Genomic DNA, 55,435 nt, shown 5'->3' on the forward strand with positions numbered 1-55,435 from the left:
AAATCTCTGATGCCGTGCTGGATGCAATCCTGGAGCAGGATCCGAAAGCACGCGTTGCCTGCGAGACCTACGTCAAAACCGGCATGGTTTTAGTTGGCGGTGAGATCACCACCAGCGCATGGGTTGATATCGAAGAGATCACCCGTAACACGGTTCGCGAAATTGGCTATGTGCATTCCGACATGGGCTTTGATGCCAACTCTTGCGCGGTACTGAGCGCGATTGGTAAACAGTCTCCGGACATCAACCAGGGTGTTGACCGTGCGGATCCGCTGGAACAGGGCGCAGGCGACCAGGGTCTGATGTTTGGTTATGCAACCAACGAAACCGACGTGCTGATGCCAGCCCCGATTACCTATGCTCACCGTCTGGTGCAGCGTCAGGCTGAAGTGCGTAAAAACGGCACCTTATCCTGGCTGCGCCCGGATGCAAAAAGCCAGGTAACCTTCCAGTATGACGACGGTAAAATCGTCGGTATTGATGCGGTTGTTCTGTCGACTCAGCACTCTGAAGATATCGATCAGAAATCGCTGCAAGAAGCCGTTATGGAAGAGATCATCAAGCCGGTACTGCCGACTGAATGGCTGACAGCTTCAACCAAGTTCTTCATCAACCCAACTGGTCGTTTCGTTATCGGCGGTCCAATGGGTGACTGCGGTCTGACGGGTCGTAAAATCATCGTTGATACCTACGGCGGCATGGCCCGTCACGGCGGCGGCGCATTCTCTGGTAAGGATCCGTCTAAAGTTGACCGTTCCGCAGCTTATGCAGCCCGCTACGTAGCGAAAAACATCGTTGCCGCTGGCCTGGCTGACCGTTGTGAGATTCAGGTTTCCTACGCAATCGGCGTGGCTGAACCGACCTCTATCATGGTGGAAACGTTCGGTACTGAAAAAGTGCCTTCAGAGCAGCTGACCCTGCTGGTGCGTGAGTTCTTCGACCTGCGCCCGTATGGCCTGATTCAGATGCTGGATCTGCTGCACCCGATTTACAAAGAAACCGCTGCTTACGGTCACTTTGGTCGCGAACATTTCCCATGGGAAAAAACCGACAAAGCCGCCCTGCTGCGTGAAGCTGCCGGTCTGAAGTAATTCCTCTACGGCTCAATGCTTATGAAGACCAGCCTCGCGCTGGTCTTTTTTTATGTCATTTGCTCTCCTATCCCCCATCGCTATAACCACGCTAATTTCATTTGCTTCAATAACAAATGAAAGCGATTACATAGCACGGTATTTCTATCTACCTTGAATTCACATCTCTTCGTTACCAGCATTGCATCACTGTTACATCATATTTCAGCATTGTCTTAAAATCAGCCAATCAACTTTAATCTATAATAATAAATAATGTTAACTTTCAACTCATTAAACAATAATCCACATGAATGCCAGTGTAACCGATTACACTAATGTGATGTGATTCGCATTTTTTTACCCCGTACTCACCTACCCTTAACATCAACAAAACTAGCTACCCAACGGAGGGCATCATGCCTGACAATAAAAAAACGGGGCATTCCAACAAAGCCATGACATTTTTTGTCTGCTTCCTGGCAGCCCTGGCTGGATTACTTTTTGGCCTGGATATCGGTGTTATTGCCGGTGCTTTACCATTCATCACCGACGAGTTCCAAATTACCCCACACACTCAGGAATGGGTGGTGAGTTCCATGATGTTTGGTGCGGCAGTGGGCGCCGTCGGCAGCGGTTGGCTCTCCTTCAAGTTGGGACGTAAAAAAAGCCTGATGATCGGCGCAATCCTGTTTGTTGCCGGTTCGCTGTTCTCCGCCGCAGCGCCAAACGTTGAAGTGCTGCTGGTTTCCCGCGTGCTGCTCGGCCTGGCAGTCGGCGTTGCGTCTTATACCGCACCGTTGTACTTGTCCGAAATCGCCCCGGAAAAAATTCGCGGCAGCATGATTTCTATGTATCAGTTAATGATCACCATCGGTATTTTAGGTGCGTATCTTTCCGATACGGCGTTTAGCTACAGCGGCGCATGGCGCTGGATGCTGGGCGTGATCATTATCCCTGCCCTGTTACTGCTGGTTGGCGTCATCTTCCTGCCGGACAGCCCGCGTTGGTTTGCGGCTAAACGTCGTTTTGTCGATGCCGAACGCGTTCTGTTGCGTCTGCGTGACACCAGCGCTGAAGCCAAGCGCGAGCTGGATGAAATTCGTGAAAGCCTGCAGGTGAAGCAGAGCGGCTGGGCGCTGTTTAAAGAAAACAGCAACTTCCGCCGCGCGGTTTTCCTTGGCGTTCTGTTACAGGTGATGCAGCAGTTCACCGGGATGAACGTCATTATGTATTACGCACCAAAAATCTTTGAGCTGGCGGGTTACACCAACACCACCGAACAGATGTGGGGGACTGTTATTGTCGGTCTGACCAACGTGCTGGCAACCTTTATCGCCATTGGCCTGGTTGACCGCTGGGGCCGTAAACCTACGCTGATCCTCGGCTTTATCGTCATGGCCGTCGGTATGGGCGTGCTGGGTACAATGATGCACGTGGGTATTCACTCGCCAGCCGCACAATACTTCGCTGTGCTGATGCTGCTAATGTTTATCGTTGGCTTTGCGATGAGCGCCGGTCCGCTGATTTGGGTACTGTGCTCTGAAATCCAGCCGCTGAAAGGTCGCGATTTCGGCATCACCTGCTCTACCGCAACTAACTGGATTGCCAACATGATTGTCGGCGCAACCTTCCTGACGATGCTGAACTCGCTGGGCAGCGCCAACACCTTCTGGGTCTACGGTGGCCTGAACGTACTGTTCATCTTCCTGACCCTGTGGCTGATCCCTGAAACTAAAAACGTCTCTCTGGAACACATTGAACGTAACCTGATGAAAGGTCGTAAACTGCGCGAAATTGGCGCACACGACTAATCTCGTTAGGCTTCCTCCCCCGTGGGAGGGAGCCTTCCTCTTGCAGTCCCTTCCCTGTCGCACTATCCTCTGGCGTTATGAAAACCTCCCGTCTCCCGATCGCCATCCAGCAAGCCGTTATGCGCAGCCTGCGGGAAAAACTCGCTCAGGCCAATCTCAAGCTCGAACGCCAATACCCGGAACCAAAGCTGGTTTACCAACAGCGCGGAACCGCCGCGGGTACCGCGTGGCTACAAACCTACGAAATTCGTCTTAATCCAGTTTTGCTGATGGAGAATGTTGACGCGTTCGTTAACGAAGTGGTGCCCCATGAACTGGCGCATCTACTGGTGTGGAAACACTTTGGCCGCGTACCGCCGCACGGGAAAGAGTGGAAATGGATGATGGAGAGCGTGCTGGGCGTACCGGCCCGGCGCACGCATCAGTTTGAGCTGCAATCCGTGCAGCGTAAGACCTTTACATACCGCTGTAAGTGTCAGGTGCACCAACTGACCGTCCGCCGCCATAACCGCGTTGTACGCGGCGAAGCCACCTACCGCTGCGTTCACTGCGGTGAACCGCTGGTTGCAGAATAATCTTCAGAATTATCAGGAACTTTTCTGATCTAACTGATTGCATACAGGAATGACTTTCGCTACGTTGCGGGCTCGTTTTGACACGGAGTTCGTGATGTACCGTAATCTTTCTTTTGCTGCGGCCCTGTTAGCCGCTGCGTTTTCAGGCTCGGTTTTAGCCGAAGGCATCAACAGTTTTTCTCAGGCAAAAGCAGCAGGCGTTAAAGTTAACGCCGATGCGCCAGGCGATTTCTATTGCGGATGTAAAATTAACTGGCAAGGAAAAAAAGGGGTCGTTGACCTCGAATCCTGCGGCTATAAAGTGCGAAAAAATGAAAACCGCGCCAGTCGAATTGAATGGGAACACGTGGTCCCCGCCTGGCAATTTGGTCATCAGCGCCAGTGCTGGCAGGACGGAGGGCGTAAAAACTGCGCTAAAGATCCGGTCTATCGCAAAATGGAAAGCGATATGCATAACCTGCAGCCCGCGGTGGGTGAGGTCAATGGCGATCGCGCAAACTTTATGTACAGCCAGTGGAACGGTGGCGAAGGCCAATATGGACAATGCACCATGAAGGTTGACTTCAAAGAGAAAGTTGCCGAGCCGCCAGCCCGCGCCCGTGGCGCCATCGCGCGTACCTATTTTTACATGCGCGACCAATACAACCTGACGCTCTCCCGCCAGCAAACTCAGCTTTTTAATGCCTGGAATAAGCAGTATCCGGTCACCGATTGGGAGTGTGAGCGCGACGAACGCATTGCAAAGGTACAGGGGAACCATAACCCCTATGTACAACGCGCTTGCCAGGCGCAAAAGAGCTAACCTACACTAGCAGCAATATTTTTTAACCATGCCCTGGCCTTTTGCAGCCCAGGGCCATGACGCGGATGTTTAACTATGCGCATTCCTCGCATTTATCACCCTGAGCCACTCACTTCCGGCCGCCAAATTTCACTGTGTGAAGATGCAGCCAACCATATCGGCCGCGTACTGCGTATGGGGCCAGGCCAGGCGCTACAGCTGTTTGATGGCAGCAATCAGATATTCGACGCCGAAATCACCCACGCCAGTAAGAAAAGCGTGGACGTGAAGGTGCTTAACGCTGAACTCGACGATCGAGAATCGCCGCTGCACATCCACCTGGGCCAGGTGATGTCGCGGGGTGAAAAAATGGAATTTACTATCCAAAAATCGATTGAACTGGGTGTAAGCCTCATTACGCCACTTTTTTCTGAGCGCTGCGGCGTTAAACTGGACAGCGAACGCCTGAACAAGAAGCTCCAGCAGTGGCAGAAAATCGCCATTGCCGCCTGCGAACAGTGCGGTCGTAATCGGGTGCCTGAAATTCGCCCGGCGATGGATCTGGAAGCGTGGTGCGCCGAACAGGATGAAGGTCTGAAACTGAACCTGCATCCCCGCGCCAGCGCCAGCATCAATACGCTGCCGCTCCCGGTGGAACGCATCCGCTTGCTGATTGGCCCCGAAGGTGGGCTGTCGGCAGATGAAATTGCCATGACCGCACGGTATCAGTTTACTGATATTCTGTTAGGACCTCGCGTTCTGCGTACTGAGACAACTGCGCTCACCGCCATCACCGCGCTACAGGTGCGTTTTGGCGATCTGGGCTAACGGAGAAGAACAATGATCAAGCTCGGCATCGTGATGGATCCCATCGCAAGCATCAACATCAAGAAAGATTCCAGCTTCGCTATGCTGCTGGAAGCGCAACGTCGCGGTTACGAAATTCATTATATGGAAATGGCCGATCTCTATCTGATCAACGGTGAAGCCCGCGCCCGTACACGTACCCTGAGCGTGGAGCAGAACTACGACAAATGGTATGAGTTCAATAGCGAGCAGGATCTCCCGCTGGCAGATCTGGACGTCATTCTGATGCGTAAGGATCCGCCGTTTGATACCGAGTTCATCTACGCAACCTATATTCTGGAACGTGCAGAGGAGAAAGGGACGCTAATCGTCAACAAACCGCAGAGCCTGCGCGATTGTAACGAGAAGCTGTTCACCGCATGGTTTGCCGACCTGACGCCGGAAACACTGGTCACGCGTAACAAAGCGCAGCTGAAAGCCTTCTGGCAAAAACACAGCGACATCATTCTCAAACCGCTGGACGGCATGGGCGGCGCATCTATTTTCCGCGTGAAGGAAGGCGATCCGAACCTTGGCGTTATTGCCGAAACACTGACCGAGCACGGTACCCGTTATTGCATGGCGCAGAACTATCTGCCGGCAATTAAAGACGGCGATAAACGCGTGCTGGTGGTCGATGGCGAACCCGTTCCGTACTGCCTGGCGCGTATTCCACAAGGCGGCGAAACCCGTGGCAACTTGGCAGCCGGCGGTCGTGGCGAGCCGCGTCCATTAACCGACAGCGACTGGGAAATTGCACGTCGCATTGGGCCAACGCTGAAAGCAAAAGGTTTGATTTTTGTCGGTCTGGATATCATTGGCGACCGTCTGACGGAAATTAACGTCACCAGCCCAACCTGTATTCGTGAAATTGAAGCGGAGTTCCCGGTTTCGATTACCGGTATGCTGATGGACGCCATCGAGGCACGTTTGCAGAAATAAATAAGTTGCCGGATGGCGATGCCTTCGCGTCTTATCCGGCCTACATTTGCACCCCGTAGGCCGGATAAGGCAAAGCCGCCATCCGGCAAAGCTATCTTCAGAGGGTGACATCTTCGCGCTTTGCCCACATACTGGGCTCTGTTGCTTTTTTGAACCAGGAAACAGAACCTCTGACAATGAATTTACAGCATCACTTTCTAATTGCCATGCCTGCTCTCCAGGATCCGATTTTCCGCCGTTCCGTGGTGTATATCTGTGAACACAATGAGAACGGAGCAATGGGGATTATCGTCAATAAGCCTCTGGAAAACTTACAAATTGAAGGGATTCTGGAAAAGCTAAAGATTACTCCAGAAGCACGCGATCCTGCCATTCGTCTGGACAAACCGGTGATGCTCGGCGGCCCGCTGGCGGAAGACCGTGGATTTATTCTACACACCCCGCCGTCACGCTTTGCCTCCAGTATTCGCATTTCAGATAACACTATCATCACCACCTCCCGCGATGTACTTGAAACCCTGGGTACGCAGGAGCAGCCATCCGAAGTGCTGGTTGCGCTGGGCTATTCATCATGGGAAAAAGGTCAACTGGAACAAGAGCTACTGGATAACGCCTGGCTCACTGCTCCCGCAGACCTCAACATCTTATTTAAAACGCCGATTGCCGACCGCTGGCGCGATGCGGCGAAGCTTATCGGGATTGATATTCAGACCATGCCTGGCGTGGCGGGACACGCCTGATGAGCGGAACATTACTCTCTTTTGATTTTGGTACGAAAAGTATCGGCGTCGCGGTTGGTCAACGCATTACCGGTACGGCGAGACCCTTGCCCGCCATCAAAGCACAGGACGGTACGCCAGACTGGAGTTTGATTGAACGCCTGCTAAAAGAGTGGCAGCCGGACGAAATCATTGTCGGCCTGCCGCTCAACATGGATGGCACCGAACAACCCCTTACTGCGCGCGCGCGCAAATTCGCTAACCGCATTCACGGTCGCTTTGGCGTAACCGTAACGCTGCACGATGAACGTTTGAGCACCGTCGAAGCCCGCTCAGGCCTGTTTGAGCAAGGCGGATACCGGGCGTTGAATAAAGGCAAAGTAGATTCCGCTTCTGCCGTTATTATCCTTGAAAGCTATTTCGAGCAGGGCTACTAAAGTCGCCCCTGCGCCTGGCGCTGCTGCTGACTTTGTGCAAACGTCTGCATACCTGTCTGCTGCCCGGTTTGAATCACACCGGGTAGCTGATGCGTTTTCCCTTCGCGGATCAAATTACCCACGGCGGGCGTGTTGACGAGCAGTTCGAATAGCGCCACGCGTCCTCCCTGCTTATCTTCCTCCAACTTTTGCGAAAGTACCGCCCGCAGGCTGTCTGCCAGTTGGTTACGCACCGGATCTTTCTCCTGAGCGGGAAAGGTGTCCACCAGCCGCGCGATGGCCTGCGCCGCCCCTCGCGTATGTAAGGTTGCCAACACCAGATGCCCGGTCTCCGCTGCCGTTAAGGCCAAACGAATAGTTTCCACGTCGCGCAGCTCGCCCAGCAAAATGACGTCGGGATCTTCGCGTAACGCGCCGCGCAAACCGGCAGCAAAAGAAGCGCAGTGTACGCCCACCTCCCGCTGTTGAATAAGACAACGCTGGCTGGTGTAGCGATACTCAATCGGATCTTCCAGCGTCAGAATATGCCCCGCAATATGTTGATTAAGGTACTCCACCATCGCCGCCAGGGTGGTTGATTTACCGCTGCCGGTGGCTCCAGTGACCAGAACTAATCCATTTTCACCGTGCAGCAGTTCAGGTATGGCCTCCGGGGTCTGAAGATCGTCTAAACGAGGACATTCAAGCGGTAGCAATCTTAGCGCCAGCGAGGTTCCCTGCTGATGAGCAAATGCGCTGGCGCGTAGACGCCGGGAGTCCGCCAGCGTAAGGGCAAAATCAATCTGCCCCTGTTCCCGCCACTGTACCTGTTGTTGCTCACTGAGCCAGCACATAAGCAGATCCTCCACGTCAGGGGGAGTAAATGGCGCTATTTCGACTTTTCCACCTATGCGCCAGCGCGCAGGCCATGCATTGCACAGGTGTAGATCCGACACGTTATGCTTTACACTAAGGGCCACTATTTCTTCCATATTCATATGAACATCCTCGGAAAATGAACGATATCGCGCATAACCTGGCACATGTCCGGGACAAAATCTCAGCCGCTGCGACGCGTTGCGGGCGGTCTTCAGAAGAAGTTATGTTGCTTGCAGTCAGCAAAACCAAACCTGCGAGCGCCATCGAAGAAGCCATCGTCGCTGGATTATTTTCAATTGGTGAAAACAACGACTAATAGCGAGTAGTCACGCTCTTGATTTTCCATACACCTTTTTCTTCTACCATGCAGTCAATAACTTTTTGAGATGACTCACCTGTTCCAAATGTCAAATAGACATTGGTACAAATAGGATCAGCTATAATTAGATCAATACTAATATGCTTACTCCAGTCTTCATCTGCAAAATCCTGAACTTTTAGAAAATAATCCTCTTCAAGCTCATTGCTTCTATAAGCTTGCTTTAATTTATTCAATGTATCAATAATAACATAAGGCTCTAATGCCGTCGGATCATCTGCAACTGGGATGATATTATGAGCAATCTGCTTGATATACCAGGCATTGAATTTTAATGCCTGAGTATCAGCAGGTATTATTCCTGCCATAGCAAACGATGAGAATAGAAAAGCAAACAATATCAATCGTTTCATCAGTTATGCCTATAGAGTTTATACGAGGGCTGATTTTTACGATAACCAGGTCCGGGATACACGCCATGTTCGATTGCTGCTGTTACTGCCCTGGCACAATAACCTGCAGCGTGCGCATGAGCATTATTCTTAACAAAATTTATAGCGGCTTCTTTATTCCACATTTGCAAAATCTCATTTATAAACGAAGAGTATGAAATATCACAAAGCGAACCATCACCTTGAACATTAAATGCTTCCAACTCTATTTATTGACATCACAAATATGTCCGCAATCTGTATTTTCGATGTGTATTGCTACTTAATAATAAATGAAGTCATAATATTTACCTTACCAATTATCTAATTTTTTGCTTTATTAGAAATAAATATCATCCCAAATTTTATAACTGTAGAATATTTACACTGGGGCAAACTGGAGCTGAATAAAACGAATTGAAAATCCTGTCAGTTAAATCTGTTTACGTCCTCCTACAGACTCACATTTTTATACTCAGCCTATCTGCAGCCTTACCAGGCGTAGTAAATGGTGCGGTTTCGACTTTTCCACCTATGCGCCAGCGCGCAGGCCATGCATTGCACAGGTGTAGATCCGACACGTTATGCTTTACACTAAGGGCCACTATTTCTTCCATATTCATATGAACATCCTCGGAAAATGAACGATATCGCGCATAACCTGGCACATGTCCGGGACAAAATCTCAGCCGCCGCGACGCGTTGCGGGCGGTCTTCAGAAGAAGTTATGTTGCTTGCAGTCAGCAAAACCAAACCTGCGAGCGCCATCGAAGAAGCCATGACCGCAGGGCAGCGTGCCTTCGGTGAAAACTATGTCCAGGAAGGGGTGGATAAGATCCGCTACTTTCAGGAAAAAGGCGTTAACGATCTGCAGTGGCACTTTATCGGCCCGCTGCAGTCGAACAAAAGTCGTCTGGTCGCTGAACATTTTGACTGGTGCCATACAATTGATCGTCTGCGTATCGCTGCCCGTCTGAGCGAACAGCGCCCTGCGGAACTGCCGCCGCTCAATGTGTTGATTCAGATTAATATCAGCGATGAGAACAGTAAGTCAGGTATTCCGCTTGCAGAGCTTGATGCACTGGCCGCTGAAGTCGCCGCGTTGCCACGGATTACCCTGCGTGGTCTGATGGCGATTCCGGCGCCAGAGTCAGATTATGTAAGGCAGTTTGAAGTTGCACAGCAAATGGCGGTAGCATTTGCCGGGTTGAAAACACGTTACCCAAGTATCGACACGCTCTCACTGGGGATGTCTGATGATATGGATGCCGCCATTGCGGCGGGTAGCACGATGGTGCGCATCGGCACTGCCATTTTTGGTGCTCGTGATTACACTAAAAAATAAGGAAAACTAAGGAACACCATGAATACGTTGACCTTCCTGCTCTCAACGGTAATTGAGCTGTATACCATGGCGCTGCTGCTGCGCGTGTGGATGCAATGGTCTCGCTGCGATTTCTACAACCCGTTCTCGCAGTTTATTGTGAAAATCACTCAGCCCATTATTGGGCCGTTACGCCGTATCATTCCGCCGATGGGGCCAATTGACAGCGCATCGGCATTAGTTGCGCTCGTTCTGAGCTTTATCAAGGCCATCGTGCTGTTTAAGGTGGTTACGTTCCAGCCGATCATCTGGATCGCCGCCGTGCTGATTGTCCTGAAGACTATCGGACTGCTGATTTTCTGGGTTCTGCTGGTGATGGCGATTATGAGCTGGGTCAGCCAGGGCCGCAGCCCTGTGGAGTACGTGCTGATTCAACTGGCGGATCCGCTGCTGCGTCCTATTCGTCGCTTACTTCCAGGCATGGGCGGGATCGATTTCTCGCCAATGATCCTGGTTCTGCTGCTGTATGTCATTAACATGGGCATCGCAGAAGTGTTACAGGCGACAGGTAACATGCTGCTGCCGGGGCTGTGGATGGCGCTATGAGTGCCGTTACCCCCTGCGATGACGGTCTGGTTTTACGGCTCTACATTCAGCCTAAAGCCAGCCGTGACAGTATTGTAGGTTTACATGGCGACGAGCTAAAAGTCGCCATTACCGCCCCACCGGTTGATGGGCAAGCCAATAGCCATCTGGTGAAGTTTCTCGGCAAACAGTTCCGTGTGGCAAAAAGCCAGGTCGTCATTGAGAAGGGCGAGCTTGGTCGTCACAAACAGGTTAAAATCATTCATCCGCAACAGATCCCGCCCGAAATTGCGGCGCTAACTGATTAGGTATCCCATGCAAAAAGTTGTCCTCGCGACCGGCAACGCCGGTAAAGTGCGTGAACTCGCCTCTCTTCTGAGTGATTTCGGTCTTGATGTTGTTGCCCAAACGGATCTGGGTGTTGATTCTGCAGAAGAGACCGGGCTGACGTTTATTGAGAACGCCATTCTGAAGGCTCGTCATGCCGCGCAAATTACCGGTTTACCCGCCATTGCTGATGACTCCGGTCTGGCGGTAAATGCCCTTGGCGGCGCGCCGGGCATCTATTCAGCCCGCTATTCCGGCGAAGATGCAACCGATCAGCAGAACCTGGAAAAACTGCTCCACACCCTGCAGGATGTTCCTGATGACAAGCGCCAGGCACAATTCCACTGCGTGCTGGTGTATATGCGCCATGCAGACGATCCAACACCTGTGGTTTGCCACGGACGCTGGCCGGGCGTTATTGCCCGTGAACCTGCCGGAAACGGTGGTTTTGGCTACGACCCAATCTTCTTTGTGCCCTCTGAAGGGAAAACCGCCGCCGAACTGACCCGCGAAGAAAAGAGTGCGATTTCTCACCGCGGACAAGCACTGAAGCTGCTGCTGGATGCCCTGCGTAATGGTTAAGCTTCCGCCGTTAAGTCTTTACATACACATCCCGTGGTGCGTGCAGAAATGCCCGTACTGCGACTTCAACTCGCATGCGCTTAAAGGCGAAGTCCCTCATGACGACTATGTGCAGCATCTGCTGAGCGATCTGGATTCTGAGGTGGCCCACGCCCAGGGCCGCGAGGTAAAGACGATTTTTATCGGTGGTGGTACGCCGAGCCTGCTTTCTGGCCCGGCAATGCAAACGCTGCTCGACGGCGTGCGCGCACGGCTGAATCTCGCCGCAGATGCAGAAATCACGATGGAGGCGAATCCCGGTACGGTGGAAGCCGATCGCTTTGTGGATTATCAACGTGCTGGCGTAAACCGTATCTCCATTGGTGTACAGAGCTTTAGCTCCGCCAAACTCGAACGTCTGGGACGTATTCACGGGCCGGAAGAAGCCAAACGTGCAGCGCACCTGGCGAGCGGTCTGGGACTACGCAGCTTTAACCTCGACCTGATGCACGGTTTACCGGATCAGACGCTGGAAGAGGCGCTGAGCGATTTACAGCAGGCCATCGCGCTCAACCCGCCGCATCTTTCCTGGTATCAGTTGACCATCGAGCCGAATACGCTGTTCGGGTCCCGACCACCGGTATTACCGGACGACGACGCGCTGTGGGATATTTTTGAGCAAGGCCACCAGTTGCTGACCGCCGCGGGGTATCAGCAGTACGAAACCTCAGCCTACGCCAGACCGGGTTATCAGTGTCAGCACAACCTAAATTACTGGCGTTTTGGCGACTATCTAGGCATTGGCTGCGGCGCGCACGGCAAAGTCACTTTCCCTGACGGTCGCATCCTGCGCACGACCAAAACGCGACATCCGCGCGGATACATGCAAGGACGTTATCTGGAAAGCCAGCGAGATGTCGCCGAGGCCGATAAGCCGTTTGAGTTCTTTATGAACCGTTTCCGGCTGCTGGAAGCCGCGCCTCGCGCGGAGTTCACGCAATATACCGGGCTTACCGAAGACGTTATTCGTCGACAGATCGATGAGGCCATTGCCCAGGGCTATCTGAGTGAATGCGATGAATACTGGCAGATTACCCAACACGGTAAGCTATTTTTGAATTCTCTGCTGGAGCTGTTTCTGGCGGAGTGATCTCTGTGCGCCTGTCGGCGCATTTTCTTCTACAAATTCCTTTAAATATTGTACTCGGAAAAACCGAGTACAATGCACGTCATTTATTGACAATAACCATATTAATTATTTTATTCATTTTAAATAGCCTCTTCACCAACATAAATATATTGAACACAGCGCACAAAATAAGATCAAACTGCTGCCATGCAAAAGGTATGTGATCTATATAGTGGATAGATGTCTGACAACTATATTAATTTATCATACAGAAAAAGGTGAACCATCATCAGATGTCAACCAATTACTGTACCTTAAAGCACGGAGCTTACTTATGAAAATCAAAACCTTTTCCCGCTCGCTAGTCTGTGCGTCCTTGTTGGCGCTACTTAGCACTGGCGCAAATGCTGCTGAAAAAGTGACTCTCAAACTGGCACACAACCTTGAACGTAGCCATGTGGTTCACCAGGCTTTCGAAGAAATGGCCAAAGAGGTAAAACAACTCTCCGACGGTAAAATGATTGTACGTATATATCCCAGTAGCCAAATGGGTAATGCCCGAGAAACGATGGAGTTGTTACAAAATGGCGCGTTGGATATGACAAAAGGTTCTGCCAGTGATTTAGAGTCATTTGATAATATTTATGCCATTTATAATTTACCTTTCTTATTTAAAGATCAAAACCATTTCAATAACGTTGTATTTGGTGAGGTAGGTAAAGACATTATGGAATCCACAAAAGAAAAGGGATTCTTTGCGTTATCTGCTTACGTTGCCGGCACGCGTAGTTTTTATGCCAAAAAACCTATTACCAAACCAGAGGATCTGAAAGGTCTGAAAGTCCGCGTTCAACCCAGCCCCACAACCATTAAAATGGTTGAACTGATGGGCGGATCGCCGACCCCTATTTCCTTCGGTGAGGTTTATACCGCTATGCAACAAGGTGTAGTGGATGGCGCAGAGAATAACGTTCCATCGTGGGTGCAAACACGTCATATCGAAATAGCTAAAGTCTTCTCCGAAGATGAGCACGCCTCTATTCCAGATTTTCTCGTTATCTCAACCAAAACATGGAATAAGCTGACCCCGGAGCAACAACAGATCCTTCGTCAAGCAGCTAAAAATTCCGAGGCTTATCAACAAAAGTTGTGGGATAAAATCGATGCTGATACCCGCGCTCAAGCAAAAGCTATGGGTGGCGAGATTATCAAAGTTGATAAAGCCCCTTTCCGCGCCGCTGTTCAACCGCTGTTTGATGACTTCAAAAAAGACCCAAAACATGCAGCCCTGCTGGCGAAGTTTGAAGACGCAGTACAATAACCCTTTGGGCCATTGATTGGCCCTGTTTCACCAGGAAACTCACCATGATATTTAACCGCCTTAAGCTTGCGGTAGACCGCGTCATTGCCGCATTTTCGGTCATCGTAATGATTGCGCTGGTAGTGTGCGTAGTCTGGCAAGTTTTTAGCCGCTACGTGCTCAATCAGCCCAGCACCTTAACTGACGAACTGGCACGCTTCTTAATGATCTGGGTCGGATTATTAGGTGCAGCCTATACCGTAGGCGCCCAGCGCCACCTGTCTATCGATCTACTGTTCATGTCGATTAATAAACGTAAACAGGCGTTATTGAGCTTATTCATTAATCTGCTGATTTTTGGCTTTGCAGGTTCAGTCATCGTTACCGGCGGTATCAAGCTGATTAATAAAACGCTGGCAACGGTGCAAGTTTCTGCGGCTATGCAAATTCCAATGGGTTACGTGTATATCATCCTGCCGCTCAGCGGCGCAGTCATGATGTTCTATGCCCTGTGGTTTATTCACCAAAATATTCAGCAACTGAAACAATCTTCGCAGGGAGTAATTTGATGGAAGGCTATATCGCACTAACCCTGTTTGGCTGCTTCTTTGTCCTGGTGTTCATTGGCGTACCTATTTCGTTCTCCATCGGTATCGCCACTGTAGCCTCAATGCTGCTGATGTTTCCTTGGGATGTTGCCGTTATCACTGTCTCTCAACGTCTGGCAAACGGATTAGATAATTTTGCCCTATTGGCGATCCCGTTTTTCATTTTCGCAGGTACGCTGATGAACAGCGGTGGGATCGCCATCCGGCTAATTAACCTGGCGCAGGTGATGGTTGGGCGAGTTCCCGGCTCACTTGGTCATGTCAACGTGCTGGCAAACATGATGTTTGGTTCGATATCCGGCTCTGCCGTTGCCGCTGCTGCAGCCGTTGGCGGTACGCTTAATCCTATTCAGACAAAGCAAGGATACGACCCAACCTTCTCGACAGCCGTTAACGTTTCCTCCTGTATTACCGGGCTGTTAATTCCACCATCAAATGTGTTAATTGTGTTTTCTCTTACTGCTGGCGGTGTTTCAGTTGCTTCGTTGTTTATGGCGGGTTATTTACCAGGGATCCTGATGGGGCTTTCGATCATGGTGGTATGCGCCATTATCGCCAAACGCCGTGGTTATCCCCTGTCGGAAAGGCCAACCTGCGCACAGGCAGTAAAAGCACTTCTGGATGCGCTACCGAGTCTGTTACTGGTCATCATTGTGATGGGGGGTATTTTAGGTGGGATCTTTACCGCAACAGAAGCCTCAGCGATTGCGGTCGTCTACACCTTCATTCTCTCGGTGCTGATTTACCGGGAAGTAAAATGGCGTGATTTACCAAAGCTGATCCTGGAATCAGTCGTGATGACCTCTATCGTACTGTTACTGATCGGCTTCTCTGTCGGCATGTCCTGGGCGATGACCAATGCCGATATTCCCTACATGATCAGTGACACATTAATGGGTATTTCCGATAATCCACTGATCATCCTACTGTTAATCAATATTGTACTACTGGTTGTTGGGATCTTTATGGATATGACACCGGCAGTCCTGATCTTTACCCCCATTTTCTTGCCAATCGCTCAAGAGTTAGGTATGGATCCGGTACATTTCGGCATCATGATGGTCTCCAACCTGTGCATTGGTCTGCTGACACCGCCGGTAGGAAGTGCATTGTTTGTAGGCTGTTCGATTTCTGGCGTGAAGATCCAGCAATTGATCAAACCCCTGCTGCCGTTTTACGCCGCATTGCTGGTCGCACTCATGATGATCGTATACATTCCACAGATCTCTCTGTTTATTCCACAGATGCTGGGGTTGATGTAAATACGAAGAGTAACTGCTTCTGGAGAATGCCCCAACGCTACGGTAGGGGCATTTTTTATGCCATTAATACTGATTAAACATTTCCTGGATCTGCTTAGGATCCTTGGTTTGGGTCAGAGCCAGTTGCAGCAGAACACGCGCTTTTTGCGGGTTCAGAGAGCCTGACGCCACAAATCCGTATTTCGCATCATCAACTTCAGCATCCTGGGTGGTGGCGCCCGTTGGTACACGGGATGAACGCACCACAACGGTACCTTTATGCGCGGCAGTTGCCAGCGTATCGAAAATGGTTTTATACAGGTTACCGTTACCTACACCCGCACTGACGATCCCGGCGTAACCCGCGTCTACCAATGCTTTGGCTGGCAGATCGGAGGCGTTAGCGTAGTTGTAAACAATCCCAACTTTCGGCAGCTCGGTCAGCTTAGATACATCGAACGGCGTGGATGTGGTGTGCTTACGCGCAGGCGTACGCTGGTAGTCGATTTTACCGTTATGGATATACCCCAGCGGACCATAGTTAACGGATTTGAAAGTAGCGACATCCGTAGTGTTAGTTTTGGTCACATCGCGACCATCCATAACGGTGTCGTTCATCACCACCAGCACACCACGGTTGGCAGAGGCTTTGTCTGCGGCGGTTACCACGGCGTTATACAGGTTGAACGGGCCATCAGCGCTCATACCTGTAGACGGACGCATTGCGCCGACCAGCACCACCGGCTTGTTGCACTTGACGGTGAGATCGAGGAAATAGGCGGTTTCTTCCATGGTATCCGTACCATGTGTTACCACGAAGCCGTCAGTTTTATCACACTCGGTATTAATCTTTTTCGCCAGCGTTAGCCAGACATCGTCATTCATATCCTGGGAGCCGATGTTCACCACCTGCTCGCCTTTCACAACGGCGATATCTTTCAACTGAGGTACGGCATCAACCAAATTTTCTACGCCGACTTTGCCTGCCGTGTAGTTAGATTTTGTTGCGGAGTCACCACCGCCGGCAATCGTCCCGCCGGTAGCTAAAATAGTGATGTTTGGCAGTGCAAGCGCCGCGCCGCTGAAACCCATAACCAGTGCGGCAAGTGCCGTTCTCTTGAAAAACTCCATGTTATTTCTCCAGTTACTTGAATTTGCAGCATTATGTCTATCTTACAGATGAATAATGTGACGCCATCCAATTAACCAGATTTATATCTCCATCAAATTGTTATTCTTAGAGATGGATATCAAAAAAACAGAAAAATACAAAATAAAACGGCACAGAATGTTTCTGTGCCGTTAAAAAGAGGTGAAGATTATTTCAGAGTGCTAACCAGCGTTTTACGATCGTTTTCCAGCGTCACGACGCGGGCACAAACATCTTTGCCAAACTGCTGGAAGTCTTGTTCCTGATTCTTCCATTCGTTCTGAATTGAGGTTTGTAAACCTCCGAGGCTTCCGAGCACGCCCTGCAGCGGATTACCACCGCCTTTGAGCACAGCTTTCGCCCCCATCTCATTGATGCTGTCCTGCAAAATACCGCCCATCGCCTGATTGACCAGCTGTTGTCCATCCGCGCGAACCTGATCAATCGCCTTATAATGGAAGGTCAGGCCGTCAGTGCGATGCTCAATAATGCGGTTCATCTGCTCTTTCAATTGCGCATCCAGCTTAGTTAAGCGGCCACGCATGTTGCTGCTTTCGCCGACCTCTTTGGCGATGATTTTATCCAGCGCCACGCGACCTTTCTCCACGCGCGCTCTGGCACCTTCGTCAATCCACGGCAGGCTGCTACGCAACGCCGCCTGATAATCTTTAGCCTGCTCACGCTGCGCGGCGTTCAGGTTGTACTGTTTACCGTTAAAGGTGACATCACCGGCCTGGGTAATGACCAGGTTGCCGTTCTCACCCTTCACCTGTACCGTTTGTGGACTCAAAATCACATCGTCACGCGGGGTGACGCTGCACTGATAATCAGCATGTGCGGCCATCGCCGTGAACGTTAGGACTGCCGCCAGCAGCGTTTTGCGCATCATATCTTTCCCTCAATACAAATTGGGCCGGCATTTGCCGACCCTTTGCTACTTAGTCCCACCAAATATCGAAAAGTTCGCTGGTGCGCACTTCTTCGAGTTTGCGCTCTTCCAGCCACTTACGCACGATAGCCTGATGTTCTTCGGTGCATTTGCCGATTTCCTGCAGACAGATCAGACCTTCCCAGGCCAGATAGCCGCTGCCGTCAAAGGCCAGCTTGTTCGGTTCGATAACTTCATTGATAAAATCATCAACGATTTGATCGACCTGCTCTCCAGATGTACCTTCCGGGAAACGCCATGCAACCGAAAATCCTACTTCCTGGAATTCGTCGATGTGCATTTTTTTACGCAGACGACGGCTACGGTTCTTTGCCATTATTTCACCCTCTCGAACATTAAGTCCCATACGCCGTGGCCAAGACGATGACCACGTTGTTCAAATTTGGTTACCGGGCGCGATTCCGGGCGCGGTACATAATCGTTACTCTCTGACTGGTTTTTATACCCGTCAATCGAGGACATCACTTCAAGCATGTGCTCCGCATAGGCTTCCCAGTCGGTTGCCATGTGGAACACGCCGCCCAGCTTCAGCTTGCTTAAGATATGCTCAGCAAACGGTACCTGAACGATACGGCGTTTATTATGACGTGCTTTATGCCACGGGTCAGGGAAAAACAGCTGAACCATAGATAAAGAATTGTCAGGAATCATTTTATGCAGGACTTCGACGGCATCATGGCACATGACACGCAGGTTCTCGACGCCCTCTTCATGAGCTGAAGCCAGACACGCGCCAACGCCCGGTGAGTGAACCTCAATGCCGAGGAAATTTTGCTCCGGACGCGCTTTCGCCATCGCCACCAGCGAAGCCCCCATACCAAAACCAATTTCAAGCGTGACTGGCGCATCGCGACCAAACAGCGCAGCGAAATCCACAGGTTCTTCGCTGAACTCAACGCCCATCACCGGCCAGTAGTTTTCCAGCGCGTGTTCCTGCCCTTTCGTCAGTCGCCCCTGGCGACGAACAAAACTACGAATTCGGCGCAGAGGGCGGCCGTTTTCATCAAATTCCGGTGAAATGACGTCGTTCTTCATAAAAGTTTAGTCTGCTGTGTTTGAGTTCTGAAAACGGGCATTATCCAAAGTTAGTTGCCGGATGCAAGTAAAGGAAGAAAGTGAGCAGCGGAAAGTTCCGGTTTACACCCCGTTGCCGCTGTGCTGCAATCTTGCCCCCGGCAATAATGAAACGGTAATCATGCAAGCGTCTCAATTCTCGGCTCAGGTTTTGAGCTGGTACGACAAATACGGGCGGAAAACGCTGCCCTGGCAAATTGATAAGACGCCTTACAAAGTATGGCTCTCTGAGGTGATGCTGCAACAAACTCAGGTTGCGACCGTTATCCCCTACTTTGAGCGCTTTATGGCGCGCTTCCCAACGGTAACGGATTTAGCCCATGCGCCGCTGGATGAAGTCCTGCATTTATGGACCGGGCTGGGCTATTACGCTCGAGCGCGTAATCTGCATAAAGCCGCGCAACAGGTTGTGACGCAGCACGGCGGCTCATTCCCGCAAACCTTTGATGAAGTGGCCGCCCTGCCAGGCGTCGGACGTTCAACTGCAGGCGCGATCCTTTCTCTCTCCCTGGGTCAGCATTTTCCGATTCTTGACGGTAACGTCAAACGAGTGCTGGCTCGCTGTTATGCTGTAAGCGGCTGGCCGGGTAAAAAAGAGGTCGAAAAGAAACTGTGGGAGTTGAGCGAGCAGGTTACGCCAGCCCATGGGGTTGAGCGGTTTAATCAGGCGATGATGGATTTAGGCGCCATGGTCTGTACGCGCTCAAAACCCAAATGTTCCCTGTGTCCGTTGGAAAATGGCTGTGTGGCGAGCGCCAATGCAAGCTGGGCGCTGTACCCGGGTAAAAAGCCCAAACAGACATTACCAGAACGGACGGGCTATTTTTTACTGATGCAGCATGAAAACGAGGTGTTGCTCGCGCAGCGACCACCCAGCGGCTTATGGGGTGGCTTATACTGTTTTCCGCAGTTTGATGATGAGGATGGGCTACGCGACTGGCTGGCGCAACGGCAAATTAACGCAGAAAATCTGACCCAACTTAATGCGTTTCGCCATACCTTTAGCCATTTCCACTTAGATATTGTGCCTATGTGGCTTCCCGTGTCCTCATTCACCTCATGCATGGATGAAGGCAACGCGCTCTGGTATAACTTAGCGCAACCGCCGTCGGTCGGACTGGCGGCCCCCGTGGAGCGTTTGTTACAGCAATTACGTACCGGCACACAGGTTTAACGTACCGGTCGATAAAGAGGATTTTTTATGAGCAGAACGATTTTTTGCACTTTCCTGCAACGCGAAGCAGAAGGACAGGATTTTCAGCTGTACCCGGGAGATCTGGGAAAAAGCATCTATAACGAGATTTCTAAAGAAGCATGGGCGCAATGGCAGCATAAACAAACCATGCTGATTAACGAGAAGAAACTCAATATGATGAACGTTGAACACCGTAAGTTACTGGAACAGGAGATGATTAACTTCCTGTTTGAAGGTAAGGATGTGCATATTGAAGGCTATACGCCTGAAGAAAAAAAATAAGCATCGCTTGCTGGCAATCTCGTAGGCCGGATAGGGTGCTTGCACCGCCATCCGGCAAAACGATACAACAACAAACACAACACGCACTCCCGGAATGATGAAAAAATTTCTCGCGCTTGCCGTTATCGCGCCGTTGCTCATCTCCTGTTCCAGTTCGACCAAAAAAGGCGATTCCTATAACGAAGCCTGGGTCAAGGATACCAACGGTTTTGATATTCTGATGGGGCAATTTGCCCATAACATTGAGAATCTGTGGGGATTTAAGGAAGTGCTGATTGCGGGTCCGAAGGACTACGTAAAGTATACCGATCAGTATCAAACCCGCAGCCATATCAATTTTGATGACGGTACGATAACCGTCGAGACCATTGCCGGGACAGATCCAGCCGGACATCTGCGTCTAGCGATTATCAAGACGTTGCTGATGGGTGATGATCCGGGTTCTATCGACCTCTATTCCGATGTCGACGACATTAAGATTTCCAAAGAGCCGTTCCTGTACGGGCAGGTAGTCGATAATACCGGCCAGCCTATTCGTTGGGAGGGACGTGCAACCAACTTTGCCAACTACCTGCTACAAACGCGACTGAAAAAGCGCAGCAATGGCTTGCGTATCATCTATAGCGTGACGATCAATCTGGTCCCGAACCACCTTGATAAGCGCGCGCATAAATACGTCGGCATGGTACGTCAGGCTTCACGTAAGTATGGCGTCGAAGAGTCGCTGATTCTGGCCATCATGCAAACCGAATCCTCGTTTAACCCGTATGCGGTCAGCCATGCCGATGCGCTGGGACTCATGCAGGTGGTACAACACAGCGCCGGAAAAGATGTGTTCCGTTCCCAGGGGCGCTCAGGCACGCCAAGCCGTAGCTTCTTGTTTGACCCGGCCAGCAACATTGATACCGGTACTGCCTATCTGGCAATGCTGAATAATGTCTATTTGGGCGGCATTGATAATCCGACCTCGCGTCGCTATGCGGTGATCACCGCGTATAACGGCGGCGCGGGCAGCGTGCTGCGCGTGTTCTCGAACGATAAAATTCAGGCCGCAAACATCATTAACAGTATGTCCCCTGGGGACGTTTATCAAACGCTGACCACCCGACACCCATCTGCTGAATCACGCCGATATCTTTACAAGGTCAATTCCGCACAAAAATCATATCGTCGCCGCTAATGTATCCCTCTCTTGCCCCCTAAAACGGGGGCCTGAAGGGGGAAAAACGTTAACTCCATCACTCTTTTGCTTTGCAATCCGAAATTGTTTGCAAATATTTGTCACAGGTAACAAAAAAAGAGTGTCTCTCGTTGATAGAATCACATCATATAGCCACGGCAAATGTGCCTTTTAAAACATTCATCCGCATTACGGTGTGAGGAAATTAACATGAATCTTAAGCTGCAGCTGAAAGTTCTCTCGTTTCTGCAGTTCTGCTTATGGGGTAGTTGGCTCACTACCCTCGGCTCCTATATGTTTGTCACCCTTAAATTTGATGGTGCATCCATTGGCGCGGTGTACAGCTCGCTGGGGATCGCCGCCGTGTTTATGCCTACGCTGTTAGGGATCGTGGCTGACAAATGGATCAGTGCAAAATGGGTGTACACCATTTGTCACCTGGTCGGCGCAGCAACGCTGTTCGCCGCAGCCGAAGTCACCACGCCAGGTGCCATGTTCTTTGTGATCTTGCTTAACTCCCTGGCCTATATGCCAACGTTGGGGTTAATCAACACCATCTCTTACTATCGCCTGCAATCAGCCGGGATGGATATTGTTACAGACTTCCCGCCAATCCGTATCTGGGGCACCATCGGCTTTATTCTGGCGATGTGGGCGGTAAGCTTCTCCGGCTTTGAACTGAGCCATATGCAGCTGTATATCGGCGCGACGCTGTCCGTCGTATTGGCGCTGTTCACCCTGACGCTGCCGCATATCCCGGTCGCCAATCAGCAGAAAAACCAGAGCTGGTCTTCCATGTTGGGCCTGGATGCCTTCGCGCTGTTTAAAAACAAGCGGATGGCGATTTTCTTCATCTTCTCTATGATGCTGGGCGCAGAGCTGCAAATTACCAATATGTTCGGTAATACCTTCCTGCACAGCTTCGATAACAATCCGCTATTCTCCGGCAGCTTCATCGTTGAACACGCGTCGGTGATGATGTCGATTTCGCAGATCTCCGAGACGCTGTTTATCCTGACCATCCCGTTCTTCTTAAGCCGTTACGGTATTAAGAACGTGATGCTTATCAGTATTGTGGCGTGGATGCTGCGCTTTGGCCTGTTTGCCTACGGCGATCCAACACCGTTTGGTACCGTGCTGCTGGTTCTGTCGATGATTGTTTACGGCTGCGCCTTCGACTTCTTCAACATCTCTGGCTCCGTGTTTGTAGAGAAAGAAGTTCGCCCTGAAATCCGCGCCAGCGCACAAGGCATGTTCCTGATGATGACCAACGGCTTCGGTTGTATTCTGGGCGGTCTGGTGAGCGGTAAAGTAGTTGAACACTATACGCTGAACGGTATTACCGATTGGCAGACCGTGTGGCTGATCTTCGCAGGTTACTCGCTGGTTCTGGCTTTTGCCTTCGTTGCGCTGTTTAAATACAAACACGTACGCGTTCCGGCAGGCGCCCAGACTATCGCGCACTAATCTTTATTGATTAAATAGGGTCACCTGATGGTGGCCCTATTTGGTCAGATGACGCTTACTTCAGAACATATCCATACAGACGTTTAATACCGTCTGCATCCGTTTCACTGTAAACCCCTTGCAGCTCCGGCGAGAAGCCCGGCAGCAGGTTTATGCCCTCTTCCAATGCCAGGAAGTAACGTTGCACCGCCCCGCCCCATACTTCGCCCGGTACCACGCACAGTACGCCCGGAGGATAAGGCAGCGCGCCTTCTGCCGCAATGCGACCTGCGGCATCACAAATACGCACCAGTTCAACATCACCGCGGATAAAGGCGCTGTTAGCATCCTGTGGGTTCATCGCCACGGCAGGCAAACTCTCCTGACGGAACATCGCTTTTTGCAGATCTTTCACATCAAAGCTGACGTACAGTGAGTGCATCTCCTGACACAGTTCACGCAGCGTGTAATCCCGGTAACGTACCGGATACTTGTTGAAGACGGTGGGCAGCACGTTTGCCAGCGGCGTATCGTCCTCAATATGCTGTTCAAACTGCGCCAGCATCGCGACCAGTTGCGCCAGTTTCTCAGCGCTTTCTGCCGGGGTCAGCAGGAACAGAATCGAGTTAAGGTCGCATTTCTCCGGCACGATACCGTTTTCACGCAGATAATGCGCCAAAATCGTCGCCGGAATGCCAAACTCAGTATATTGCCCGGTTTGCGCATCAATGCCCGGAGTGGTTAACAGCAGTTTGCAGGGATCGACAAAATACTGGTCGCGTGCATATCCAGAAAAACCATGCCATTTAGCACCAGGTTCAAAGCTAAAGAAGCGACGCTCGCTGGCAATCACCTGTGTCGGATAGCTTTCCCACGGTTTGCCATCCACTACCGGAGGAATAAACGGTTGAAGCAGCTTACAGCGGGTAATAATCGCTTTGCGGGCCTCGATCCCCAGCGTCACACATTCCTCCCATAGCCGACGGCCGCTCTCGCCTTCATGGATTTTGGCGTTAACGTCCAGCGCCGCAAACAACGGGTAAAACGGGCTGGTGGAAGCATGCAGCATAAACGCATTGTTCAGACGCTTATGCGGGCAGAAGCGCGCCTGGCCGCGAATATGGTTATCCTTTTTATGGATCTGCGAGGTTTGCGAGAATCCGGCCTGCTGTTTGTGTACCGACTGAGTGACAAAGATCCCCGGATCGTTAGCATTGAGCTCCAGCAGCAGCGGCGACCCATCGGCCATCATCGGGATAAATTGCTCGTAACCGACCCATGCGGAATCAAACAGAATGTAATCGCACAGGTGACCGATCTTGTCGATCACCTGCCGGGCGTTGTAGATCGTACCGTCATAGGTACCCAACTGAATGATCGCCAGACGGAACGGGCGCGGTTGATCAGCCTTTTGCGGCGCAACTTCTCGAAGTTGCTGGCGCAGATATTCCTCATCAAAGCAGTGCTCATCAATGCCGCCAATAAAGCCAAACGGATTACGCGCCGCTTCCAGATAAACCGGCGTAGCACCCGCCTGGATCAGCGCCCCGTGGTGGTTCGATTTATGATTGTTGCGGTCAAACAGCACCAGATCGCCGCGCGTCAGCAGCGCATTGGTGACCACTTTATTGGCCGCAGAGGTCCCATTCAGCACAAAGTAGGTTTTATCCGCGTGGAAAACTTTCGCGGCAAATTTCTGCGCATGTTTCGCTGAACCTTCATGAATCAACAGATCGCCAAGCTTAACGTCAGCGTTGCACATATCCGCGCGAAACAGATTCTCACCAAAGAACTCATAGAAATGTCGGCCCGCAGGATGCTTCTTAAAAAACTCACCGTGTTGGTGTCCCGGGCAGGCAAACGTGCTGTTCCCCATTTCGACATACTGGGTAAGCGTGTCATAGAACGGCGGCAGCAGCTCTTCCTCATACTGACAGGCAGCAGATTCCAGCTCCAGCCAGTCCTGAGCCTGACCGCGAATTACCGCATTAACGCCCGCAGGCACATCAACATCAGACTCTGCGAACAGAAACACAGGTAGATGAAAACCGGTGCGTTTCAGCAAAGCCAGGATCCCACTGCGGCTGTCCGCAACGGTAATGACGACTGCCGCAACGTCAGTAAAATCGGTACTGTCCAGCGACACCACCTGACGATGGCTGGACAGACGAGAAACCAGTTCACTACTGGCGGCAATTTTCATTGATTTCATAAGCGCAATAACCCGTTTCGGGAAAATCAAAAGTCCCGGACAACGCCGCATGGCTTTGCCCACGAAATGACAGGTCAAACTGGTTACCAGCCCCGACCGCCAGACATCAGTAAAAGCAGATAGCCTCTGATTTTACTGTTATCCTGCAGTGAGCGTGCGCTGCCCTCACCGCATGGTGGGAGCGTAAAGATAAGTCGCGGGAAGGGGCAAACGTCGCGCAAAAAGGCGATGTTGAAGGCGATGTAGGGGGAGTAATATCATCCCAGGCAGCCCCATTCAGACAGGAGAAAATTCGCGCAATCATGGCACCTTTCAATTACAGGCGCAAGATAAAATCTTGCGCGAAAACCTTACAGATCAGCAAGCATTTCGTCTGAAAGTTGCGGCATAATAATGCAATCTGAAACATAATTTCACCCAGCTAATTGCCTTTAGTATCAAGACGATGATGGGTATGCAGGAGCAAATGTGGTAATCGGACCCTTTATTAATGCCAGCGCCATTTTATTTGGTGGCATTCTCGGCGCGCTGCTCAGCCAGCATATACCAGAACGCATTCGGGTCTCCATGACCTCTATTTTCGGGCTGGCCTCGTTAGGGATTGGTATCTTGCTGGTTATCAAATGCGCCAATCTACCGGTGATGGTTTTGGCAACGCTCGTCGGCGCATTAATTGGCGAGTTTTGTCATCTCGAAAAAGGGATCAATGCCGCGGTAGCCAAAGCGCAGCAGGTTTTCACCCGCTCGGACGCCAACGTAACGCACGAATCCTTTATTCAAAGCTATGTGGCTATCATTGTGCTGTTTTGCGCCAGCGGTACCGGGATCTTCGGTGCGATACATGAAGGGATGACAGGCGACCCGAATATTTTAATCGCCAAGTCATTTTTGGATTTCTTCACGGCCATCATTTTTGCCTGCTCATTAGGAATCGCGGTATCCGCCATTTGCATGCCGATGCTGGCAATCCAGTTAACGCTTGCCACCTGTGCAGCACTGATTTTACCCCTGACGACGCCAGCTATGATGGCCGATTTCAGCGCCGTAGGCGGTCTATTGCTGCTGGCAACCGGTTTGCGTATTTGCGGCATCAAGATGTTTGCGGTTGTGAATATGCTTCCTGCCCTGCTGCTGGCAATGCCGCTTTCCGCCGCCTGGACGGCATTTTTTGGCTGAGAATGCGTGCATTAGCAGCAATGTGGTGATAGATTGTGCAGTCTGCATTGATTTGAAGAAATTTCGTTGACGAAGCGAAGCGAATCGGGTTTAATGCGCCTCGTTGCCCGGATAGCTCAGTCGGTAGAGCAGGGGATTGAAAATCCCCGTGTCCTTGGTTCGATTCCGAGTCCGGGCACCACTTATTCAGAGCTTGTTCGTTAAGAGATAAAATCCTTAACGGGTAAGACAGCAGTCCCCATACGGCATGATGATGGTACTCGTGTTACCACATCAGTTGAAAACGGGACTTAAATCCAGAGAATGCGCATGCCATTTTCTGGATTTTTTTATGTCCGCACTTTACCCGTTCAAAAGCCAGTATCTAGCCCTTTCTCTCGTTCTGATCGCTAACGCTGCAACTATTTTCCGGTTCCTCAAATTCACGACAAATTAATGTGATGCTTTCCATGGGAATTGGCTCTTCTGTTAGACCACACCAGGGATGCCCATTTATCGACTGATGAAACCGGCAAAAACGGCACTCACCGAACATTCTGGCCCCCTGATTTTTCTGCATACTCCGCAGATGGGCCAGAAAAACTGTTTTCAGTTGTTCCTCAGAAAAAGCTAATGAATCCCAAGGCTCCTGCAGTGTCTCCTGCATGATGCTATGCATCACTTCACTCGCTTTGGATGTCAGAACCAGATGGACAACCCGTTTATCCTTGCCGTCATTTTCTCTTCTAATCCAACCTTCACGCTCTAGTTTGTTCAGGGACTGCGATACCGTGCCTTTAGTCAGCCCGAGGTATTCCGTGGTTGCAGCGGGCGTATTGGAATAACCATTGCATCGCGTTAAATAGAAAAGAATCTGAACCCATGTTGTGGGGAGTCCTTTCAGTTGTGGATGGCGATAAAAGCTGCCCATTTGCAGGCTCACCAGGCGTTCAAGAATATCAAAGAGTGTCACAGTAACCTGCCTCTGCTTGCCGGGATACGTGCTGGATAAACAAACGTCCAGACTTTCTAACGATAGGGATTTACTGTCATCAATAGTATCGATTCAAAACCATATTGACAATATTTTCAGTGTGTGTAATATCAAATGGTATCGATTCGATACCATTTGATATTACACAAGGAAAGTCATCATGAGTAAAACAGCCGTTTTCTTTCATGCAGGTTGCCCGGTATGCGTAGATGCAGAACACCAAATCGCACTGGCACTCGATCCCGCTCAATACACGGTAGAAATCGTTCATCTCGGAAATGATAAAACCCGACTGAATGAGGCCATCGAAGCTGGTGTGCAATCTGTTCCGGCCCTGGTACTGGATGGCGGTATCCCGCTTCACATCAACTTTGGTGCGTTTATTAAAGATCTGCTTTAAGGATAAAAATGAAACGTATTGCGATTGTATTAGCAATGGCTGTCGCCACCTCTGCCGGTGCACATGGCAATGAGCCTCATCAGGGCGGTATTAAAACCAGCGCCGACAAGGCTGTATTGGCTGAGTTTGATATTGTGCACACTAAAGTCACTACCGAAGGGAATGTTGCCACCTTCCATATGGCAGTTTCCGGCAAGGCAGGTAAAAGTAAGCCTGCAGTAACAGGTAAGCTGGCGGGAACGGAAATTTTCTCTTATGTCTGGCCGACAACGATCGATCCGTATGAAGTGGGATTTGAACATAAGGCCGGTATCCTGGCACTGGCGGTAACATCCCATCCTGATCTGGATGATACGCCGCTGTATGATGAAAATGGCGATGGTAACCGCAACAATGATGGCGATCTGTGGCATACCCACTGGGTGGTGCTGAAGCCTAACGAGGTCTGCGGGCCTGACGCACTGGCCGTAGTTGATATTCCTGAGGGACAAAAACCTAGGCTGCCTAAAACCTGGCCTGGCTTGCCGGTACTGTTGGACAGTCCGGGCTGGAATCCTACGCTGACAGGTGAAACTGTAGAAGTGAAAGTTCCGTTCGATAATATTGGGGTGGTCACTGCCAGCCAGTTTGATGGCGTAACTGCCGGGCTACGAGTTAATGCGTCCGTTCATGCGCCGCTACTTTGCGTCGAGGATGTATTTAAAGTGGCCTCTGGCAAGCTGACGCTGCCGGGGAAAGTAAACCAGTAACGGAAATTAACCCGCACCACAGTGCGGGTTCTGGAGTTAACATGAATATCATTCGTCATCCGCGAGCACCAGCATTGACAATTGAACGCTGGTTTAATACGTCACAGCCGATAACCCTGGAATCATTACGCGGCAAGGTCGTGGTAATGGAATCATTTCAGATGCTGTGTCCTGGCTGTGTTTCCCATGGACTGCCGCAGGTTTCACGTGTGTATGCCACTTTTCCACAGGATAAGGTGGCCGTTATTGGCCTACATACGGTTTTTGAACATCATGAGGTAATGACCGCACAGGCACTGGAAACCTTTCTATCAGAATACCGCATCCCTTTCCCCGTCGGGGTGGATATGCCGTCTCCTGACAATGATGTCCCCCAGACCATGCTGTCCTACGCTATGCGCGGTACACCTACGTTGACGTTAATTGATCAGCAGGGATACCTACGCCAGCAATATTTTGGTCAGGTAGACGACCTCGCGCTGGGAGCAGAAATCGGGGCGTTATTGAATGAGTCGTTGTCTGTTTCCGAGGACGCGTCTATGGCATCAGGGTGCAGTGATGGGCAGTGTGCACTATAGAGGTCCCGATAGAGATCCTGGCGTTAACCTTTTAGGGCACTCAGTGATAATTCCTGATAAATATTATTAATTTTTCATGATTTTATAGCGGAGATCATCAACCAATTTTATATAACCAACTGAATCAGTTGATGATCTTTGGCTGGCTTATTTCCAGTGCTACCGCCCTCGAATGGCATTTTGTTTCAGCAGCGTATAACGATTAAGAAGCTGGTTAAGTCGTATATCGAGCTGCTGATACAAAGCGGGTGATACACTCCCCTGTTTTTTTAATTCCTCATCGATTTGACGCAACAATTCTTCTGTCGGCGGCGTTTGGTCAAGCTGGCGGCGGATAGTGAAAATGGCTGATTTCAACTCCGACCCCGTCAGATATTTACCCTTGCGTTCATCAAGCGCATTTAGCTGGGCGGTTAACGCTTCCAGCCCCTGCTGGGCATGATGCCAGTTTTGCAGAGCACTTTCCGGCAACGCTTCCGTAGTTAACTGTTTCTGTAATCTGCTCGCGATTACTGTCGTCTGCGATTCTTCCGGCCACAGAGTGACTAACTGCTGCGCTAATGATGCAGCGTATAATCTGGTTGTGCGTTTTCCTGACGGTACGTTAGTGGATACAGGTATTTCAGATAACCTGCCTCCGGCGTGTGATTTATCGCATCTTACTGGTTACAGCAGCGTTGATATCGTCCTGGCGTTGCCGCTGCTTTCGGCTAATGGCGGCAATCTTTCGTCAGGCAACGGCGTTAGCCGTCCATGTCGCTGGCAGCAGGAATGGCTGCCAGTGCAGGATCTCTCTGGTCAGGAACGGACTGATATGGCAGTGCTGCGGCATGCTATCACCCTCCGGTATGCCCACGATGATAACAGCGCTTATCTGACCTGTCCGGTAGCTTGCCTGACTCGTAATGCTCAGGGGCAATGGGAGCTGGGACGCGATTTTTTACCGCCATCGCTTTCACTCTCAGCCAGCCCCTTATTAATCAATTCTCTCAGTGATTTGGTGCATCGCATCCAGGCCCGTTGTCGCCGTCTGATGGCCTTGCGTCGTGAAAGTAACGAACGAATGGCGGATTTTGCGGTAGCAGATGTTTCGTTGTTTTGGCTGCTGAATGCGCTTAATAGCTCGGAACCTGTACTGAGAGAAATGCTGCAAAACCCAGGCCGTCATCCCGAACTTTTGTGGCGTGAACTGGCGCGGTTAGCGGGCAGCCTGCTGACCTTTTCATTAGAAAATGATGTCAGCGTTGTGCCGCCATACCAGCACGCAAATCCGCAGCAAGTATTCCCTCCATTGTTTGCATTGCTGGTGGAACTGCTGGAAGCCAGCCTGCCATCTCGTGTTGTCGCTATTGAGCTGACGCAGGAGAGACAGTTCTGGAATGGTGCACTGTCGGATGCTCGACTGCGTGAAGGCGCTGATTTTTACCTGTCCGTTCGTTCAGATCTCCCTGCGCATGTCCTACTGACGCAATTTCCACAGCTCTGTAAAGCGGGGAGCAGGGCAGACGTGTCTGATGTAGTCAATGTAGCACTCAGCGGAATTCCGTTAAAACCGCTGACGCATGTACCCGCAGCCATCCCGTTACGACTGGAAAATCAATACTTTGCTCTTGAGATTAATCATCCAGCAGCTCAGGCCATGCTGGACGCTGGTAATTGCGCCTTCTATGTGCCGGGAACGCTGGGAGAGATTCAACTCGAGTTATTCGCCGTATTAAGGGATTGAAATAAATGAATAAGGATATTGATCAGGTGTTCTGGCCAACCTGGCTTGCTGTAAGCCAGCTACGTGGCGGGTTGGAAGTCGACGATGGGGCTGCTTTTTATCGCCGGGCCTGCCAATGGGTGGATTCTGCGCGTAATGCATTGCGTGATCTGGGGTACAGCGAGCACAGCGTTGAACACATGCTCTACACCCAATGTGCGTTACTGGATGAAAGCGTGTTAAACCGTAACCGGCAGGATAGCGGTTATATCACCTGGCTTGCGACACCCTTAGCTGAGCAGGAAACCTTGTCATTAAAAGTGACCGGAACAAACGGTCAACTACCCAGGCGAGCTTTGCAGAGTTCATTGCTCAATCGCTGCGAGCAGATCCTCCAGACGCAGATTGCCGTGCGCAATCTGTGTAAGCCGACACTACCTGCTTATCCTCCCGCAGAGGATCGTTTTCACTGGCGAGTGTTGAGCCACCTGGGATCCAGCTTTCTGAATATGATGGCTAGCGCAGAAGTGCTCAAAGGAACGTTGTCCCTCTATAACTGGCAGGACGATGAGCTTAATTATCGTCGTCTGGATGCGATCATGGATGTTCAGCAACATGAAATACAGCGCTTTGAAAAAGGATTTTTACTCCGTGGGGTGGATATCGAAATAACGCTTGATGAGAACGGATTTACCGGTGAGGGCGATATTCATCTGTTTGGTGAAATGCTTAACCGCTTTTTTGCGTTGTATGCGGATATTCACTTATTTAATCAGCTTACTTTAATCATACAGCCGGCAGGGAAAAGCTTGCGATGGAAAGAGAATCACAATCAGCGACTACCCGGCTGCTAAATAGCCTTGGTGAAAACCTACCCCGTACTAATTTTTATCGTTTCTGCCAGTTGTTGGAACAGTGGAATCCACAAGCGCCAAGTCCTGGAAGCCAACAAAGTCCGCGCTTCGATACCATTCGTTTTCGTCCTCATCCCGGGATGGGGTTCCCGGCGGGGGAGCTAAAAAATGCAGAATATGATCCGCTACAATCCATACTTCCACCAACGGTTCGTGTCACTTTTATGGGATTGTATGGCGTGGAATCGCCGCTGCCGACAACCTATCAGGATGATATTGCCCAGCGTCAGGAAGGTTCGGACGTTGCTGCTGAGTTTCTGGATATTTTTAACCATCGCTTAATTACGCAGTTTTATCGAATCTGGCGTAAATACAGCTATCCGGCGACCTTCCGCCCAGGCGCTACAGATGAAACATCACAATATTTACTGGGGTTGACCGGGTTGGGCATTCGGGGATGCGCCACGCAAACCGAGGCTCCGTTATCGCGTTTTTTGGCGCTGTTGGGAATCATGAGAATGCCAACGCGTACGGCGGAAGGTATATCCGCGCTGGTATCTTTATTATCACCAACAACAAATATCACCGTGACTCCTCATGATAAGCGCTTAATCCTGCAGGATAAGCCGTTAAAAATGAGTACGCGGCAACCCGTTAGCCTCCATTCTCGCCCGGTGATGGGACTTAGCGCTGTAGATATTAACAGCCAGGTGCTTATTACTCTTACAACGGATGTTCCCGATGAGGTTCGCGACTGGTTACCGGGCGGCCAGCTTTATCATGATTTTCTCGCGCTGATGCACGTGTATTTAGGCGCCAGAGTCAATGCAAGGCTGCAATTACGCATTCCTCGCTCGGCACTTCCGGATGCTCAACTTACCAGTAACAAATGTGAACGGGCAGTACAGCTTGGCCGCACGGCCGTTTTGCGTCTGGATAACCCGGAAGCTAATAATCAATTTATAACAATTAAACTTGGGCTTTGGCAGAGCCTTAGTCAACATGATCAGCGGAGGGAAGCCGATGAGACTGGCGATTATCGCTATTAATTTTGCCGTAATAACCGTAATGACCAGTGTGGTCACTGGATGTGGTCTGACACAAAAAGTATCGGAAGGCACGGTGTCATTAACGAAGTCTATTTTTTATAAGGAAATTAAAACGCTGCATTTGGATCTTTCCGCCAGAGAAGGCGCTAATAAAAATGCGCAGGGCATAGCGCTTTCTACGGTTGTGCGTATTTACCAACTCAAAGATCGTAAAGCGTTTGATTCGGCTAATTATCAGTCTTTATTTGAGCAAGATAGCACGGTGGTGAAAACAGATTTACTGGCTCAGAAAGATGTTTTGATACGTCCTGGTGAAAGTGTAACTGTCGATATTCCACTCGAAAAGGAAGCGCAATATGTTGCCGTGGCGGGGATGTTTATTTCTCCCGAACAGTCTGAAGATTCATGGCGCGTGGTATTACGCCGTGAAGATCTCGATCCTGATAAGGCGCGTGTGCTTGAATTAAATACCCGGACTCTGGCACTCCTGGCGCAGGAGGATGAGTAATGGTCAAGCAGCCGTCTCTTTATGACATCTTACTGGGTAATTTTTCCGGTGGTTTCCCTTTGCACTCGGTCAGTGAAAACACGCAGGTCATCTTATCCGTCCTGGATAATATGCAGCGCATTTTGAATACTCGTGCCGGTAGCCTCAAACATTTACCCGATTACGGTCTGCCGGATATGACCAAAATCCTCCAGGGAATGCCAGGTACGGCACATCAGCTTATCAGCACGCTTTCTCAGGTTTTGTTGAAGTATGAACCGCGGCTAAAAGGTATTCAGGTAACGATGCAGGAGCAGGAAACGCCGGGGCATTTGCGTTATTCCATTGATGCTGAACTGCAAGACCTTGGCATTGTTCGCTATGGTACTGATTTTACCCCTGAGGGGCGGGTTCTTATCCGTCACCTTAAGAGGCAGGGTTGGCTTGAGACTGGAGTGTACTGACATGGATAAGTATCGCATCTGCACCGGTGGTGACCCGCGTGCTTTCACGGAGTTCGGGTTGTTACGCGATGAAATCAGCAAGCTGACTCACCCCGCGCGCCCGGACGTTGACTGGCAAAAAGTTGAACAGTTAAGCCTGGCATTGTTTCGTCATAACGGCGTCGAACTGCAAACACTGTCCTGGTACACCGTCGCCAGAATACGTAATGCGGGACTGGTGGGACTTGCCGAATGCGCGGAACTCCTGGAGGCCTTACTGACGCACCACTGGAATGCAATATGGCCACAGCAAACCCATGCCCGCGTTGAGATGTTGGCATGGCTCTCAGCCCGTTTACAGCAAGAATTGCGTACGCTAACGCTGTCATATACTGATTTATCCATGGTGTATCGGGTTGAACAGAGTTTAAAACATGCCTGCGAAGTGCTGCAACGGCTTGAGTTGAAAGCGCTTAGTAAACTGGAGGCTGTCGTGACCTGGATGCACAATGCAGCTTTGCGTCTGGAGAAATCCGAACCCGATTCGGGATCGGCCATTGTGATGATACCGGCTTCAGATGCAACAAATAACGTTGTGACGTCTTTGCCACAACTGGTCTTTGTGGTTAATGAGCCAGCGTCGTCCGGGCAATCGAGCGCAGCGGTTTTAGCGACCAAAATCGATCATGGAACCCGACGGATATGGCTGGGGTTTGCTAACGGGATTCAAACGGGAAACCGTTAGCGCACTTTCATCAAACTCCGCGCTGATGACGCCCCACGGTGATGAAAGTGACATATGAGCCACAACGTCGGCTACATAGGCATCCCAACGTGTCTGTTGCTGAAACTGCTGGGGAGCCAGAAAGGCCCCCTCGCTCCATAACGGGCGATAGATCTTCATCGCACCTCCTGTGCATTGTGTCGTTAAGATTTCGACTTAGGCATTTGTGAAACTAACGACAAACTGACGTCCATACCTTCAACCTGAAAATGCGGAATGGCATACAGGCGCACGCGGAAGAAGCCTGGGTTATCCTCAATATCCTCCACCACAACACGCCCGTCACGAAGCGGGTGTGAAGCCTGCAAGTCATCGCCAGGATCGGTCATTTCGGTTACCAGACTGCGCAGCCAGTTGTTCAGTTCAAGTTCAAGCAGACGGCGATCTTTGGTCGTACCTATATTTTCTCGCTGCAGGATTTTCAGGTAGTGAGCGATACGAGAAAGCAGGAAGATATACGGTAGACGTGAGTTAATCCGGCTGTTAGCCGTCGCTTCCGCTGTATCAAACAGCGCAGGTTTTTGAGCCGAGTTAGCAGAAAAGAAGCAGGCGTAATCACGATTCTTATAATAAGAAAGCGGAATAAAGCCGAGGTTGGCGAATTCAAACTCCCGGGTTTCTGGAATCATCACCTCAGACGGGATCTTCACCTGATTACCTGTCCCCAGATCGTACAGATGGATAGGCAAGTCTTTAACCGCACCACCCGCCTGTGGTCCACGGATCTGGACGCACCAGCCATTCTTGATAAAACTTTTCACCATGTTCACAGCGAAAGAGAAAGAGGCGCTGGTCCACAGATATTTTTCATGATCCGGGCCCTTAACTTCTTCAACATAGTTAAAACTACGTACCGGCACGGTATCAGGACCATACGGCAGGCGACCCAGTACACGTGGCATAGTTAGTCCGATATAGCGTGAATCGTCGCTATCACGGAATGCTTTCCACTTGATGTATTCAGCTCGTTCGAAATAATCATTGATATCTTTTATGGCCGCGACTTCTTCCATATTTTCCTTCAGGAAGAATTTCGGCCCAACGGAACCAATGAACGGCATATGACAGGCAGCCGACACACCCGAAATATTGCGCAGCAGTGCAATATCCTGTGGGCTGTTATCAAATTCGTATGCTGAAATCATTGCCGCAATGGGTTCGCCGCCTGGCTGATCATATTCTTCAATATAAACATGGCGATATAACCCACTTTGGATAAGTTCCGGCGCGTCGTCAAAATCATCACGCAGCGCGTCCTTGCTGATATCCATCATTTCTACACGGACATTTTGGCGAAAATCGATACCGGTGATCATCGAGTGCACACCACGCCAGAGCGATTCTTGTTTTTGAAATTCAGCATGGTGCATAACTTCATTAACCTGGTCGCTAATCTGCTTGTCCAGACGAGCAATCTGCTCATCGAGCAGCGTTTTATCCAGGCGTTCTACTGGCTGCGCAGCATCCGCCAGACAAGAGACCAGAACCTGAATAGCGGCGGTCACGCGTTCAGCCGGAGCGGCATCAGAAAGCGCTTCATCGCTCTGCCATGCATCTACATTTTTTAATGTCGAAACCGGGGAAAGATTAATTTTGTCAAAGAGGGATTGATAAACGCTGCGTTCACTGGTCGTGGTGGTCGCGACTGAAGAGGTATGTTCCTGAACAGACATCAACATATTCCTTTTATGATCCTTTACTATTCCTGCCAATTAAGCGGAGGAAACCCTGTATAACGTTAAATCTCTTCTGGCATCATGGTTGCCAGTTCATCACGCAGTTCCTGACTCAGGGCTGGATTTTTGAGGATGATTTCCAGCTCGCGACGAAAAGCAGCGTTATCGAGTAAGTTAGATTTCAGGTCGCGCAGTAAGTTACGCATAGCCAACAGAACGCGTAATTGTGGGATATTTCGTGCGACCTGTTCAGGTTCAAAATCGCGGATATTTTTAAAGGTAAGGTTAATATCGTCAGTTCTGTCATCACCAGCTAACGTATTTTTAACACTCATATTTACTACTGGTGCGAACTTAGCTAACACATCATTGAAATTATTTTTATTAATATCAACCTTTTCGCGCTCGGATAATGGTCGTTGTTCTCTACCATTACTGAAATCACCTACAGCCAAAAGTTTTAACGGCAATTCAACCTTTTTCTGAACGCCTCCGGTATGTAAATCTAACTTAATATTAACGCGTGCCGTCGGCACTTCATTCTGAAAACTGTCACCCATACGTCCCTCTCAGACCGGCGGTTCCTGCCGATATTTTACATTTCCTAACGGAGCATTTTCCAATCGCTCAACGTGTTTCTTACAACGTCATTTCTGCGGGCAGTCAACAACGACTGTTAATGACAATTAACGATTATAATTAGTATGCTGACGTAATCCGACATATTACCTGAGATAAAACATGATCAATATCACTAATGCGCCAAATAATACATTAGTATTATTCATCTAAAAACAAAATCAAGAAAGTATATTATCTAATACAAGCGGAAGAAATTGATTAACGTTGAAAACATTCATGAAAAGAATGTTTTTGAGCTATAAAATATTAATTAAAGTAATAACTGTCATTATATCCATATTCCATGTAACTTATTTAAATATATAATCAGCGTCAATTTAACTACAAACAGAAAAAAGCCGGAGATATACTCCGGCTTTTCGCATTTCAATCAAGAACTCGCAAAAAGATTACCCTTCCTTCACTACAATCAGCGGCTCGATATCGCTCTCTTTTTTAATCACCAGCGACTCATCGCCGCGCAGGCAGGTCCCCCCATAGTTACCGCCTACGGTGAAGGTACAAACCTGAATATATTTACCGGCAATTTTTGGCAGACACCAAAGCTGCTGATAAATGTTCTTCTGCTCGGCAAACTTACCGCTGGTTTTATCCAGTAACTCTTCCTGATGGCTCACCAGATCGATGTTGCTGCCACAACGTCCTGCAATAGGTTTCACTGCATAACCGGTTTGCGCCAGCTCTTCATTAACAGTGAAATCAGTATCAAGCAGATAGCGGTGGTGTGGGAACAGTTGCCACAGGATCGGCAGAATCGCTTTATTACCAGGGATCACCGTCCACAGAGGTTCAAAGACCAGCACTTCCGGGCGCAGCAACACGTCGATTAAACGCACTTCCTGATTCGTATGCCCGGTACGAATTGGTACCGCAGCGTACTCCGTTTCACTGACCTCTCGCACCTGCTCAATTGCGGTTTCCCACGCCCAGGTTTTCCAGACGCAGTTCACCAGACGACCGTCCCCGTCAATCAGCTGACCAGCGTCATCCCAACGTAGCTCATCGAGGCCACGCAGAATTTTACTGTCAAACCCGGCCTGACGTAGCGCCTGCTGCATAAACTGAGCGTGGTAGTTTTCCTCTATATCTTTATCCTGCATGATGTGGACAAAAGGACGCGCGCGGCTGTGCTTCCAGGCCCCCGCCAGTTCGTTGATCAATCCTTCAGCTGGGTTGTGTCCCTGTCCTGTATAGCCCTGCTCGGCCCATCTTTCGAGGATCAAACCAGCTTCGGTATGGCACGATGCGGAATCGGCGTTGTACTCATATACCTTCAGTCCGCGTTCATCCATACAGAAATCCATACGTCCTGTAATCATATGATGCCGACGACGCTGCCAGGAAAGGCGCAGACGCGGCCAGAGGATTTTCGGGATATCGAACAGCGCCAACAGGTTGTCATCTTTCAGCACTTTGTCGGTCGCGTGCAGATACATCAGGTGCAGCTCGTTGGTGGCTTTGATCAGCTCCTGCTCTGCACTCTCGGTAATGGTGAAGTACTGATGCGGATCCTGATTAATCACGTGACCGTTCGCCAGCACGTAGGCTTTCTGCAGCGGATCCTGTTCATCAAGCCATTTACCGTCAAACTGCCCGTTATCTTCCAGTCGCGCGCCGCCAATTTTCAGCGAGTCATTGGCGATCTCCGGCTGCGGCAGGCTGTCACGGGTATCATCGGTCTGGATCATCCAGCCAAGGATGGTGGTGTCGTCAAAGGTATCACGCAAGGTGTAACAACCGTTTTCAACCACCATCTCCAGTTCGCGGGTCCACTGCTGTCCGGGAGGCAACGGCGTATGGAGCACGTTCTGTTCGGCAATACGGATTTTGTTTTCCAGCAACTGGGTGACGACCGCCACATGGCCGGTATCGTTAAACTCACCGCCTTTTTGCCAGATAAGCAGAGCACCGGCTACCGGCGCGCGGGGTGAACCATTCGGAAATGCCTGTAACGGCAGGATATTGTCATTCACCACTTCGCGCAGAAAGCGTAAGGAAAAGATCTCCCAGGCCATGCCTACATCGGTGAAGACCACGCCATAATTAAGGAAGAGAAAGCGGCGTGCGAACTCTACGCACTGCCATTTGTGGCCCATGTATTCGTCGTCGATATAGCTGCGAAATGCCGCATCATCGTCGTAGTCCCGTGGGTCGAGGGAGCTGTAATCTGAAGAGTAGATTGCTACGCCGCCTGGGGCGTAGCCCAATAATGTCCCGAATGGGGCATCCTGACTGGTCGTTCCTTTGCTCATGCACCTTACCTCAAAACAATACAGCCTGAGCAGGTTGGCGTGAATTTTTCGCTCTGATTGCCTGCTCTGCGACACTAACCGGACAGAGGTCGACATCATCATACACCTCAACGCAGCGGCTGGCGCTCAGAGGCGAAAAATTCGCAGCAGGAACTACGCTTTTGTCACGGTGACCGGTACGCTTTTATATGCCGGAGTCAAACTTTGTGTGTCCACCGCATCCAGCGAAAGCAGGACATTCGCTTCTGGCAGATAAGCGCCTATTGAGCCCACCGCCATGTTGTAAATCACCACCGTCAAGCCGCACATAATGCGATCCGCACAGGGCTGGCCGCTGTCGTCCAGCGCCTGAACGTTGACCACATCTCCCTGGCTCAGACCGCGAGTCGCCGCTTCTTCAGCGCTTAAAAACACCACATCCCGACGACCGGTAATGCCACGGTAGCGATCGTTCATACCATAAATAGTGGTGTTGTATTGATCGTGGCTGCGCAGCGTCGCCAGAACCAGTGCATCGGCAGGCTGATTTTCTCGCTCTACCGCCCGCTGATGGCTGACGATAAAGTTGGCTTTACCATTCGCCGTTCGCCATTCACGGCGCGAAGCGGGCGTATCCATACGAAATCCGCCCGGCTCGGCAATACGGGCATTGTAATCGTGGAACGCCGGGATCACGGCTTCAATGGCGTCACGGATCAGCGCGTAGTCCCCGGTTAACGCTTCCCAGTTGATCGGCGAAAGCGGCAGAGTGGCGTGTGCCATGCCCGCCACAATCGCGGGTTCCGATTTTAACCAGCGGGAAGCTGGCTTCAGCGCGCCGCAGGAAGCGTGGACCATCGACATCGAGTCTTCGACGGTCACCGACTGGATCCCCGTCGCCTGAATGTCGCGCTCCGTTCGACCTAATGCAGGCAGCAGGTAATTATGCTTTGCCAGCAGCAAATGCGATCTGTTCAGCTTGGTCGCAACATGGACCTGCAGATCCAAATTTTTCATCGCCGCAAAGGTACGCTGCGGCTGCGGCATCGCCACCGCCAGATTGCCACCCATGCAAATGAGCGCTTTTGCCTCTCCCCGTTCGATGGCCCGAATACTCTCCACGCTGGAGCGGCCATGTTTGCGCGGCACACGGATAGAAAAATGCGTCTCCAGGCGTTGCAGGAAGTCTTCGGATGCCGCTTCATTGATCCCCACGGAACGGTCGCCTTGCACGTTAGAATGACCGCGCAACGGGCAGATCCCCGCCCCAGGCTTACCCACATTGCCTTTCAGCAGCAGCAGGTTTACCAGTTGCTGGACGTTCTCAGTACCGTTTTTATGCTGGGTGATGCCCAGACCATAACAAATAATAGTGGCACGAGATTTACTGTAGCTGTGCGCCAGGTCTTCCATCTGACTGCGCGTCAGGCCCGAGTCCTGTTCTAGCTCCGCCCAGTTATGCTGACGTAAGTCCTCATACAGCGCTGCATATCCAGCGGTATGCTCATCGATAAACGCATGATCGAGTGTCGGTTGCTGATCCAGTAAGATCCGCGCTTCATCCATTTCGATCAGCGCCTTCATGATGCCTTTCAGCAGCGAGGCGTCACCGCCCATTTTTACCTGGTAGTAGTCGTTGCTCAGCTGCGTCGACTGACCGGTGAACATCTCTTTCGGGCTTTGCGGGAAACTAAAGCGCTCAAGCCCCCTTTCGTTCAGCGGATTGATAGAGATAATTTTAGCCCCGCGTTTGGCAACGTCGCGTAAGGTGGTCAGCATACGTGGATGATTAGTGCCAGGGTTATGCCCGATACAAATCACCAGATCGCAATGGTCAAAATCGTCAAGTTCAACGGTCCCTTTTCCAAGGCCAATGGCCGGCGTTAGCCCTGCGCTGGTCGGTCCGTGGCACATGTTTGAGCAATCAGGAAAGTTGCTGCTGCCATATTCGCGGGCAAAAAGCTGATACAGGAACGCCGCTTCATTTGACGTTCTGCCGGAGGTGTAAAACTCAACCTGCTGGGGTGAATCATAGCTGCGCAGACGCTCGCCTATCTCCTGGAAGGCGATATCCCAATCCACCGCCTGCCAGGTATCTGATGCTGCATCGTATTTCATCGGATGCGTCAAACGACCGATATTTTCCAGCTCATAATCGCTGTAGTGCCAGAGTGTGGAAACCGGGTGACGGCTGAAAAATTCCGGTGACGCTTTTTTACTGGTTGTCTCCCAGGAGACCGCCTTAACGCCATTTTCGCACAGCTCCATTGGCGCACGGTGCCCTGGGTCCGGCCACGCACAGCCCGGACAGTCGAACCCTTTCACCTGGTTCATTTTGAACATCGCGATAATGTCGCGGGCGACAGCCTTTTGCGAAAACACCGAAGCAGTGACGGCTTTTACCGCGCCCCACCCACCCGCCGGGCCCTGATAACCGCTTACTCCTGGAACACCATTTTTCATTATTACTGCTTATTCACCGCCAATTTTTAATGGCGAATACGGTAGCAATTTCCGTCCAACATTGATTTCCTCTTCATGGAGTACGGAGCGGGTACAATGAACGGGTTAGATTTATCTTCCCCTTTCAGCACAAAGCGACATAAAGTTCCAATCTGTTAAATTGAGTTCTACCTAACTGCTACACTGCATCAACACAACCACTCAGAAGGCAGGTCAATATGTCAGACAATACCTATCAGCCCGCGAAAGTCTGGACGTGGGAAAAATCGAACGGGGGCGCATTCGCCAATATCAATCGCCCGGTTTCCGGAGCCACCCACGAGAAAACGCTGCCGGTTGGCAAACATCCGCTGCAGCTCTATTCGCTGGGTACGCCAAACGGGCAGAAAGTGACGATTATGCTGGAGGAGTTGCTGGCGCAGGGGGTGAAGGGCGCGGAATACGATGCCTGGATTATCCGCATTGGCGATGGCGATCAGTTTTCCAGCGGCTTTGTTGAGGTGAATCCGAACTCGAAGATCCCGGCGCTACGCGATCACTCGCAAAACCCACCAGTTCGCGTATTCGAATCTGGCGCAATCCTGCTCTATCTGGCGGAAAAATATGGTTATTTCCTGCCGCAGGATTTGGCAAAACGCACCGAAACGCTGAACTGGTTGTTCTGGTTACAAGGCGCAGCACCGTTCCTCGGCGGAGGCTTTGGCCACTTCTATAACTATGCTCCGGTTAAAATTGAGTACGCTATCAATCGCTTCACCATGGAAGCCAAGCGCTTACTCGACGTGCTGGATAAACAATTGGCGCAACATCAGTTTGTGGCCGGAGATGAATACACCATTGCCGATATGGCGGTCTGGCCATGGTTTGGCAATGTGGTTCTGGGCAACGTCTACGACGCAGCAGAGTTCCTTGACGCAGGAAGCTACGCGCACGTACAACGCTGGGCAAAAGAGATTGCAGCGCGTCCGGCGGTTAAGCGTGGTCGTATTGTAAACCGCACTAACGGACCGCTGAACGAGCAGCTTCATGAACGCCATGACGCCAGCGACTTCGATACCCAGACCGAAGATAAGCGCCAGAACTAAAATAAATTGCCGGATGGCAACCGCTATCCGGCAATTTCATTCAGGATTTGTCACGCGCTGGTGACGTCGTACTCCATGCGGCGAAGTGCGTCTAACGTGGCTTTAGCTTCATCTTCATCAATGATGCTCATGGCGAACCCTACGTGCACCAGCACCCATTGCCCGACCAGCTCAGCTGTATCACCTTCACAAATCAGGGCAATATTGACATCACGTTTGATGCCGCACACTTCAACCTGCGCAAGCTGGTGAATATCTTCACCAACGGCCAGAACCTGACCAGGGACTCCAATACACATATCTGACTCCGCCCCATAGCAACCTATGGGTTATTCGACTTCAATACTTTTCACTTTCAGTGAATCGCCAGCATCAACCCGCAGGCGATCGCCCTGACATTGTGGACACTGCGCATCATGCTGGGTGATTTCCACAACCTGACTGCAATCCCAGCACCATGCCTGGGCTGGCTTGTAATCAATATGCAGCTCACAACCCTGAGCCAGCGTCCCCTGACAGACGATGTCGAAACTGAAACGAACGGCGCTCTCTTCAACGCAGGAGAGCGCCCCGATTTCCAGCCAAACACCGGTTACACGTTTGACACCGTGCTGCTCTGCCTGCTGTTGAACAATCTCAACCGCGCTCTGACAAAGGGACAGCTCATGCATTTTCGCAGTTCCGACGACCCAGCAGCAACGCGCGGCGATTTAGCTGCGGCGCATTCGGATCGCTAACCGGTAGCGATAACAGCATTCGCGCGCAATCGTCAGTCAGACGCATGCCTTCTTGCGCCGACATACTGTGCGAAAGCGGCGACATCAATGAGCAGGAAAGGTATTGCGATACGCCCTCCAGTTCACCAACGGTAAAGGTCATCTCGCCATACGGCAGACGCAGTCCGATTTTTTCGCTGACTTTACGCACCGGCCAGATCTGGTCCGGTCCGGGGAAAATCAGTGCGCTGAGCATCCAGGGCGTGATAACACACCCCGTCCACTGTCCTTCAAACAACGTAAATTCAGAGACATATACCGGCATGTTCGGATGCAGGAAAGAGAGATCGTGCATTGAACGCCGGGCAACCTCTTCAAACGCTGCCTGAATTTGCATCTTCGGGGCCGTCTGAAAACCGACAAACTCCTCAGACATGAGCCGCCTCCCGCGGGATCGCTTCAACACCTGATTCGCGAAGCGCGGCAAGAACCTGCTCAAGCGCAGGTTCAATCATCGCTTCAACCGTTGGCGTTAGTCCGATATGCGGCTCCAGCGATTCCGGAATAACACCGACTAACGTCAGCTTTTTCGGAAACTCGCCGGTGAAACGCAGGGCCGACAATACGTCGGCCAGACCAAGCTGGTGCGGTGAGATTTTGTTGGTAAACAGCGCCGGGATCTCTTCATCCCGCAGGACCATCATCGTTCCTGGCGTGTTTTTCTTCGACACAATGGCGTCAGTAATGATCAGATGATCTCTGTTCGCCATATCACCGAGAAGCTCCATCCCAGCCGTACCACCGTCCAGAACATCAACAAAGTCTGGCAGGACGTACCGTTGTTCTAATGCTTCAACGATACGTACCCCGATGGCTTCGTCGGTCAGCAAAATATTGCCGACCCCTAAGACTAATATCCGCATTACAGAACCTTAACTGAGACCACTTCGTTCCCATCAACGTCCACCACATGCACCGCACATGACATACAAGGGTCGAAGGAGTGAATGGTACGAACCACTTCCAGCGGTTTGTTTGGATCGGCAATCGGCGTACCTACCAGCGAGCGCTCATACGGTCCCACTTCATCATTAAAGTTACGTGGGCCAGAGTTCCAGGTTGACGGTACTACCGCCTGGTAGTTGCTGATAATGCCATCTTTGATCACCATCCAGTGAGACAGCATACCGCGCGGCGCTTCGAGGAAACCGACACCTTTAAATTCACCCGTTGCCGGGATATCCGGTTTCACGAAGGTGGTGTGGTCGCCTTTGCCGATGTTCACAATCAGCGCGTTGTACTGATCCTGCAGAACGTTCTGCAGTTCACAGCAGTGAACGGTACGGCCAATAATACGGCCCAACGTAGAGTGCAGCTGTGACACTTCGATAGTTTTACCGGTCAGCTTGGTGTAAATCGCGATGATTTCATTCAGCTTGGCATGGGTAGACTCGCGTTTGGCCGCCAGTTTACACAGCATGTTGGCCAACGGACCCACTTCAACCGTTTTACCGTAGAAGGTCGGTGCTTTAACCCAGGAGTACTTGCCGTCATCTGACCAACCGGTGTAATCAGGAACCGTTGTGCCTTCCCACGGAGCCTGCGGCGCTTCGTCTTTGTACCACGCGTGTTTCGCACTCTCCTGAATCCCTTTGATCAGGTACTCATCGGAGTGAGAGGTGATCGGACGATAGGTCGACAGATCTTCATTGGTGATGTAACCACCCGGGAACAGGAAGCTGCCGTTTTTACCGTCAGTCGGGAATTCCGGTGCGCTCAGATAGTTAACCGCACCTTGACCACGTTCCAGCCACTCAGGGTAAAACGCAGCAATAACCGCGGTATCAACCTTGTAAACCTGCTCAACGAAGTCGCTCAGCTTATCGATAAAGGACTTGATATACATCAGGCGCTCAAGGTTCAGCACGCCAAGGCCGTCGAGGTTAATTGGGTTAGCAACCCCGCCTACCGCCAGGTTCTGAATGTGCGGCGTTTTACCGCCCAACAGCGCCACAACACGGTTAGCATCACGCTGGCATTCCAGCGCCTGCAGGTAGTGAGCGACCGCAATCAGGTTCACTTCTGGCGGCAGCTGCATCGCCGGGTGACCCCAGCAACCGTTGGCAAAAATGCCTAACTGACCGCTGGCAACAAGGTCTTTGATCTTGTTCTGAACCTTAGTGAACTCTTCTGCGCTGTTCAGGTGCCAGGAGGACACGCCGTTCAGCATGGCAGACGCTTTCGCTGGATCTGCTTTCAGTGCAGAGGTGATATCCACCCAGTCCAGCGCAGAGAGCTGATAGAAGTGAACAATGTGGTCATGCGTAGTGTGCGCGGCCAGAATGATGTTACGGATATACTGTGCGTTCACCGGAACATCAATATTCAGCGCGCTTTCTGCTGCACGAACGGAAGAGATAGCGTGAGTGGTAGTACAAACGCCACAGATACGCTGCACAATCATCCAGGCATCGCGCGGATCGCGATTTTTCACGATCTCTTCCATGCCGCGCCACATGGTACCGGAAGCCCATGCTTTAGATACCACGCCATTTTCGATTTCGCAGTCGATGCGTAAATGACCCTCAATACGGGTTACCGGATCAATAGTAATTCTCTGGCTCATGCTTTGCTCGCCTCATGACGATTTTGATCGTTTTGTTTTAAAGGAGGAAGTATCGGCAGTAGACGAATGAGTACGATGTATGCACAAATCTCAATAGCCACAAAACCAATAGAAATCAACAGTTCTTCCCAGGTCGGGAAGTAGTGGTAGCCACCACCAGGATTGAACGCCACCAGCGAATAGGACAGACGCCATGTCGCACAACCCAGCAATGCGCTCAGCGCAGACAGATACAACATGCGCGAGTCGTTACGCAGCTTAGTGACGCGCAGCACCACCAGCGGGAAGACCATCAGCACGACTTCAATCCAGAACATCAGGGAGTAAAGATCGCCTGAGAACGCATAGGACAGCTTGTCGCGATAGATCAGTTCGCCAAAGCGCAGAACCACGAAAATCGCCAACAGCACGCTGATGGTATTCGTCAGCTTGATGAACAAACTTTTCTCGTCCGGACCATTACCTTTCAGCCCGGCTTGTACCAACGAGCCTTCGAAGATGACGATCGAGAAGCCCATAATAAAAGCGGTTAATACGGAGAAAAGCGGCAACATTTCATAAGCTTGCCATAGCGGATGCACCTTATAGCCCGCAGATATCATCAATGAACCCATTGAAGACTGGTGCATAGTTGGCAGCAGCGCGCCAAGGGCAATAATAAAGAACATCACTTTATTCAAACGTTTGAGAGAGACTTTCCACCCCAGACGTTCAAACAGAGCCGGAGCAAATTCCAGCGCCATGATGCCGATATAGATGGTCATACAGACCGCCGTTTCGAACAGTACCGAGTTCACGTTGAAGTGGCCCGGAATGTAGAAATACGGCAGGTTCCAGTAACGACCGACGTCAATGGTGATCGACAGACCACCCAGCGAGTAGCCAAACAGACTCGCCAGCAGCGCCGGACGTACCAGCGGATGGTATTGTCCTCTGTTGAAAACATACACCGCCCACGCCAGCGCCCAGCCACCGCACGCGAAGCCGGTACCAATCAGCAGGTCAAACGCGATCCATACACCCCATGGGAAACCGCCGTTCAGATCGGAGACTGAGCCCAATCCGAAGACCAGACGTTTCACGATCAGGAGCATACACAGGACGATAAGCGGCCCAAAAATAATGACCGGTTTGCTGATTATTTTTCCGCCCAGCGGTTTAGGATCATGACTCATGATCGTCTCCTCCATCGTGATGGTCGTTTTTCGTGTTACGACGAACCAGCACGGTTAAGCCCGCCAGCGCAGCCAGGGGTAATATCATGCCCTTGTACAAGGAATGTTGAACATGTTCGGAACGCGCACCGGTTGAAAGATCATCCAGTTTTGGCAGATCCAAATCCTCGTAAGGAACGCCCGTCAGTACCATAACCTGTGTACCACCACCCTCTTTCTCGCCGTACAGATGGGGGTAATACTTCGGTACCGTATGCAGATAGGTATCGCCTGCTTTCACCGTCTGACGCGGATAGTGGTATTCGCTGCCAGGCTTCAGCGCGAGACGTTTTTTCGCCTCAGCCATCAGCTCTTCACGCGTACCAAAAATCACCGCACCGGCAGGGCACACTTCAACACAACCCGGTAAACCGCCTTTGTCCAGACGCTCAACACCTTTCTGGTTACACAGTTCACATTTGTGAAGCGCACCAAACGGGTTGTTGTAGTCATACTTAGGCACATTGTACGGGCAGGCGACCATGCAGTAACGACAGCCCGTGCAAACATCTTTGTCATAGTGGACGATGCCAGTTTTCGGATCTTTCTTCAGCGCGGAGACCGGGCAAACGGAGACGCAGTTCGGATCGACACAGTGCATGCACTGCTTCTTAATGTATGCGTAGCCGTTTTCTTCCTGGTCTTTGTTGACGCCTGTTCCGCTACGCCACACCTGGATGATGTTATTGGTATACGGTGACAGTTTGTCGTTGTTCGACCAAGTCTGCTCGCCTTCCGGGTTACGCGCCGGGAAGTTGATATCCTGACACTTGGTGACACAGGCCTGGCAGCCTACGCACAGCGTCGAGTCATAGAGCATCCCAAGAGAACCAGGGATCGGCGGACGGTTTTCTGCAGCCGCATGGCTGATGGACGGCGCAGCGCCCAACAGCAATGCCCCGCTGGAGGCTGCTTTAATAAAGTTACGTCTGTTCACGGTTATTCTCCCCGTGAGTCAGCGTTATCTTTCTTCTGCTGACGCCCCAGTTCACGAACCGCCATCACGCTGACACCGGCAACCAGTCCTACTACGCCACCAAGCAGCCCAATCGCCCCGGCAGAAATATTGCCGCCTTCTTTCATATTGACGTCAGGTTTCTCGGAACGCGGTGTTTGGTTTTCCACATGAGCAAGCTGGTGAATACCTTTATGGAAACCGACACCTTCTTCGTTACAGCCGTAGCAAGGGTGACCGATAGCCACCGGCCACACGCCGCCAACATCGCAGAATTGCAGCGTTGAGCAGTTGCCGTAGGTTTCTGGTCCTTTACAGCCCAGATGGTAGAGGCACCAGCCTTCACGGTGACCTTCATCGCCAAACTCTTTAGCAAAACGACCTGCATCGAAGTGCGGGCGACGTTCGCAGTGTTCGTGAATCAAACGACCATAGGCAAATGTCGGACGGTTTTTGGTATCCAGCTTCGGCGGCTTACCGTAAGTGATGATATGCGCGACCGTTGCAAGGAAGTTGTGCGGGTTCGGAGGACAGCCGGGGATGTTGATGATGGTTTTGCCTGGCAGAACTTCCTGCAAGCCGACGGCCCCCGTTGGGTTAACGCCAGCAGCAGCAACACCACCCCACGCGGCACAAGAGCCGATGGCAATGATAGCGGCAGCGCCTTCTGCGGCCCGGCGGATGTGATCTACGATCGGCTCACCGGCAACCATGCAGTAAATACCATTGTCTTTAAGTGGGATAGAACCATCTACAACCAAAACATATTGCCCTTTGTACTTCTCCAGAGCGTTATGTTTATTCTCTTCGACCTGGTGGCCGAAGGCGGCAGAGAGTACCTCATGGTATTCCAGAGAGATTGTCTCCAGAACGAGGTTTTCCACTGTAGGGTGTGTCGCGCGAAGTAGCGATTCAGTACAACCCGTACACTCCTGCGCACCAATCCAGATAACCGGTGGACGCTGAGGACGAGAAACTGATTCGGCCATTTCTGCGGCGGCTTTGCTACTGAGCCCCATGGTAGCGGCCAGTGCTGCACAAAGCTTCATGAAATCACGGCGATTGATGCCGTTCGAATTGATGAGAGAGTTATCTCCAGTCATTTTATAGTTATTCCGTTGCGAAGACCTGGCTTTTATTTTGCACCTTTCGCATGTTGCATATTGCGATCGGCGCGCCATTTACCACACTTTTTATATGGTTATGTGCATTATAATACTTCGGCGGAGCAACAAAACGAAGGCGTAGGTCAATAGTGTAATTAATTAAAGCAAGATAATACCCCTTTCGGATCAAGCTTCGAGACGATAGCCAGCCATGAAAAAACGAATTGTTGTACTGGACTGGTTCTCTTTAAAGAAATCCATAACCATCTCTTTATCCAGCCCATAGCGACGCGTGAGGATCCCCGCTTCCCACGCGCTGAGCTGTCGATCGCCCGTTTTTTCAAACATTCGATGAGAAAACCCCAGCACAAAACCGCGTTTATAATCAGCACAAAAATTGGCCGCCGTGCGTGCGCTATCCGCACTTGACGCGTTTAATCCGGCCATCAAGCCTTTTCCAAAATGGTTGTCCATGCATAACCTCCAATCGCTATATAATAAATTATATAGCGATTTTTTAAGCAAAGACCAGAGGTATCACGTACTTTTTTATGCCCGCTTAAAAGGACACCCATTCATCCTTTTTAGTGGCTGCAGACGTTTTGCTGTCTGCTGAAGGGGAAGCGGTGATGGCGGCGGCGTACTGCACATCGTTTACTGAAAGACGGAACTGTTGTACCGAGCGTTGCAGCTCTTCCGTTTGCCGTTCAAGCGCCACAGCAGCGGCGGAAACTTGCTCTACCAGCGCGGCGTTCTGTTGCGTTACGCTGTCCATCTGCGTGATCGCCACGCTCACCTGCGAGATGCCCTTATTCTGTTCTTCTGAGGCAGAAGCAATTTGCTTCATGATAACGGTCACTTCGGTGGCTCCGCGCAGAATCGCCTCCATGGTTAATCCCGTCTCTTTAACCAGTCGAGCGCCCTGATCGACGCGACGCGACGATTCGCCAATCAGCGTCTCAATCTCTTTCGCCGCCCCGGCGCTACGGCTGGCAAGGTTACGCACCTCACCGGCAACAACGGCAAAACCACGCCCCTGCTCACCTGCTCTGGCAGCTTCAACTGCCGCGTTCAGCGCCAGAATATTGGTCTGGAAGGCAATGCTATTAATAACAGACGTAATTTCCGCGATCTGTTTAGAGCTGGCGGCAATGCCGTCCATCGTCTCAACCACTTCTGAAACCAGGCTGCTCCCTTTACCTGCCGTCTCTGTCGCCGTATCGGCAAGCAGGCTGGCTTCACGCGCGTTTTCGGCGTTCAGTTTTACCGTTGCGGTCAGTTGCTCCATGCTGGCAGCGGTCTCTTCCAGCGCCGCAGCCTGCTCCTCAGTACGCGATGAGAGATCGTTATTGCCGGTGGAAATTTCCGTAGCCCCTCGCCAGATGTTGTCACTACCTGAGCGAATTGTACTGACGGCTTCGCGCAGGCTGTCCTGCATCGCGCACAATAACGGCACCAGTTGGCCCACGCAGTTACGGCCAAAATCTTCGATTGGATGGCTGAGATCGCCCTGAGCAATCTGCTGGAACTGCTGGCGGATACGTCCCAGGGGTTTCACCATCATGGCGACGAGGTAACGATCTGTGAAGAACAGGAGAGCAATACCGAGGATCACGGCGGTAATAATTAGCGTCCGGATGATAGACGTTTTGCCATCGACCATGACGCGCGTGGTATCAAGCCGCTCACCTGCCGTGGCGTTAAAACGTTCGGCACTGGCGCCAAATTCACGGCTCAGCGCTGGCGTAACGGTGCTGGCATGCTCCGCAAAGGCCGTAAGCGTGCCCTGCTGCGCCAGTTGCATTTGCGGAATCACCCCGTTATCCAGCAGCGCCTGCCACTTCGTCAGTACCGCCGCGGCAACGTCCGGATCCATAGGCCCCGGAGACAACGTTTTCATCTCCTGGAGTTTTTTGCTCATATTCTCCAGGGACTGCTGCGCTGGTGCAAAATCAGGCGTTCCGCCGCTCATTTTGACATCCATGGCGCGACTTAAGCGCGTTACGAAGCGAAAATACTGATCGTTTCCCTGACTGAGTACCGTCATCTGATGGACAAGATGACGGTCAATATCATTGCCTTCAGATATTTTTGATAAAGAATGAAGACTGAATAAACCCACGCCCGACCAGAGCAGGCAAAAAAGTCCCAGTATTGCCAACATGACAATACGAATAGTGAAGTTTTTCAGCAAACGCATAATAATTTCCTTGCCGTTGATGAGGAATTCGCCATCAGGCGATACTTATCCTTGTTATCGGCAGGCAACAGAGAAGATATAATGCATTCTTTATTTTTTTACTTTCTTAAGTACATCCAATATTATTTACACTATATCAACATGAATGCTAATGAAATTAGCTAGCATTATTATTCAGATAATTAACCTGAAGCATTAAATAATCCCTTGTTTTCTATCGTAAATATTTGTTAAACCATGCAAGAGTACGCTCCCAGGCCAAATCAGCGGCAGCATTATCATAACGCGGTGTCGAGTCATTATGAAAACCATGATTAACGCCGGGATAGATATATGCCTCATAGACTTTCTTATTGGCTTTGAGCGCCGCTTCATAGGCAGGCCATCCCTCATTAATTCGGGTATCTAATTGCGCATAGTGCAGTAATAAAGGCGCTTTGATTTTAGGGACATCTGATGCAGGAACCTGACGCCCATAAAAAGGCACTGCGCAGGCCAGTTCAGGAAAAGCAACGGCTGCGGCGTTCGACACGCCGCCACCGTAGCAAAATCCGGTGATACCCACCTTTCCCGTCGCGCCTGAATAACGCTGCATAAATTCAATGGCGGCAAAGAAGTCGTTCATCAGCTTTACGGGGTCAACCTGCTGCTGCAACTCCCGACCTTTATCATCATTGCCAGGATAGCCCCCCACTGAACTTAATCCATCAGGCGCGAGTGCAATATAGCCCGCCTTCGCCACCCGCCGTGCCACATCCTCAATATACGGATTCAGCCCACGATTCTCATGTACCACCACTACCGCCGAAACTTTCCCCGTCGCTTTCGCAGGTTTAACCAGATACCCACGCACATCACCATGCCCTTCAGGTGAAGGATAAGTCATGTATTCCGCCAGGATATCAGGATCGGTGAACTCCACCTGCGTTGCGAGGGCATAATTGGGTTTCAATACATTGAATAATGCCAGCGCCGTCATACCACCAACAGCATATTTCGCAGCAAGATTGAGAAACTCGCGTTTCGTTATTTTGCCATGAGCGTAATAGTCATAGTAGTCGAGCAATTCTTGCGGAAAGTCTTTGGCAGTTAGACGCGACATGGCAGCACTCCGGATCGATGTTTTTTTAAGCAAAGCACAGTGGTCTGTTTTTGCCCAGTTTTTCATTCCAGTGTGACCTGGTGAACGGGATATTCACCATGAACCCGCTAGAATAGAAACGTTGTTTCGAAATTCACCTGCACTAAGGAGATCTCATGGACTGGTTTGCCAATCCTGAACGTTACGAGCAGATGCTCTATCGCTACTGCGGGCGCAGCGGTTTACGTTTACCCGCGCTATCACTGGGTTTGTGGCACAGTTTTGGGCACGTTCAGGCGCTGGATTCACAGCGCGCTCTGCTGCGTAAAGCATTTGATTTAGGCATCACGCATTTTGATTTAGCCAATAACTACGGGCCGCCTCCGGGCAGCGCAGAAGAGAATTTTGGCCGATTATTGCGCGAGGATTTTGCACACTATCGTGATGAACTGATCATCTCCACCAAGGCAGGCTATGACATGTGGCCAGGGCCATACGGTTCTGGCGGTTCGCGAAAATACCTGCTCGCCAGCCTCGACCAGAGCCTGAAGCGCATGGGCCTCGACTATGTCGATATCTTCTACTCGCACCGCGTTGACGAAAATACGCCAATGGAAGAGACCGCCTCAGCGCTGGCCCATGCGGTGCAAAGCGGTAAAGCGCTGTATGTCGGCATCTCATCCTATTCCCCGGAGCGTACGCAGAAAATGGCCGAGCTGATGCGGGAATGGAAAATTCCGCTGCTGATCCACCAGCCTTCTTACAACCTGCTTAACCGTTGGGTAGACAGCAGCGGTCTGCTGGATACGCTGGAATCCAACGGCATGGGCTGCATCGCATTTACGCCGCTGGCCCAGGGGCTGCTGACGGGGAAATACCTCAACGGCATTCCGGAAGGTTCACGCATGCAGCGTGAAGGGAAAAAAGTTCGTGGGCTGACGGAAAATATGCTGACGGAAGAAAACCTTAACAGCCTGCGTTTGCTCAATGAAATGGCGCAACAGCGCGGACAGTCGATGGCGCAAATGGCCTTAAGCTGGCTGCTGAAAGACAACCGGGTGACGTCGGTATTAATTGGCGCCAGCCGACCGGAGCAACTGGAGGAGAACGTTCAGGCGTTGGCTAACCTGACGTTCAGCGCCGAAGAACTGGCGCAGATCGATAAGCATGTCGCGGATGGTAAACTGAACCTGTGGCAGGCCTCATCTGACAAATAGCCGTTTGTAACTCTGTGCCGGGAAGCGGCGTTAGCCTCCCCGGCACGTAACAGGGCCAGCCAATCCCTTCACACCTCTTCCGCTTTGATCTCTGGACGTTGAAATTCCGGCCACACCAGCGCGACAAGCGCAGGATAAGCCTCCAGACTGAACTCCCTGAAGCACTGGCGTAAGTTAAGCACATCCAGATCGGCATGCGGGACTTTCTCACCGCTCAGACAGCGCTTTTTTATATTGTCGTAATATTTATACACCGCAGAGTTGAGATCGCTACAACGCCGCTGTGCATCAAATAGCCCTGGCGTCTCATTTAGCTCCACCATAGTCATCCGCTTGATCGTGGAGTGGATAAAATCGATATATTCGTGATTAACGCGCCAATACCATACTGGGGTAATCGAATTCATCAGTACCGAAAAATGATCTTCCCCCTCTTCTTTACTCAGCATTTCCGGCTGGTTTTCAGAGTGCCCATTTTCTGCATATCGGTTTTTATTTGCACTGCGCATCAACAAAAGTACCCCGCAGGTAAGCAATAGCAGGGTAATAACAGAATAAAATATACTGTTCATATACTGGCTCCATTTTTTTTGATTTTAAAATTACGCCATGCTATTGTCAACGCAGCCTGGTTTATTTAGAACAACATATCATTGGCATCAAAGGATATTTCAACATGCTTCCCGAGCATCTTGTTCCCTCGCGTTTTCACTTATCCAGCTCATCTACTAATACCCGTCCCACAGATAATAGTGAAAATTTGACTCAGGGAAAGAGAACATTAAGCGATTACGAACCCGATATTTTGATTAGCTCTACAGCTAACGGCCAGGCGCGCAATATGTTATTTGAAGAGTGCGATCGCCATTTAAAAGAGCGCCTGTTTCGTGCCGCAAAAATTGAGTCCTTCACTCGCCTGCTCAATTCACTACAAGCGGAAGGCGACATTAACGCTCAAGAATTAAGTAAAATTTTATCGACAATAACAGCCAGCGTAAATGAACAGGGCAATAAAATTTGGCTTAATTTAATTACGCGTGAGACCAGCGATCCTATTTTTTATTCTCTGGAAGAGAAATAAAATGAAAGATGTTGAGGATAATAATGTTTATTTGGCTTTAGATGACCATAAAAGCGATGAGTTTGTCTTAAAGCAAAATTTGGCCGTATTGATTGCCAATAAAAATGCGACGTTGGAAAGCGTTGCCCAGGAGATGGTCTCTATTCCCGCCGCGCTGGTGCGGATGAAATGGCAAAATCGTCGCGAAATTTATGCGCTACAGGCTAAAGAAGAGATCTATGGCGCCGCGATTGAAGCCATTATGGAGCAGCAACCAGAACTACGGGACAAAATCATGGCCCGGCTGGAGAGCACATACCAGCATATACTCAAGCGAGAAACAGCCACCTTACGCCTGACGCGTAAACTGTCGGAAGGGAACTACGAACCCACCAGGATAACGGCAGTCGCACTGGATGAGGACAGATAAGGGCGTGTGGGGAGAGTTAAATCAGGAGAGGAAGGCCGGGTAAGGCAACAACCATTACCCGGCAATCAGGATTACTTCGCTTTCACGGTCTCTTCACCGACCAGACCAATCTTCAGGAAACCCGCCTGATGCAGCGTATCCATAACTTTCATCATGGTTTCATAATCGACGGTTTTATCC

58 protein-coding genes, 1 tRNA gene and 5 pseudogenes (2 of these 64 cut by a window edge) are annotated in these 55,435 nt (G+C 50.9%); 36 read left to right on the forward strand and 28 right to left on the reverse strand.

What is annotated here, in order from left to right; all coding sequences use genetic code 11:
- From metK to ruvX, 8 genes are all read left to right on the forward strand, one after another.
- A protein-coding gene (gene metK / locus ABIE10_RS16035) for a methionine adenosyltransferase (protein WP_003027071.1) crosses the window boundary here: on the forward strand, positions 1–1,091 show its 3' portion. Its footprint begins 64 nt before the window's first position; 1,091 of the gene's 1,155 nt are visible here — the last part of the coding sequence; its start codon lies beyond the left edge, outside the window; it ends in the stop codon at positions 1,089–1,091.
- Positions 1,092–1,489: 398 nt separating this feature from the next.
- Entirely contained in the window at positions 1,490–2,884 is a 1,395-nt protein-coding gene (galP, locus tag ABIE10_RS16040) for a galactose/proton symporter (protein ID WP_016154390.1), read from the forward strand.
- Between the two features lie 77 nt (positions 2,885–2,961).
- Entirely contained in the window at positions 2,962–3,459 is a 498-nt protein-coding gene (locus tag ABIE10_RS16045) for a SprT family zinc-dependent metalloprotease (protein WP_429156291.1), read from the forward strand.
- A 94-nt stretch (positions 3,460–3,553) separates the two neighbouring features.
- Complete coding sequence (gene endA / locus ABIE10_RS16050; protein ID WP_016154392.1) at positions 3,554–4,261, forward strand: deoxyribonuclease I; 708 nt, start codon at positions 3,554–3,556, stop codon at positions 4,259–4,261.
- Between the two features lie 75 nt (positions 4,262–4,336).
- A complete protein-coding gene (gene rsmE, locus ABIE10_RS16055; RefSeq protein WP_181220827.1) occupies positions 4,337–5,068 on the forward strand; it encodes a 16S rRNA (uracil(1498)-N(3))-methyltransferase in 732 nt (243 codons plus the stop codon).
- Between the two features lie 12 nt (positions 5,069–5,080).
- Positions 5,081–6,028, forward strand: a complete 948-nt coding sequence (gene gshB, locus ABIE10_RS16060; protein WP_016154394.1) for a glutathione synthase — start codon at positions 5,081–5,083, stop codon at positions 6,026–6,028.
- Positions 6,029–6,204: 176 nt separating this feature from the next.
- Positions 6,205–6,768 carry a YqgE/AlgH family protein gene (locus tag ABIE10_RS16065; protein ID WP_016154395.1) on the forward strand — a complete coding sequence of 188 codons (564 nt, stop codon included), beginning with the start codon at positions 6,205–6,207 and terminating at the stop codon, positions 6,766–6,768.
- Complete coding sequence (ruvX, locus tag ABIE10_RS16070; RefSeq protein ID WP_003825428.1) at positions 6,768–7,184, forward strand: Holliday junction resolvase RuvX; 417 nt, start codon at positions 6,768–6,770, stop codon at positions 7,182–7,184. Before ABIE10_RS16065 ends, ruvX begins: the two co-directional genes overlap by 1 nt.
- Here ruvX and ABIE10_RS16075 read toward each other — a convergent pair.
- On the reverse strand, positions 7,181–8,161 hold the full coding sequence (locus ABIE10_RS16075) for a type IV pilus twitching motility protein PilT (RefSeq protein ID WP_279265517.1): 981 nt from the start codon (positions 8,159–8,161) through the stop codon (positions 7,181–7,183). The genes ruvX and ABIE10_RS16075 overlap by 4 nt on opposite strands.
- A gap of 17 nt (positions 8,162–8,178) precedes the next feature.
- On the opposite strand from ABIE10_RS16075, the pseudogene ABIE10_RS16080 reads away from it, so the two are divergent.
- Positions 8,179–8,349: pseudogene (locus ABIE10_RS16080) on the forward strand (YggS family pyridoxal phosphate enzyme); the annotation flags it as partial.
- Between the two features lie 5 nt (positions 8,350–8,354).
- Here ABIE10_RS16080 and ABIE10_RS16085 read toward each other — a convergent pair.
- Positions 8,355–8,774 carry a DUF3828 domain-containing protein gene (locus ABIE10_RS16085; RefSeq protein ID WP_181633271.1) on the reverse strand — a complete coding sequence of 140 codons (420 nt, stop codon included), beginning with the start codon at positions 8,772–8,774 and terminating at the stop codon, positions 8,355–8,357.
- Positions 8,775–9,289: 515 nt separating this feature from the next.
- Positions 9,290–9,415 (reverse strand): annotated as a pseudogene (locus ABIE10_RS16090) (type IV pili twitching motility protein PilT); the annotation flags it as partial.
- A gap of 17 nt (positions 9,416–9,432) precedes the next feature.
- Here ABIE10_RS16090 and ABIE10_RS16095 point away from each other — a divergent pair.
- From ABIE10_RS16095 to ABIE10_RS16130, 8 genes are all read left to right on the forward strand, one after another.
- Positions 9,433–10,137, forward strand: a complete 705-nt coding sequence (locus ABIE10_RS16095) for a YggS family pyridoxal phosphate-dependent enzyme (protein WP_016154400.1) — start codon at positions 9,433–9,435, stop codon at positions 10,135–10,137.
- 18 nt (positions 10,138–10,155) lie between these two features.
- A complete protein-coding gene (locus tag ABIE10_RS16100) occupies positions 10,156–10,722 on the forward strand; it encodes a YggT family protein (protein ID WP_016154401.1) in 567 nt (188 codons plus the stop codon).
- A complete protein-coding gene (yggU, locus tag ABIE10_RS16105) occupies positions 10,719–11,009 on the forward strand; it encodes a DUF167 family protein YggU (RefSeq protein ID WP_005123286.1) in 291 nt (96 codons plus the stop codon). Before ABIE10_RS16100 ends, yggU begins: the two co-directional genes overlap by 4 nt.
- 7 nt (positions 11,010–11,016) lie before the next feature.
- Entirely contained in the window at positions 11,017–11,610 is a 594-nt protein-coding gene (locus ABIE10_RS16110) for an XTP/dITP diphosphatase (protein ID WP_016154402.1), read from the forward strand.
- Positions 11,603–12,739 (forward strand): radical SAM family heme chaperone HemW, encoded by a 1,137-nt coding sequence (hemW, locus tag ABIE10_RS16115; RefSeq protein WP_019077663.1) that lies wholly within the window; start codon positions 11,603–11,605, stop codon positions 12,737–12,739. Before ABIE10_RS16110 ends, hemW begins: the two co-directional genes overlap by 8 nt.
- A 313-nt stretch (positions 12,740–13,052) precedes the next feature.
- The gene (locus tag ABIE10_RS16120) at positions 13,053–14,039 is read left to right on the forward strand and encodes a TRAP transporter substrate-binding protein (RefSeq protein WP_016157444.1); all 987 of its coding nucleotides are present in this window, start codon (positions 13,053–13,055) and stop codon (positions 14,037–14,039) included.
- Positions 14,040–14,083: 44 nt separating this feature from the next.
- Positions 14,084–14,587, forward strand: coding sequence for a TRAP transporter small permease (locus tag ABIE10_RS16125; RefSeq protein ID WP_065554317.1), 504 nt, complete (start codon positions 14,084–14,086; stop codon positions 14,585–14,587).
- The gene (locus tag ABIE10_RS16130; protein ID WP_047499276.1) at positions 14,587–15,888 is read left to right on the forward strand and encodes a TRAP transporter large permease; all 1,302 of its coding nucleotides are present in this window, start codon (positions 14,587–14,589) and stop codon (positions 15,886–15,888) included. Before ABIE10_RS16125 ends, ABIE10_RS16130 begins: the two co-directional genes overlap by 1 nt.
- Before the next feature lie 63 nt (positions 15,889–15,951).
- On the opposite strand, the gene ansB is transcribed toward ABIE10_RS16130, so the two are convergent.
- From ansB to trmB, 4 genes are all read right to left on the reverse strand, one after another.
- On the reverse strand, positions 15,952–16,998 hold the full coding sequence (gene ansB, locus ABIE10_RS16135; protein ID WP_047499274.1) for an L-asparaginase 2: 1,047 nt from the start codon (positions 16,996–16,998) through the stop codon (positions 15,952–15,954).
- 188 nt (positions 16,999–17,186) lie between these two features.
- On the reverse strand, positions 17,187–17,906 hold the full coding sequence (locus ABIE10_RS16140) for a DUF2884 domain-containing protein (RefSeq protein ID WP_016157447.1): 720 nt from the start codon (positions 17,904–17,906) through the stop codon (positions 17,187–17,189).
- Between the two features lie 49 nt (positions 17,907–17,955).
- Positions 17,956–18,282 carry a YggL family protein gene (locus ABIE10_RS16145; RefSeq protein ID WP_019077661.1) on the reverse strand — a complete coding sequence of 109 codons (327 nt, stop codon included), beginning with the start codon at positions 18,280–18,282 and terminating at the stop codon, positions 17,956–17,958.
- On the reverse strand, positions 18,282–19,001 hold the full coding sequence (gene trmB, locus ABIE10_RS16150; protein WP_016154407.1) for a tRNA (guanosine(46)-N7)-methyltransferase TrmB: 720 nt from the start codon (positions 18,999–19,001) through the stop codon (positions 18,282–18,284). The genes ABIE10_RS16145 and trmB overlap by 1 nt, the downstream gene beginning before the upstream one ends.
- A 160-nt stretch (positions 19,002–19,161) precedes the next feature.
- Between trmB and mutY the strand changes: the two genes are divergently transcribed.
- From mutY to ABIE10_RS16170, 4 genes are all read left to right on the forward strand, one after another.
- Complete coding sequence (mutY, locus tag ABIE10_RS16155; protein WP_429156298.1) at positions 19,162–20,214, forward strand: A/G-specific adenine glycosylase; 1,053 nt, start codon at positions 19,162–19,164, stop codon at positions 20,212–20,214.
- 27 nt (positions 20,215–20,241) lie between these two features.
- Positions 20,242–20,517: an oxidative damage protection protein gene (locus ABIE10_RS16160; RefSeq protein WP_235117289.1), complete on the forward strand. Its 276-nt coding sequence runs from the start codon at positions 20,242–20,244 to the stop codon at positions 20,515–20,517.
- Between the two features lie 94 nt (positions 20,518–20,611).
- Positions 20,612–21,697 carry a membrane-bound lytic murein transglycosylase MltC gene (mltC, locus tag ABIE10_RS16165; RefSeq protein ID WP_049040265.1) on the forward strand — a complete coding sequence of 362 codons (1,086 nt, stop codon included), beginning with the start codon at positions 20,612–20,614 and terminating at the stop codon, positions 21,695–21,697.
- 210 nt (positions 21,698–21,907) lie between these two features.
- The gene (locus ABIE10_RS16170; RefSeq protein WP_016157449.1) at positions 21,908–23,164 is read left to right on the forward strand and encodes a nucleoside permease; all 1,257 of its coding nucleotides are present in this window, start codon (positions 21,908–21,910) and stop codon (positions 23,162–23,164) included.
- 55 nt (positions 23,165–23,219) lie between these two features.
- On the opposite strand, the gene ABIE10_RS16175 is transcribed toward ABIE10_RS16170, so the two are convergent.
- Positions 23,220–25,355, reverse strand: coding sequence for an ornithine decarboxylase (locus ABIE10_RS16175; RefSeq protein ID WP_200049071.1), 2,136 nt, complete (start codon positions 25,353–25,355; stop codon positions 23,220–23,222).
- 468 nt (positions 25,356–25,823) lie between these two features.
- On the opposite strand from ABIE10_RS16175, the gene ABIE10_RS16180 reads away from it, so the two are divergent.
- Together ABIE10_RS16180 and ABIE10_RS16185 are read left to right on the forward strand one after the other, a co-directional pair.
- Positions 25,824–26,531: a DUF554 domain-containing protein gene (locus ABIE10_RS16180; protein ID WP_046274954.1), complete on the forward strand. Its 708-nt coding sequence runs from the start codon at positions 25,824–25,826 to the stop codon at positions 26,529–26,531.
- 105 nt (positions 26,532–26,636) lie between these two features.
- Positions 26,637–26,712 (forward strand) — tRNA-Phe (locus tag ABIE10_RS16185).
- A 183-nt stretch (positions 26,713–26,895) separates the two neighbouring features.
- On the opposite strand, the gene ABIE10_RS16190 is transcribed toward ABIE10_RS16185, so the two are convergent.
- Positions 26,896–27,483, reverse strand: a complete 588-nt coding sequence (locus ABIE10_RS16190) for a MarR family winged helix-turn-helix transcriptional regulator (RefSeq protein ID WP_049282739.1) — start codon at positions 27,481–27,483, stop codon at positions 26,896–26,898.
- A 181-nt stretch (positions 27,484–27,664) separates the two neighbouring features.
- Here ABIE10_RS16190 and ABIE10_RS16195 point away from each other — a divergent pair, with 181 nt between their 5' ends.
- From ABIE10_RS16195 to ABIE10_RS16205, 3 genes are read left to right on the forward strand one after another with little or no spacing between them, the layout of a single operon-like run.
- Positions 27,665–27,904, forward strand: a complete 240-nt coding sequence (locus ABIE10_RS16195; RefSeq protein ID WP_016154483.1) for a hypothetical protein — start codon at positions 27,665–27,667, stop codon at positions 27,902–27,904.
- Positions 27,905–27,912: 8 nt separating this feature from the next.
- A complete protein-coding gene (locus ABIE10_RS16200) occupies positions 27,913–28,653 on the forward strand; it encodes a hypothetical protein (RefSeq protein ID WP_049282737.1) in 741 nt (246 codons plus the stop codon).
- Between the two features lie 41 nt (positions 28,654–28,694).
- On the forward strand, positions 28,695–29,231 hold the full coding sequence (locus ABIE10_RS16205; RefSeq protein ID WP_049282736.1) for a redoxin domain-containing protein: 537 nt from the start codon (positions 28,695–28,697) through the stop codon (positions 29,229–29,231).
- 159 nt (positions 29,232–29,390) lie between these two features.
- Here the strand turns inward: ABIE10_RS16205 and ABIE10_RS16210 are convergent, their stop codons facing one another.
- A complete protein-coding gene (locus ABIE10_RS16210) occupies positions 29,391–29,852 on the reverse strand; it encodes a VasL domain-containing protein (RefSeq protein WP_429156446.1) in 462 nt (153 codons plus the stop codon).
- On the opposite strand from ABIE10_RS16210, the pseudogene tssK (ABIE10_RS16215) reads away from it, so the two are divergent.
- From tssK (ABIE10_RS16215) to ABIE10_RS16240, 6 genes and pseudogenes are all read left to right on the forward strand, one after another.
- Positions 29,800–30,957, forward strand: a pseudogene (tssK, locus tag ABIE10_RS16215) (type VI secretion system baseplate subunit TssK); the annotation flags it as partial. The gene ABIE10_RS16210 and the pseudogene tssK (ABIE10_RS16215) sit on opposite strands and share 53 nt — an antisense overlap.
- Positions 30,958–30,962: 5 nt before the next feature.
- Complete coding sequence (locus ABIE10_RS16220) at positions 30,963–31,790, forward strand: type VI secretion system baseplate subunit TssF (RefSeq protein ID WP_429156303.1); 828 nt, start codon at positions 30,963–30,965, stop codon at positions 31,788–31,790.
- Complete coding sequence (tssG, locus tag ABIE10_RS16225; protein WP_279265512.1) at positions 31,751–32,839, forward strand: type VI secretion system baseplate subunit TssG; 1,089 nt, start codon at positions 31,751–31,753, stop codon at positions 32,837–32,839. The genes ABIE10_RS16220 and tssG overlap by 40 nt, the downstream gene beginning before the upstream one ends.
- Positions 32,814–33,347, forward strand: a complete 534-nt coding sequence (gene tssJ, locus ABIE10_RS16230; RefSeq protein ID WP_019077653.1) for a type VI secretion system lipoprotein TssJ — start codon at positions 32,814–32,816, stop codon at positions 33,345–33,347. The genes tssG and tssJ overlap by 26 nt, the downstream gene beginning before the upstream one ends.
- Positions 33,347–33,790: a type VI secretion system baseplate subunit TssE gene (tssE, locus tag ABIE10_RS16235; protein ID WP_047414982.1), complete on the forward strand. Its 444-nt coding sequence runs from the start codon at positions 33,347–33,349 to the stop codon at positions 33,788–33,790. The genes tssJ and tssE overlap by 1 nt, the downstream gene beginning before the upstream one ends.
- 1 nt (position 33,791) lies before the next feature.
- Positions 33,792–34,496, forward strand: a pseudogene (locus ABIE10_RS16240) (type VI secretion system ImpA family N-terminal domain-containing protein); the annotation flags it as partial.
- On the opposite strand, the pseudogene tssK (ABIE10_RS16245) reads toward ABIE10_RS16240, so the two are convergent.
- The 5 genes and pseudogenes from tssK (ABIE10_RS16245) to ABIE10_RS16265 all read right to left on the reverse strand — a co-directional run.
- A pseudogene (gene tssK, locus ABIE10_RS16245) lies at positions 34,449–34,673 on the reverse strand (type VI secretion system baseplate subunit TssK); the annotation flags it as partial. The pseudogenes ABIE10_RS16240 and tssK (ABIE10_RS16245) overlap by 48 nt on opposite strands.
- A 23-nt stretch (positions 34,674–34,696) precedes the next feature.
- Positions 34,697–36,226 carry a type VI secretion system contractile sheath large subunit gene (tssC, locus tag ABIE10_RS16250; protein ID WP_016157464.1) on the reverse strand — a complete coding sequence of 510 codons (1,530 nt, stop codon included), beginning with the start codon at positions 36,224–36,226 and terminating at the stop codon, positions 34,697–34,699.
- Positions 36,227–36,291: 65 nt separating this feature from the next.
- A complete protein-coding gene (tssB, locus tag ABIE10_RS16255) occupies positions 36,292–36,789 on the reverse strand; it encodes a type VI secretion system contractile sheath small subunit (RefSeq protein ID WP_016157465.1) in 498 nt (165 codons plus the stop codon).
- Between the two features lie 471 nt (positions 36,790–37,260).
- Positions 37,261–39,123 (reverse strand): bifunctional glutathionylspermidine amidase/synthase, encoded by a 1,863-nt coding sequence (gene gss / locus ABIE10_RS16260; protein WP_049283265.1) that lies wholly within the window; start codon positions 39,121–39,123, stop codon positions 37,261–37,263.
- Positions 39,124–39,276: 153 nt separating this feature from the next.
- Positions 39,277–41,565, reverse strand: coding sequence for an FdhF/YdeP family oxidoreductase (locus ABIE10_RS16265; protein WP_429156306.1), 2,289 nt, complete (start codon positions 41,563–41,565; stop codon positions 39,277–39,279).
- Positions 41,566–41,783: 218 nt separating this feature from the next.
- Between ABIE10_RS16265 and yghU the strand changes: the two genes are divergently transcribed.
- Positions 41,784–42,650 (forward strand): glutathione-dependent disulfide-bond oxidoreductase, encoded by an 867-nt coding sequence (gene yghU / locus ABIE10_RS16270; RefSeq protein ID WP_103767113.1) that lies wholly within the window; start codon positions 41,784–41,786, stop codon positions 42,648–42,650.
- Positions 42,651–42,700: 50 nt separating this feature from the next.
- On the opposite strand, the gene hybG is transcribed toward yghU, so the two are convergent.
- From hybG to yghX, 11 genes are all read right to left on the reverse strand, one after another.
- Positions 42,701–42,949 (reverse strand): hydrogenase maturation factor HybG, encoded by a 249-nt coding sequence (gene hybG, locus ABIE10_RS16275; protein WP_003024459.1) that lies wholly within the window; start codon positions 42,947–42,949, stop codon positions 42,701–42,703.
- Between the two features lie 30 nt (positions 42,950–42,979).
- The gene (gene hypA, locus ABIE10_RS16280) at positions 42,980–43,321 is read right to left on the reverse strand and encodes a hydrogenase maturation nickel metallochaperone HypA (protein ID WP_016157467.1); all 342 of its coding nucleotides are present in this window, start codon (positions 43,319–43,321) and stop codon (positions 42,980–42,982) included.
- Positions 43,314–43,802, reverse strand: coding sequence for a hydrogenase-2 assembly chaperone (hybE, locus tag ABIE10_RS16285; protein ID WP_016154490.1), 489 nt, complete (start codon positions 43,800–43,802; stop codon positions 43,314–43,316). Before hybE ends, hypA begins: the two co-directional genes overlap by 8 nt.
- Positions 43,795–44,289, reverse strand: a complete 495-nt coding sequence (locus ABIE10_RS16290) for a HyaD/HybD family hydrogenase maturation endopeptidase (RefSeq protein ID WP_429156308.1) — start codon at positions 44,287–44,289, stop codon at positions 43,795–43,797. Before ABIE10_RS16290 ends, hybE begins: the two co-directional genes overlap by 8 nt.
- Positions 44,289–45,992: a hydrogenase 2 large subunit gene (gene hybC, locus ABIE10_RS16295; RefSeq protein ID WP_003024476.1), complete on the reverse strand. Its 1,704-nt coding sequence runs from the start codon at positions 45,990–45,992 to the stop codon at positions 44,289–44,291. Before hybC ends, ABIE10_RS16290 begins: the two co-directional genes overlap by 1 nt.
- Entirely contained in the window at positions 45,989–47,167 is a 1,179-nt protein-coding gene (hybB, locus tag ABIE10_RS16300; RefSeq protein ID WP_016154492.1) for a Ni/Fe-hydrogenase cytochrome b subunit, read from the reverse strand. Before hybB ends, hybC begins: the two co-directional genes overlap by 4 nt.
- Positions 47,157–48,143: a hydrogenase 2 operon protein HybA gene (gene hybA, locus ABIE10_RS16305; protein WP_003828357.1), complete on the reverse strand. Its 987-nt coding sequence runs from the start codon at positions 48,141–48,143 to the stop codon at positions 47,157–47,159. Before hybA ends, hybB begins: the two co-directional genes overlap by 11 nt.
- Before the next feature lie 2 nt (positions 48,144–48,145).
- On the reverse strand, positions 48,146–49,264 hold the full coding sequence (gene hybO / locus ABIE10_RS16310; RefSeq protein ID WP_016154493.1) for a hydrogenase 2 small subunit: 1,119 nt from the start codon (positions 49,262–49,264) through the stop codon (positions 48,146–48,148).
- 189 nt (positions 49,265–49,453) lie between these two features.
- On the reverse strand, positions 49,454–49,741 hold the full coding sequence (locus ABIE10_RS16315; protein WP_016154494.1) for a DUF2623 family protein: 288 nt from the start codon (positions 49,739–49,741) through the stop codon (positions 49,454–49,456).
- Between the two features lie 85 nt (positions 49,742–49,826).
- Positions 49,827–51,467: a methyl-accepting chemotaxis protein gene (locus tag ABIE10_RS16320; RefSeq protein ID WP_429156311.1), complete on the reverse strand. Its 1,641-nt coding sequence runs from the start codon at positions 51,465–51,467 to the stop codon at positions 49,827–49,829.
- A gap of 214 nt (positions 51,468–51,681) precedes the next feature.
- Positions 51,682–52,569 (reverse strand): YghX family hydrolase, encoded by an 888-nt coding sequence (gene yghX, locus ABIE10_RS16325; RefSeq protein ID WP_046276177.1) that lies wholly within the window; start codon positions 52,567–52,569, stop codon positions 51,682–51,684.
- Between the two features lie 155 nt (positions 52,570–52,724).
- Here yghX and ABIE10_RS16330 point away from each other — a divergent pair, with 155 nt between their 5' ends.
- Positions 52,725–53,765 (forward strand): aldo/keto reductase, encoded by a 1,041-nt coding sequence (locus ABIE10_RS16330; protein ID WP_016154497.1) that lies wholly within the window; start codon positions 52,725–52,727, stop codon positions 53,763–53,765.
- Between the two features lie 68 nt (positions 53,766–53,833).
- Here the strand turns inward: ABIE10_RS16330 and ABIE10_RS16335 are convergent, their stop codons facing one another.
- The gene (locus ABIE10_RS16335; protein ID WP_016154498.1) at positions 53,834–54,337 is read right to left on the reverse strand and encodes an ESA_00282 family adhesion-associated protein; all 504 of its coding nucleotides are present in this window, start codon (positions 54,335–54,337) and stop codon (positions 53,834–53,836) included.
- A gap of 104 nt (positions 54,338–54,441) precedes the next feature.
- Between ABIE10_RS16335 and ABIE10_RS16340 the strand changes: the two genes are divergently transcribed.
- Positions 54,442–54,846, forward strand: coding sequence for a hypothetical protein (locus tag ABIE10_RS16340; RefSeq protein ID WP_200108131.1), 405 nt, complete (start codon positions 54,442–54,444; stop codon positions 54,844–54,846).
- Position 54,847: 1 nt separating this feature from the next.
- Positions 54,848–55,255 (forward strand): hypothetical protein, encoded by a 408-nt coding sequence (locus tag ABIE10_RS16345; protein ID WP_016154500.1) that lies wholly within the window; start codon positions 54,848–54,850, stop codon positions 55,253–55,255.
- Positions 55,256–55,326: 71 nt separating this feature from the next.
- On the opposite strand, the gene exbD is transcribed toward ABIE10_RS16345, so the two are convergent.
- A protein-coding gene (exbD, locus tag ABIE10_RS16350) for a TonB system transport protein ExbD (RefSeq protein ID WP_016154501.1) crosses the window boundary here: on the reverse strand, positions 55,327–55,435 show its 3' portion. The gene runs 317 nt beyond the window's last position; the window shows 109 of its 426 coding nt (coding positions 318–426); the start codon falls outside the window, past its right edge; its stop codon occupies positions 55,327–55,329.

The organism is Citrobacter sp. 506 (assembly GCF_050434985.1).
Taxonomy (GTDB): Bacteria; Pseudomonadota; Gammaproteobacteria; order Enterobacterales; family Enterobacteriaceae; genus Citrobacter; species Citrobacter braakii.

Excerpts from the sequence above, each read along its gene's own strand:
- ABIE10_RS16290 (WP_429156308.1), bottom strand. The coding sequence starts at position 44,289 with ATGCGGATATTAGTCTTAGGGGTCGGCAATATTTTGCTGACCGACGAA.
- ABIE10_RS16100 (WP_016154401.1), top strand. The coding sequence starts at position 10,156 with ATGAATACGTTGACCTTCCTGCTCTCAACGGTAATTGAGCTGTATACC.
- ABIE10_RS16340 (WP_200108131.1), top strand. The coding sequence starts at position 54,442 with ATGCTTCCCGAGCATCTTGTTCCCTCGCGTTTTCACTTATCCAGCTCA.
- ansB (WP_047499274.1), bottom strand. The coding sequence starts at position 16,998 with ATGGAGTTTTTCAAGAGAACGGCACTTGCCGCACTGGTTATGGGTTTC.
- rsmE (WP_181220827.1), top strand. The coding sequence starts at position 4,337 with ATGCGCATTCCTCGCATTTATCACCCTGAGCCACTCACTTCCGGCCGC.
- ABIE10_RS16200 (WP_049282737.1), top strand. The coding sequence starts at position 27,913 with ATGAAACGTATTGCGATTGTATTAGCAATGGCTGTCGCCACCTCTGCC.
- ABIE10_RS16160 (WP_235117289.1), top strand. The coding sequence starts at position 20,242 with ATGAGCAGAACGATTTTTTGCACTTTCCTGCAACGCGAAGCAGAAGGA.
- trmB (WP_016154407.1), bottom strand. The coding sequence starts at position 19,001 with ATGAAGAACGACGTCATTTCACCGGAATTTGATGAAAACGGCCGCCCT.
- ABIE10_RS16265 (WP_429156306.1), bottom strand. The coding sequence starts at position 41,565 with ATGAAAAATGGTGTTCCAGGAGTAAGCGGTTATCAGGGCCCGGCGGGT.
- tssG (WP_279265512.1), top strand. The coding sequence starts at position 31,751 with ATGGAAAGAGAATCACAATCAGCGACTACCCGGCTGCTAAATAGCCTT.
- ABIE10_RS16095 (WP_016154400.1), top strand. The coding sequence starts at position 9,433 with ATGAACGATATCGCGCATAACCTGGCACATGTCCGGGACAAAATCTCA.
- ABIE10_RS16120 (WP_016157444.1), top strand. The coding sequence starts at position 13,053 with ATGAAAATCAAAACCTTTTCCCGCTCGCTAGTCTGTGCGTCCTTGTTG.
- ABIE10_RS16130 (WP_047499276.1), top strand. The coding sequence starts at position 14,587 with ATGGAAGGCTATATCGCACTAACCCTGTTTGGCTGCTTCTTTGTCCTG.
- ABIE10_RS16330 (WP_016154497.1), top strand. The coding sequence starts at position 52,725 with ATGGACTGGTTTGCCAATCCTGAACGTTACGAGCAGATGCTCTATCGC.
- ABIE10_RS16335 (WP_016154498.1), bottom strand. The coding sequence starts at position 54,337 with ATGAACAGTATATTTTATTCTGTTATTACCCTGCTATTGCTTACCTGC.
- mutY (WP_429156298.1), top strand. The coding sequence starts at position 19,162 with ATGCAAGCGTCTCAATTCTCGGCTCAGGTTTTGAGCTGGTACGACAAA.
- ABIE10_RS16320 (WP_429156311.1), bottom strand. The coding sequence starts at position 51,467 with ATGCGTTTGCTGAAAAACTTCACTATTCGTATTGTCATGTTGGCAATA.
- gshB (WP_016154394.1), top strand. The coding sequence starts at position 5,081 with ATGATCAAGCTCGGCATCGTGATGGATCCCATCGCAAGCATCAACATC.
- ABIE10_RS16145 (WP_019077661.1), bottom strand. The coding sequence starts at position 18,282 with ATGGCAAAGAACCGTAGCCGTCGTCTGCGTAAAAAAATGCACATCGAC.
- gss (WP_049283265.1), bottom strand. The coding sequence starts at position 39,123 with ATGAGCAAAGGAACGACCAGTCAGGATGCCCCATTCGGGACATTATTG.
- endA (WP_016154392.1), top strand. The coding sequence starts at position 3,554 with ATGTACCGTAATCTTTCTTTTGCTGCGGCCCTGTTAGCCGCTGCGTTT.
- ABIE10_RS16315 (WP_016154494.1), bottom strand. The coding sequence starts at position 49,741 with ATGGACAACCATTTTGGAAAAGGCTTGATGGCCGGATTAAACGCGTCA.
- ABIE10_RS16110 (WP_016154402.1), top strand. The coding sequence starts at position 11,017 with ATGCAAAAAGTTGTCCTCGCGACCGGCAACGCCGGTAAAGTGCGTGAA.
- ruvX (WP_003825428.1), top strand. The coding sequence starts at position 6,768 with ATGAGCGGAACATTACTCTCTTTTGATTTTGGTACGAAAAGTATCGGC.
- ABIE10_RS16170 (WP_016157449.1), top strand. The coding sequence starts at position 21,908 with ATGAATCTTAAGCTGCAGCTGAAAGTTCTCTCGTTTCTGCAGTTCTGC.
- yggU (WP_005123286.1), top strand. The coding sequence starts at position 10,719 with ATGAGTGCCGTTACCCCCTGCGATGACGGTCTGGTTTTACGGCTCTAC.
- ABIE10_RS16195 (WP_016154483.1), top strand. The coding sequence starts at position 27,665 with ATGAGTAAAACAGCCGTTTTCTTTCATGCAGGTTGCCCGGTATGCGTA.
- ABIE10_RS16345 (WP_016154500.1), top strand. The coding sequence starts at position 54,848 with ATGAAAGATGTTGAGGATAATAATGTTTATTTGGCTTTAGATGACCAT.
- hybB (WP_016154492.1), bottom strand. The coding sequence starts at position 47,167 with ATGAGTCATGATCCTAAACCGCTGGGCGGAAAAATAATCAGCAAACCG.
- ABIE10_RS16175 (WP_200049071.1), bottom strand. The coding sequence starts at position 25,355 with ATGAAATCAATGAAAATTGCCGCCAGTAGTGAACTGGTTTCTCGTCTG.
- tssC (WP_016157464.1), bottom strand. The coding sequence starts at position 36,226 with ATGTCTGTTCAGGAACATACCTCTTCAGTCGCGACCACCACGACCAGT.
- yghU (WP_103767113.1), top strand. The coding sequence starts at position 41,784 with ATGTCAGACAATACCTATCAGCCCGCGAAAGTCTGGACGTGGGAAAAA.
- hemW (WP_019077663.1), top strand. The coding sequence starts at position 11,603 with ATGGTTAAGCTTCCGCCGTTAAGTCTTTACATACACATCCCGTGGTGC.
- ABIE10_RS16140 (WP_016157447.1), bottom strand. The coding sequence starts at position 17,906 with ATGATGCGCAAAACGCTGCTGGCGGCAGTCCTAACGTTCACGGCGATG.
- hybC (WP_003024476.1), bottom strand. The coding sequence starts at position 45,992 with ATGAGCCAGAGAATTACTATTGATCCGGTAACCCGTATTGAGGGTCAT.
- hybO (WP_016154493.1), bottom strand. The coding sequence starts at position 49,264 with ATGACTGGAGATAACTCTCTCATCAATTCGAACGGCATCAATCGCCGT.
- galP (WP_016154390.1), top strand. The coding sequence starts at position 1,490 with ATGCCTGACAATAAAAAAACGGGGCATTCCAACAAAGCCATGACATTT.
- ABIE10_RS16085 (WP_181633271.1), bottom strand. The coding sequence starts at position 8,774 with ATGAAACGATTGATATTGTTTGCTTTTCTATTCTCATCGTTTGCTATG.
- ABIE10_RS16045 (WP_429156291.1), top strand. The coding sequence starts at position 2,962 with ATGAAAACCTCCCGTCTCCCGATCGCCATCCAGCAAGCCGTTATGCGC.
- ABIE10_RS16125 (WP_065554317.1), top strand. The coding sequence starts at position 14,084 with ATGATATTTAACCGCCTTAAGCTTGCGGTAGACCGCGTCATTGCCGCA.
- hybE (WP_016154490.1), bottom strand. The coding sequence starts at position 43,802 with ATGTCTGAGGAGTTTGTCGGTTTTCAGACGGCCCCGAAGATGCAAATT.
- hybG (WP_003024459.1), bottom strand. The coding sequence starts at position 42,949 with ATGTGTATTGGAGTCCCTGGTCAGGTTCTGGCCGTTGGTGAAGATATT.
- ABIE10_RS16075 (WP_279265517.1), bottom strand. The coding sequence starts at position 8,161 with ATGAATATGGAAGAAATAGTGGCCCTTAGTGTAAAGCATAACGTGTCG.
- ABIE10_RS16205 (WP_049282736.1), top strand. The coding sequence starts at position 28,695 with ATGAATATCATTCGTCATCCGCGAGCACCAGCATTGACAATTGAACGC.
- tssB (WP_016157465.1), bottom strand. The coding sequence starts at position 36,789 with ATGGGTGACAGTTTTCAGAATGAAGTGCCGACGGCACGCGTTAATATT.
- hypA (WP_016157467.1), bottom strand. The coding sequence starts at position 43,321 with ATGCATGAGCTGTCCCTTTGTCAGAGCGCGGTTGAGATTGTTCAACAG.
- tssE (WP_047414982.1), top strand. The coding sequence starts at position 33,347 with ATGGTCAAGCAGCCGTCTCTTTATGACATCTTACTGGGTAATTTTTCC.
- mltC (WP_049040265.1), top strand. The coding sequence starts at position 20,612 with ATGATGAAAAAATTTCTCGCGCTTGCCGTTATCGCGCCGTTGCTCATC.
- tssJ (WP_019077653.1), top strand. The coding sequence starts at position 32,814 with ATGAGACTGGCGATTATCGCTATTAATTTTGCCGTAATAACCGTAATG.
- yghX (WP_046276177.1), bottom strand. The coding sequence starts at position 52,569 with ATGTCGCGTCTAACTGCCAAAGACTTTCCGCAAGAATTGCTCGACTAC.
- ABIE10_RS16065 (WP_016154395.1), top strand. The coding sequence starts at position 6,205 with ATGAATTTACAGCATCACTTTCTAATTGCCATGCCTGCTCTCCAGGAT.
- ABIE10_RS16220 (WP_429156303.1), top strand. The coding sequence starts at position 30,963 with ATGAATAAGGATATTGATCAGGTGTTCTGGCCAACCTGGCTTGCTGTA.